Below are 41,321 nucleotides of genomic sequence, written 5' to 3'. Positions count from 1 at the left end.
GGGTTCGGCGTCGGAGTGGCCACGGTCTGGCGGTACGTCACCGAACTCGTCGACCTGCTGGCGGCGCACGCACCCGGCCTGGCCGCCGCGGTGCAGACCGCCCAGGGCAAGGCCTACGTCGTCCTGGACGGCACGCTGATCGCGATCGACCGGGTCGGCATGCGCGCCAAGGCCGACCGGCCGTACTACTCCGGCAAACACCAGCGGCACGGGGTGAACGTGCAGGTCCTCACCGATCCCGCCGGCCGGCTGATCTGGGCCAGCCCAGCACTACCGGGCTCGGTGCACGACCTGAAAGCCGCCCGCCGGCACGGGCTGGTCCACGCCCTGACCGGCTACGACATCCCGGTCCTGGCCGACCGCGGCTACCAGGGCGCCCGCGGCACCATCCGCGTCCCGTTCCGGGGCCGGAACCTCGCCACCGGTCAGGCCGCGGTCAACACCAGCCACGCCCGGCTCCGCGCGCCCGGCGAACGCGGACCAGCCACCCTCAAAGCCTGGCGCCTGCTCCACCGGCTGCGCTGCTGCCCGCAACGCGGCACCAACCTCGTCGCCGCCGTCCTCACCCTCGAGACCGCCACCCGAACCTGAGGTTGGAAAAGGCTCAATGTGCCGTACGGAGATCATCAGTTCGGAGGCGTCCGGCCCATTTCGGACCGTTGCGTCCGGGCACGGTCCCGGCGACGACGGTGAAGCCGACGCGCTTCACCACTGTCAGCGACGCGTGGTTGCCCACGTGAGCCTCCCAGTACACCGCGCTGGCTCCGAGGCCGTCCGGCACCGGGGTTAGGGCCCACCGGCAGGCGGCCCGAAGTGCCTGGGTCATGAGACCCTGCCTCCGGGCGTCGGCCGCCAGCCAGAATCCGCAGGAGATCTCGTCGCCACTCGAGCGGTGGAGGCCGACCCAGCCGAGCCCGATCTCGGTCTTCCGATCCTCGACCGCGAAGTCGGCTCCACGACCGTCACGTGCGGTTGTGAGGGCGATCCGGTCGATGAAGAACCGCGCGTGCGAGCGGGAGTAGGGGTCGGGCAGGGAGAGCCAGCGGCGAAGCTCGGGGTCGAGCGAGACGTAGTACACCCAATCCGCATCGTCACGTCGGAAAGGGCGCAGGCGTACGTCGGCGGCAACTAGGACCGGCACGGCGATGGGCGTGGCCATGCCAGGAGGGTTGCATAGCCCCGCCGGCAAGGCCCGTCCGAGGAGATCAACGGCGAGCGGAGGGCCCGGGATTGAACTCACAAAGGGCAAGCTCCCAGGTGTCGTCAGCAGAAAGTCAGCAACAGGCATGGCACCCGTCCCGACAGGACGACACCAGCCGGCATGGCCACCGCCTGACAACACACATCATCGAACCGAACAACAGCCGACGCCATCGGCCGCGGAGGTTTGCAAGGCGGTGTTCTCGGCTATGCGGCCGGCATCTACTCGGTGATCAGGGATAGACCGTCGTGGTTGGCGAAGTCGGTGTAGTCCTTGATGTTGCGGGTGGCGAGGGGGATGCCTCGTTGGAGGCAGCAGGCGGCGATCCAGGTGTCGTTCGCCGGCCGGGTACGGCCGCGCAGGATGGCGGCGGCTTGGATGTGGCCCCAGGTGGTGGCGACGTCGTCGTCGTAGGGGAGCCGTACGAAGGTGCCGAGCCAGTCGTGCAGGTTGGTGCGGTTGCGGGTGCCCCAGTGGCGGACCTCGGCCCACACGGTCAGCTCGGCGACGGTCACGAAGGACACGCACAGCGTGTGGCCGGCGAGGCGTGCGGCCAGGCCGGCCGGTAGGCGGTCGCGGAACGCAAGAGATGCGACATCCGTGTCGATCGCAACGTACGGGCTGTAGAGGGTCGGCCGGCTCACGCGATGTCGGCGCGGCGCTGGGCGTAGGTGAACGCGATGAACTCGTCCACCTCTTCGTCGGACTCAAAGACGTCGTAGCGGACCAGCTCGGCTACGGACTTGATCGGGTGGACGCCCTGCCGGCGAGCCAGCTCGTCCAGCGAGAGGTGGTCGCCCGTCTGCTCCGGCAAGTGTGCGTTGCTCGCGGCCATCACCGCCTCCATTCTCTCCGCGGTCATCATCCCATCCTTTCGTGCTGTCGTGGTCGATGCCCGGTCCGAACTGGGCGCAACGGCGCGACGGTTGCGCCCAGCCCGGCCGGCTTGCTCATGCCTGCACGTCGACCAGCTCGAGCAGCGACACGTCCAGGACCGCGGCCAGCCGCCACAGGCGGACGACATCGACGCCGTGAGTGCCCTTCTCGATCAGGCTCACGAAGCTGCGCGACATCCCGGCCGCCTGCGCCAGCTCTTCCTGCGACAGCTCCCGCAGCCGGCGGAGCAGCCGCACCCGCTTGCCCAGCGCCCGCAAGAACAGCGCCTCGCCTTGGCCGGCTGGCAGCGCCGCGCTGGCTGCCGGTGCATCCGGGTTGCCGGTCATCGCCGGTTCTCCTCGTCCAGCAGCGTGCCCATAGGCACCCCGAGTGCCCGTGCCACCTTCAGGTAGGTCAGCACGGACGCCCCGTGATCGCCCCGCTCGATCGATCCGAGCGTCACCCGAGACATGCCGGCCCGCTCCGCCAGCTCGTCCTGCGTGATCCCGGCCAGCACCCGCTGCGACCGGACGCGGCGACTCACCAACCGCAGATACGAGCGCTCCCCGCCGGCCTCCTCCCCGCTCACTGGGCATCGCCTGTACCGCGGGCGATGAACCGCTGATCGACCGTCACCGACCCGGCCCGCAGCACCATCGAGACGTGCGAGTCTCGGATGACCGTCAGCGTGTCCACCCTGGACAGGCCCGAAAGCCGATCCACGAGCGCCAGCACCGCCAGAACGTCCACCCGGCGAGCGGACATCTTCACCTCCGCTGGATCCGCCGCCAACGCCGTGACCCGCAGCACCGCCAGGTGCTCCTGCTCCACTGCCGACAAGCCCCGGCCCGTCACGGCGCACCGTCCAGCAGGGCATCGAGCGAGACCCCGAGGGTCCGGTCGTACCCGCGCCCGGCCTCTCCGGTGTGCTCACCGTGCCGACGTCGCGTCCGCCGTCTTCCGGGGTGCCGCGCTGAGTGCGCCCGATTGCCCGGGACACCGACCGGGAGGGCGTTCGTGTGAACGCCCTCCCGGTGGTGTGTTGGTTGGGTCAGGGAGCGAGGGTGATGATCCGGATAGCGTCGGCCGTGTTGTAGCCGTGGAAGCTCATCGACACCGTGCTCTGGGTGCTGAGCGTGGCGGTGTCGTTGTACTCCAGGCCCTGGTCGGCGCTGGTGGAGTAGGTGGTGCCGGGCACCCCGAAGGCTGGCGCAGTGGCCTGCAGGCCGGCGGTGCTGGTGGCGACGCCGAGGACCTTGGTGCCGAAGCTGACCGAGCCGCTGAAGGGGTGATCGGTGTTGGCGTTGCCGACGGCGTCGGCGTGCACGTAGTAGCTGTTGACCTTGGTGCCGGCCGGGATCGTGACCCCGCCGACGGTCAGGTCGGCGGAGAGGACCTGGTTGGTCTTCTCCCCGAACACCCGGATGGTGTCGTCGCTCTCCCAGGCGCCGGGCTGGACGGAGGCGGGCGGGGTGCTCACCTTCGCCTGACCGGCGGTGGCCGGATCGACGGTCACCTGCTGGGTCCTGGAGGCCGTGCCGAACTGGTTGGTCGCCGTGACGGTGTACGTGTAGACGCCGGCCTTGGTCGGCGTGCCGGACACGATCCCGCTCGACACGTCCAGTCCGGCCGGAGGCGTGCCCGTGACCGTGACGCTCGCGTCCGGGGACGCGGTGACCGGATAGGTGAAGGCGTACGCCGCGCCGACGGTGCCGGTCGGGGCGTCGGCGCCGATCACCGGGGCGGTGCCGACGATCATGGTGACCGGCAGGTCGGCGGTGCCGTACTGGTTGGAGGCGGTCAGCGTGAAGGTGTAGGTGCCGTTCTGGGTGGGCTGGCCGGCCAGCGTCGCGCCGGTCAGGGTCAGGCCGGGCGGAAGGGTTCCGCTGGTCCGGGTGACGGTCGGGGTGGGGTTGCCGCCCAGCGTGAAGATGTAGCTGTAGTCGGCGTTGCGGACCGCCGCCGGAGGCGCGCCGGTGATGGTCGCGGCCGGGCTCGGCTCGTTGACCGCGATCGTCGCGTACGTGGAGGAATCCTGGACGGCGCCGTTGCTCGCCTTGACCGTGAAGCCGAACAGGGCCGCCTTGGTCGGGGTGCCGGTGATCTTGCCGGTGGCGTCGATGGACAGGCCGGTCGGCAGCGTGCCGGACGCGATCGTCACGGTCGGGGCCGGGTAGCCGGTGGTGTTGAACTGGAACGCGTACGGCGTGCCGACGGTGCCGCGGGGCAGCTCCCCGGAGAGCGGCAGCGAGATGCCCGGGCCCTGCTTGATGGTGACCGTCCGGGTGAGGGTCGCCGGGGTGCCGTACCCGTTGTCGGCCTGCAGCGTGAAGGTGAACGCGCCCGACCTGGTCGGCACGCCGGTGAGCAGCTGGTTGTTGCTGATCCGCACCCCGTCGGGCAGGGCGCCCGCGGACACCGTCAGCGTGGGCCGGCCGGTCAGGGTCGGAATCCACTGGTACTGGTAGCTGACCTGACCGTCAGGTGCGGTGCCGGCGATGGTCGGCCCCGGCTGCACGGCGATCCGCACGTTGGCCGTCGACGGGCTGCCGTTGGTGGTCACGGCGAACTGCCAGTTCCCGGCCGTGGTCGGGGTGCCGCTCAGCGTGCCGTTCGCGCTCAGGCTCAGGCCCGGCGGCAGGGTTCCGCTGGTCTTCGTCACCGTCGGGTCGAGCACCCCGGTGACCGGGATCGTGAACAGGTACGGCTGGTTGACCGCCGCGTTCGGTGCCTCCACCATCGGCGGCGCCGGCGTCGCGACTTCGAGGAACAGCGTCGCCGGGCTGGAGGTCACCGAGCCGGCCGAGTTGGTGAACACCGCCCGGTAGCGGCTGTAGCCGTCGGCGTTGCTCAGCGCACCGGTGGTGTACGTGCTGGCGGTCGCGCCCGGGATGTCGGTGAACTCGTCGCTGCCGGGGTTCGCCCGCTGCCACTTCACGGTCGGGGCCGGGTCGCCGGCGCCGGCCGCGGTGAACACCGCCGAGTCGCCCGCCACGCGGTACGTGTTGTCCGGCTGCCGCGTCACCGTCGGAGCGGCGGCGTTCACGGTCACGGCCGCGGGGTTGCTGGTCGCGGTGCCGCCGGCGTTGCTGAAGACGGCGCGGTAGCGGGCGCCGCCGTCGGCGGTGGTGAGGGTGCCGGTGGTGTAGGACGAGCCGGTGGCGCCGGGGATGTCGGTGAACGAGTCACTGCCGGATGCGGCCCGCTGCCATTTCACGGTCGGCGTCGGGTCGCCGGTGGCGGCCGCGGTGAGCGAGGCGGTGCTGCCGGACGTGACGGTCGCCGCCGCCGGCTGCGTGGTCACCGTCGGCGCGGCGGCGCTGACGGTCATGGCCGCGGCCTGGCTGGTCGTCGTCCCCAGCGAGTTGGTGAACACGGCCCGGTAGCGGACGCCGCTGTCGGCGGTGGTCAGCGTGCCGGTGGTGTAGCTGGTCGTCGTGGCGCCCGGGATGTCGGTGAACGAGTCGCTGCCGGCGGAAGCGCGCTGCCACTTTGCGGTCGGGGTCGGGAAGCCGTCCGCCGCCGCGCTGAGGGACGCGGTCCGGCCGGACGTGACGGTCGTCGCCGCCGGCTGCGTGGTCACCGTCGGTGCCGCCTCCGGCTGGTGGAGAGTCATCGCAAACGACATACCGGAGGCCAGATCGCTGACCTTGTAGCCGGCCGCGGGCGGGATGGTGCGTACGTCGGTGTAGTAGTAGTAGCCGACCGATGTCCAGGGCACCAGGGTGCCGTCGGACTTCAGCGCGACCACGAGACCGTCGGAGACCGTCAGGTCGACGACACCGGACGTCGCCGCGGCGGGCGTCGGATCGAAGTTCGCGCCCCAGGCCACCACGGAGCCGTCGTCCTTGAGCGCCGCGGCACTGTCGCCTCCGGCGACGACCTTCCGCACGCCGGACTTCGCGGCGTCCGGAACCGTACCCGCAGCGATCGATGGACCAGCGGCGAAGGCCACCACCGATCCGGTGTCGGTCAGCGCGACGACGAAGCTGTTGCCGGCGTCGATGCCCACCGTGTGACCCTGCAGGGCGGCCGGGATGGCCGGGCTGTTGTATCCCCAGGTGCGGATGGTGTGGTCGGGCATCAGGGCCAGACCACCGACACCGAACGCGGCGATCTGCGTGGCACCGGCCACATTGGCCGGCGTGTTGGACGTGTGGCCCCAGCTCACCACCGAGCCGTCGGCCTTCAGCGCGATCGCTTGGATTTGCTCGGCGTCGATGGCGACGACGCCGGAGCCGGCCGCGGCCGGGACGCTCGTGGCTCCTTCGGAGTTGTCACCCCAGGCGACCACCGAGCCGTTGGTCTTGAGGGCCAGCCCGAAGTTGAATCCGGCGGAGATGGCGGTGACGTCGGACTGGGCGGCGGCCGGGAGGCCCGCCTGTCCGAATGTGTTCGCACCCCAGGCGGTGACGACGCCGGAGGTCGGCGTTGCCCCGGCCGGCGCGGCGGTGAGCGCGAGTGCTCCGCCGATCAGCGCCGTGACGACGACGGCCGCGGCGAGGCGGGAGGTGAGGCGGGTCATGGAGGGATTCCTTCCGGACTGGCGCCACGCTGACCGGAATCCCACCGTCTCGGTGCTGAGGTCGTACCGGGTTTCCAGCGCGGCCATCGGACTGGTGACTCCACGGAGGTTGTCAGGTGGAGGCGCCTCCGTCTGTCCGCCATCGAGCAGTTGATCTGTACGGTTGCGAACCTTCGGGCGGACGGCATCGACCGGCGCACCGTGCGACCCGGCTTCGGACGCCGTGTCGTGGCCATCGCGGCCGTGAAGTCAACCAATGTCGTGGTCGAGGTTCCGCAGCGATAGAGCGACCGCTTGACGCTCGCAGCCGTTGCCGCCCTCGCCCTGGCCACGCCAGCGCCGTAGCGGCAGAAGGCATGTCGGCCCGCGGTCCAGGGGGAGCGCTACCGCGGATCGCGTCGAGCAGCTCGCCGAGCGTCGCGGCCTGGACCACCCGCTCTTCGCGACCGGCCGCTGCGCACGCGGCCGCCCAATACCGACCGCCACCACCCCGCGCCATCCTGCCGCGTCTCGGCCCACGACGGAGGGGTGGGCTCGTGTCTCTTCGGTGTCTGGTCGAAGGCTCGGTCCGGCCTGGTGGTCCCGGACTGGAAGGTCCGAGACCACCAGGCGAGGCGTCAGCGGCAGTTCCACACGGTCGGCTCGTACCGGATCCCGTGCAGCTCGTCCTCCTCGCCCACCGAGCTGAAGCCGGCGACCTGGCCGCCGTCGCCGACCGCGGTCGCGCCCCTGAGCGCGTCCGGCACCAATCCGGGCAGGTCGACCCGGACGCTGTGCTGCCAGACGTACGCAGTCTCCGGCGGGCCGTGGTAGCCGGCGGCCAGGCCGTGGCCGTTCACGGCCTGGGGGTTGCCGCCGCCGGGCAGTCGTTCGGGACGGTCGCGGTACCAGCGAACCGGACCGGAGGAGTCGGTGCCGACCACGTAGTTCCCGGCGATCGCCGCCGCGCTGGACTCCGTCGCTCCGGGCGTGGTGGGCAGCGCGCGCAAGCCTGAGCGCAGCGTGCCGATGACGGCGTTGCTCCTCAGACTGGACCCGGCGATCTCGGTGCCGACGATCACGCCGCGTCGGTTCACGTCGGCGAGGAACACCGACCCGCCGCCGGGCCCCGGGAGGACGCGCACCTGGTCAGGTGCGTCCGCGCGCCAGACCAGTCCCTGCGCGCCGCCGGTTTCCGGACCGCTGCCGTACCCCACGATCAGTCCGGCGTCGTTGATCGCCGTCGCCGTCGACGAGGCAAAGCCCTCCGGCTCCGCGAGCGGGATCTGAGTCGCCCCCCGCCAGAGCAGCGCGTGCCCGCTGTCCGCGGTCGCGCCGACGGCCTCGCCTCGCCGGTTGACGTCCTCAGCCGCTCCGGACGGGCCCAGCACGATCAGGTGGCCGTCGCGCCACAGCACCGGCTGGTCCCCCGACTGGCCGGCGAAGGTACGGTGCCCGTCGGTGCCGCGGACGTAGCCGGAGAACGCGTCCGGCACCTGCGGCAACGCCGCCGCAGACCACGTGCACGCCCTGGACCCAGCCGCCGCGACGCCCGGACCGGGATCGGCAGCCGCCGTCCCGACCAGCACCGGAGCGGCCGAGCCGACGGCGACTGCCACCAGCAGGGAACGCCGTACCGAACCAAGACCTCTCATCGGAACCCCCATCGGGTCGGGAGCGCCTGACGCGCTCCGATGCCGACTAGACGCGAGTTCCAGCACCAAAGTTGTCCCCCGCGATTGAGGGTGCCCCATCGGATAATTCCGCCTGCCACACCGTCGCCGTCGATACCCGGTGCGGGCACCGGTCGTGATCGTCCCGAACGCCCCACGGCGACTGCTGCGGTACTCCACCGAGCACGTGCACCCCCCGCTCCGACCTGCGCACCGGGTCGGCCCGCAGGCCACTGACCACGAACGCCGGCGCGGCGCCGTTACCTCGGAAATGCCGTACTACTGGTGGTGGTAATTACGACTCCGAGTGGTTCGGGTCGAGCGCCGATGGCCGCCGCCCGCGACAGGCGGCGACGTTCTCGCGGGGGCCGGGCGCTTCAGCTGGTGCGATCTGATCCTGGAGTCCGGGGACACGCGGATCTGCCCCCGTGAGGCGGTCGACGTGCTGGTCGGCGAGGATCCGCCGACGAGATGGCATCCGCCGAAAGCGGGGAGCCGACGCCGGGCGCGGGCGATCTCGTCGTCGGCGGCATGGCTGAGTTCGCCGGTCGGTTGCGGACGGGGAGTGTCCGGGATGGGATCTAGCCTCTTGCGGCGTGAACGACAACGAGGTGTCGCCGGCGGCCGGGACCGAGGTCGAGCAGATCGTGGGGGCGCTCGACCGGGTGCGGACCACGTTCCGGTGGAAGGCGGACGGGCTCGATGCAGCGGGGCTGGGAACGAGGATCGGTGCTTCGTCGCTGACGTTGGGGAGTCTGCTGAAGCATCTGGCGCGGGCCGAGGACGAGTTGTTCGGACCCAAGCTGAGTGGGGCGCCGCGCAGTGCGCCGTGGGACACCGCGCCGTGGAAGGACGATCCCGACTGGGACTTCACGTCCGCCGCCGATGACGAACCCGCGGAGCTGTACGCACTCTGGGACGGCACGATCGCGCGGTCGCGAGCGCTGCTCGGCGAGGCCCTGGCCGACGGCGGGCTCGATCAGCCCGTCCATCTCGCGCACCGCGAGCAGCACCTCAGCCTCCGGCGGCTGCTGTGCGATCTGATCGAGGAGTACGGCCGGCACGCCGGGCACGCCGACCTGCTCCGGGAGGCCGTCGACGGACTGGTCGGTGCGGACCCGCCGGCGGGATGGCACCCCGATCTCACCGTGAGCGGAGCTGATCAGGGAGAGCCGGTGGCCGCCAGAGATGCAGCCAGGGTGTCGAGGGCGCCGGGGACGAGGCGGTAGTAGGCCCACTTGCCGCGTTGGTCGCGTTCCAGGAGGCCGGCATCGGTGAGGACCTTCATGTGGTGGGAGACCGTGGGCTGGGTGAGGCCGACGGGCGACGTGAGATCGCAGATGCAGGCTTCCTGGCCGAGGTGGGCGGCGACGAGGGAAAGCAGGCGGAGGCGGGTCGGCTCGGCGACGGCCTTCAGCGTCGCGGCCAGGCGTTCGGCCGCGTCCGCAGCGAGCGGGGGTTCCACGTCCGGCGAGCAGCAGCCGTCGAGGACCGGCAGGGCGCGGGTCGGCACCTCCTCAGCATCGCACACATTGACAGCCATCGATACGTACGTCAGGGTCGTACGTATCGATCCGCGTCTATGTGAGGAGCATCGATGGGTGAGCTGCGCGAGCAGGTCCGGGCACGGTACGCGGCGGCCGCGACCGGGGAGCGCTGCTGCGGGCCGTCGCCGGGCCTCTACAGCGAGACCGAGCAGGGCGAGCTCCCGGCGGAGGCGGTGAACGCGAGCCTCGGCTGCGGGAACCCGGTCGCGGTGGCCGACCTGCAACAGGGCGAGCGCGTGCTGGATCTCGGTTCCGGCGGCGGCATCGACGTGCTGCTGTCGGCCCGGCGGGTCGGCCCGGCCGGACGCGCGTACGGGCTCGACATGACCGACGAGATGCTCGCCCTCGCCCGGGCCAACGCGGAGCGGGCGGGCGTCGGCAACGTGGAGTTCCTGCGCGGCCCGATCGAGGCGATCCCGCTGCCGGACGCCGCCGTCGACGTGGTGATCTCCAACTGCGTGGTCAACCTGTCCGAGGACAAGCCGGCCGTGCTGGCCGAGATGTTCCGGGTGCTCGCGCCCGGCGGCCGGATCGGGATCTCGGACGTCGTGGCCGACGACGAGCTGACCTCGGCCGAGCGGGCCGAGCGCGGCAGCTGGGTCGGGTGCATCGCCGGCGCCCTGAGCCGGACCGAGTACGTCGACGGGCTGACCGCGGCCGGCTTCACCGGCGCGTCGGTGACCGGCACCCACGAGGTCACGCCCGGGATGTACGCCGCGGTCGTCCGGGCGGTCAAGCCGTGATGGTGCTGTTCGTCTGCGTCCACAACGCCGGCCGCTCGCAGATGGCCGCCGGCTGGCTCACGCGACTGAGCGCAGGCCGGGTCGAGGTCCGGTCGGCCGGGTCCGTACCGGCCGAGCAGGTCAACCCGGTCGCCGTCGCCGCCATGGCCGAGGTCGGCATCGACATAGCGCACGAGCAGCCGAAGAAGCTCGGCACCGATGCGGTCCGGGCCGCCGACGTCGTGATCACGATGGGCTGCGGCGACACCTGCCCGGTCTTTCCGGGAAAGCGGTACGAGGACTGGGACCTCACCGACCCGGCCGGCCAGTCGATCGAGGTCGTCCGCACCGTCCGGGACGAGATCCGAGATCGGGTCCAGATGCTCCTCGGGACGCTCAGGGTCCAGTAGCATCAGTGGCCCGCCCCGCTGAGACACATGCGGGTATGGCTGGACGCCGAGGGAGGGCGGGTGCGGCGCTTCCGAATCGCGTCCGCGGTCTTCGCCACGGTCGTCGGTGTAGTGGTCCTGCTGGGCGCGTCCGGGATGCTCTCCGCGCGGGCGTCCAGCGCCGTCAACGACCTCGGTCAGCTCGCCGGCGGGCTCGCCGCGGCGATCGCGGCCGGGGTGACCGGGCTCCGGGCGACCGGGGCCGAGCGGCGGTGGCGGCTCCTGCTGGCCGCGGGCTTCGCCGGCTGGAGCGGCGGGCAAGCGTACTGGAGCTGGGGGCAGGTGATCAGCCTCGACCCGATCCCGTCGCCGTCGCCGGCCGACGTCGGCTACCTGATACTGCCGGTGTTCGCGCTGCCCGCTCTGCTGGCGCTGGTCTCCGCCGGCCGGCGGCCGGCGGGTCCGCGGGAGGGCGGCCGGTCCCGGCCGGTGCTGCTGCTGGACGCGCTGGTCATCGTCGGCTCGATGAGCATCCTGGCCTGGGCGACCGCGATCTCGGCCGTGGTCCGGGCCGGGGCGCCGACGCCGCTGGCGTTCGCGGTCGCCATCGCGTACCCGGTCTCGGACCTGGTCCTGGTCGTCATCACGATGCTCGCGCTGACGCTGCGCCGGATCGAGCGGCGACCGCAGCTGACCCTGTTGGTCGTCGGGCTGCTGGCGATCTCGGTGTCGGACAGCGTGTTCGCCTACCTGGTCGCGTCGGGGGCGGAGGACATCCCGCCGGTCGGCGACATCGGCTTCGTGGCCGGGCCGTTCGTCGTCGCGCTGGCCGCGCTCGCGCCGGTCACGATGACCGCGCGGAATCGCGGCCGGGCGGCGCGGCCGGCCGGGATGCGGTGGCACCTGCTCGTGCCGTACCTGCCGTTGGGCGCGGTCGGCGTCCTGCTGCTGGTGCAGACGGCGCGGGACCGGACGTTCGACCGGTTCGAGATCTACCTCGGGCTGCTCGTCGTCGCGCTCGTGGTGACCCGGCAGTTCATCACGCTGCGGGAGAACACCACCCTGCTGCAACGGGTGCAGCGGGGCCAGGAGGAGCTGGCGTACCAGGCCTTCCACGACCCGCTGACCGGGCTGCCGAACCGGGCCCTGTTCGGCGACCGGCTCGCGCACGCGGCCGACGTGCACCGGGACGAGCAGCGGCCGCTGGGCCTGCTCTTCGTCGACCTGGACGACTTCAAGATCGTCAACGACACGCTCGGGCACGCCGCCGGGGACGCGCTGCTGCAGCAGGTCGGGCGGCGGCTGCGGGGGTGCGTACCGGCGGCGGACACGGTCGCGCGGCTGGGCGGGGACGAGTTCGCGGTACTGGTGGAGAGCGATCTCGACCCGGCCGACGTCGCCGCGAAGGTCTGCGAGACGCTGGCGCAGGCGTTCCCGCTGGAGGGCCAGGTCCGGTACGTCCGGGCCAGCGTCGGCCTGGTCGTCCCCGACGGGCACGACGTCACCGTCTCGGCCGAGCTGCTGCTCCGCCGCGCCGACGCGGCCATGTACGCGGCCAAGCGGCGCGGCGGCGGCGCCGTCGTCAGCTACGAACCCGGCCTGATCTCGCTGCTGGACGACCCCGCGCTGCCGACCCGGCTCGGGGACGCGCTGCGCCGGGGCGAGATCGACGTGGTCTACCAGCCGATCGTCCGCCTGTCGGACGGGACCACGGTCGCGGTGGAGGCGCTGGCCCGGTGGAACGATGCCGAGCGCGGGGCGGTGCCGCCGGACGTCTTCGTCGCCGCGGCCGAGCGCACCGGGCTGATCAGCACGCTCGACAACCACGTGCTGGACCGGGCCTGCCGCGACATCGCGGCGCTCCGGGTCCGCAGCCGGATCCCGCTGGCGGTGCACGTGAACGTCTCCGCGACCCGGCTGGCCGACCCCGAGCTGGAGCTCGCCGTGCAGGCCTCGCTGGCCCGGCACGGGCTGCCCGCGGCCGCGCTGGTCCTGGAGATCACCGAGACCAGCATGGTCCCGGACGTCACCGCGGCGCTGCCGATCCTGCAGCGGCTGCGGGACCGCGGCGTCCGGCTGGCGCTGGACGACTTCGGCACCGGCTACGGCACGCTCGCCACCCTGCACGTGCTGCCGATCGACCTGGTCAAGCTGGACCGGACGCTGGCCGTCACCGCCGGCGACCCGGACCGGGGCGGTGCCCTGCGGCGGTCGGTCGTCTCGATCTCCCGGACGCTCGGCATGCTGGTGGTCGGCGAGGGCATCGAGACCCACGAGCAGGCCGTGGACCTGACCCGGCTCGGCTGCGATCTCGGGCAGGGCTACTTCTTCGGCCGGCCGGAGCCGGTGGACCGGCTCCGGCTGACCGCACCGCACGTACCGGCCGAGCCTTCGTTGGCGGCCGTCGCGCCGCGCCGCTCCAGCTGACGCGCCGCCGATCGCGCCGCCGGCCGCGCCACGCACCCGCCGCCGCCGGCCGCGCCGCGCACCCGCCGCCGGCCGCGCCGCTCCGGAAGCAGCGCGGCCGGAGCGGTCAGCTGCGGGGGACGGTGAAGCCGGTGAACCCCATCTGGAAACCGCTGAACGCCGGCCGGTTGCCGTTCACGGCGATCCAGTCGCCGTGCGGCCGCATCCGCGGCAGCTGCGTCCCGACGTTCTCCAGCGTGATGCCGCCGTGGAAGAGCGTGCGGGTGGTCGCCTGCAGCGCGAGGTCCATGGTCGCGTCCGGCCCGAGCGTGTCCGAGCCGGTCGCGATGATCCGGCGGGCGCCGAACAGCCAGTCCACCGCGTCGCCGGCGAACCCGGGCGCGGGCGTGGTGATGTACGGCGAGTCCTCGCCGTTGCCCTGGTTGAACAGCGGCGCGTACCCGGTCAGCAGGAGGACGCAGCCGCCGGCCGGGATGCGGCCGTGCCGCCGCTCGTACGTCAGCAGGTCGGCGCGGCGGACGAGGAAGTCCGGCCCCTCGGCCTTGATCCGGGCCCGGACATCGAGCACGGCCAGCGGCATGAGGGTGAAGTCCTCGTTGAGCTGGTTCAGCCGCTTGCCGCCGATGATGAAGTGCACCGGCGCGGAGATGTGGCTGGCCGTGTGCGTACCGAGGCTGGTGATGTGCTCGAGCAGGAAGCCGCCGTCGTCGTGCGCCGGCGTCCGGGTGTCGGCGAAGATCTCGAACGTGAACGCCGGGTCGCCCGGGAACAGCGGCACCCCGGTGCGCAGCGAGAGCGTCAGCGGCACGCGGTCGGCCGTCCGCGGATCGACCTTCCCGTAACCGTCGGGGATCCGGCGGCCGGACGAGCCCGACGAGCCCGACGGTCCGGGTGCGGCGAACGCGGACGTCGCCGGCAGCACCGCCGCGCCGGCCGCCGCCAGCCCGGCCGCGATCACCGCCCGGCGCCCCGGCAGGTATCCCTGGTGGTCTGCACCCATCGCCTGTGCCTCCAAGACTTGACTGTGACCGCGTGATCATGGCGCACGGACCGCACCGGGGGAGCCGCCTACCGGCCTGCGATATCGGCCAGCCGGGTGGGCCGGCCGTAGTACCAGCCCTGGGCCGTGTCGGCGCCGAGCTCGCGCAGGAAGTTCGCCTGGGCCTCGGTCTCCACCGCCTCCGCCGTCACCGTGAGGTCGAGGCCGTGGGCGAGGTGGATGAGCGTGGTGACCAGGTGCAGGTCGGCCGGGTCGGCGTGCTCGGGATCGCGCAGCCCGTCCAGGAACTCGCCGGCCAGCTTGAGGTCGTGCACCGGCAGCCGCCGAAGGTACGCCAGGTTGGAGTAGCCGGTGCCGAAGTCGTCGATCGCGATCCGTACGCCGAGCTCCGCCAGCTTGCGCAGCGCCGCCGGCGGCCCGTCCGGGTCGGCGGACATGACAGCGTGCTCCGTCACCTCGAGCTGCAGCCGGTGCGCGGGCAGGCCGCTGTCGGCCAGCGCGCGGGTCACGTCGTCGACGAGCCCGGGGTGCTGCAGCTGCCGTACCGCGATGTTGACGCTGAGCAGCAGGTCCGGCAGTGCGTCGGCGTACGCGGCCGCGGTCCGGCAGGCCTCGGCCAGGATCCACCGTCCCAGCGGCAGGATCGCGCCGGTCTGCTCGGCCAGGCCGATGAAGTGGTCCGGGCCGAGCGTGCCGAACCGCGGGTGCTCCCAGCGCAGCAGGGCTTCCACGCCGAGCAGCGAGGCGTCGGCGAGGCGGACCAGCGGCTGGTAGAGCAGCGTGAACTCGCCCCGGTCGAGCGCGCCGGGCAGCGTCGCGGCCAGCGTGTAGAGGGTCAGCTGGGTGGCGTTGCGGTCCGGGTCGTGGAAGACGACCCGGCCGCGACCCTCGGCCTTCGCCTGCTGCAGGGTGATGTCGGCGGCCCGGATCAGGTCCGCCGGCGTGGTGGTGTTCCCGGCCGGCGCCTCGACCGCGCCGATGCTGGCGGTGACGGCCAGCTGGTAGCCCTCGATGTCCAGCGGCGCGGCCACGGCGGCGTGCAGGTTGCGGGCCAGCGTGCCGAGCTGGGCCGGCTCGGCCCGCCGGGTCAGCACCACGAACTCGTCCCCGCCCAGCCGGGCGACCAGCCCCCCGCCGGTGACCGCGTCGGCGAGCCGGTCCGCCACCGCGGTGAGCAGCTTGTCGCCGACGGTGTGCCCGAGCGAGTCGTTGATGACCTTGAAGCTGTCCAGGTCGAGCAGGCAGAGCCCGACCCGCGCGTCCGGCGCCGGGTCGGCCAGCGCCTCGGCCAGCCGGGTGAGGAACAGCGCCCGGTTCGGCAGGTCGGTCAGCGGGTCGTGGCTGGCCTCGTACGCGAGCTGCTCGGTCAGCCGGTGCCGGTCGGTGACGTCCTCGATGATCGCGGCCTGGAACGTGGGGTTGCCGTCGCCGTCGCGGATCAGCGAGACGGTGAGCTGGGTCCAGATCGTGCCGCCGTCGGCCCGGAAGAAGCGCTTCTCCGTACGGAAGGACTCCTTCCGGCCCTCGATCAGCGCGCTGTAGTCCTCCCAGACCGAGGCGGCGTCGTCGGGGTGCAGGAAGTCGGAGACCGTACGGCGGCGGAACTCCTCCGGCGGGTAGCCGAGCATCTCGGCCAGCGCCGGGTTGACGTCCAGGATGTGGCCGGCGACGTCGCCGATGCCGATCCCGACGGCCGCGTCGGCGAACACCGCCCCGAAGCGGGCCTCGCTGGCCTCCAGCGCCGACTCGGCCCGGTCCCGGGCGTGCAGCGCGGCCTGCCGGATCTGCTCCTGCTCGGTCAGGACGACGCTGAGCAGCGCCCGGATGTAGCCGGCTGCGATCGCGCCGGGCAGCGCGGCCGGGACCGTGTCCTCGGCCCGGGTCAGCAGCGTGATCGTCCGCTCCAGCGCGGCGGGACCGGTGAAGTGCGCGTCGACCAGCGCGTACCCGATCCGCTCGCCGGTCCGGCCGGGGTCGGCGGTGGTGTCGAGCAGGTCGGTCAGCCGCAGCGCGAGCTGCTCCAGCTCCTGCCGGTCGAGGGCGACGAAGCTGGTGCCCTCGAGCGCGTCCGCCCAGGCCCCGGCGAAGTCCGCCCGCCCGGTCACCCGCGGCTCACGGCTTGTGCCCCACCCCGGCCAGGCCCGTCATCCGTTCCGGTCGGTCCACCCCGGGCGTGCCGGGCTCGGGCCGCCACTGCGGCAGGTAGACCACGCCCGGCTCGGCCAGCGCGTACCCGTCGAAGAAGTTCATGACCTGCTCCCGCGACCGCATGGTCATCGGGGTGGCGGTGCGCTGGTAGAGGCTGCGGTGCTCGGCCGCGCGGTCGGCCTGCTCGCCGGCGGTCGCGTGCGAGAGCGCGAGGTAGCTGCCCGGCGGGGAGGCGTCCCGGAACCGGGCCACCAGCGCGGCCGGGTCCGCCTCGTCCGGTACGAAGTGCAGCACCGCGACCATCAGCACCGCGACCGGCTCATTGCCGTCGAGCAGTTCTTGCACCGCCGGCCGGGCCAGCACGGAGTCCGGGTCTCGCAGGTCGGCCTGGACGACGGTCGTGCTCGGGTCGCCGGCCAGGATGGCCCGCGAGTGCTCGACCGCGACCGGGTCGTTGTCGACGTAGACGACCTGGCTGCCGGGGGCGACCCGCTGCGCGACCTCGTGCACGTTGCCGACTGTCGGGATGCCCGAACCCAGGTCGAGGAACCGGCGGACGCCCGCGCCGGCCAGGAACTCGACGGCGCGGCGCAGGAAGCCGCGGTTGGCCTGCATGATCTCGGGCAGGTCCGGCCACATCTGTACGGCCTGGCGGCCCATCTCCCGATCTGCGGCGAAGTTGTGGAACCCGCCCAGATAGAAGTCGTATACCCGGGCCGCCGACGGGCGATCCAGGTCAATCCCCACAGGAGCCCACTCCGGCCGTTCCACACCGGGCACCGTACTCAGGTGAGCGGGCACCGTGCCACCGGCCGTGACCAGGTAGAGCATCGCTGCGACAGATCCTGTCCGGCCGGCCCGGGACCGACGGGAGTGAACCGGACTCGGCCGCTTGGCGTACCCGCAGACAGACCTTTGGTCTCCAATGGAGGAGGTACCTGTGGGCCTGAAGCAGCGCGCGGCAGTACTGCTCGTCGCCGCGGCCACCACGACCGCCGGCGCTGTCGCCGGCTGGTCGCAGGGCGGCGGCAGCGACGGCAGCACCCCGGCGGCGTCAGGACAGAGCTCGCCCGCCCCGATCCGGAACGCGACCTGGACCACGATCTTCACGCCGGCCAACGGCATCGAGGGACTCACCAGCGACAACCGCAGCAACGTCTTCGTCGCCGAGCGCGGCGTCGGCACCGGCCCGTGCGCGGTCTGGAAGATCGCGACCGCGACCGCCCGCGCGGCGCAGATCGGGTTCGTCCCCGGCCCGTGCTCGCCCAGCGGCATCGCGCTCGGCCGCGACGGCCGGGTGTACGTCACCGGCGGCAACGCGCCCACCAACGACCAGATCTTCGTGCTGAAGCCCGGCTCCGCGTCGACGGCGGCGACCCTCTTCGCCACCGGGGTCGGCGGCGCCAACGGCATCGCGTTCGACCGCACCGGCGCGCTGTGGGCCAGCGACGGCGGCAACGCGCAGGGCGTCGTCTACCGGGTCGGCCCGCGCGGCGGCACCGCGACCGAGGCGTTCCGGGTGCAGCCGATGGCCAACTCCATCGGCGTCGGCCGGCAGAACGGCGGCCTGCAGGGCGTCGACCCCAACACGCCCGCCGCGCAGAACATCGTCGCCAACGGCATCGTCTTCACCCGCGACGGCGACATGATCGTCGCCGACACCGCCCGCGGCGCGCTCTGGAGGATCCGCGTCGACAGCCGCGGCCGGATCACCAGCCCGGTCGGCTGCGACACCACGTTCACCGCCGACACGCTCTGCCTGAGCAACGTGCTGGTCGAGCACCCGGCGCTGGAGGGCGCGGACGGCATCGCGCTCGACGCCGCCGGCCGGGTCTGGGTCGACGCGAACGAGCGCAACACCGTCGCGGTCGTCGACACCCACAACACGGTCACCGAGTTCTTCCGCAACCCCGTCGACCCGGCCACCAGCCGGCGCAACGACGGCCCGCTGGAGTTCCCCACCAGCCCGGTGTTCCTCGGCAAGCAGTTCTGCACCACCAGCTCCGACGGCGCCCGCCGGGACAACTTCCCCAACACCGGCGGCGAGGTCGCCGGCACCGGCAAGGTCTCCTGCCTCGACCAGCGGGTCGACGCCCCGGGCCTTCCCCTCCCGGTCCGCTGACCCCGCGCGGATGCGCCCCTCCCCGGGGCGCATCCGCCGCTGTCCTCACCCCACACCGGGCGCCGACGAGGTCAAGACCTCGTCAGGCCCGCCAACCAGCCAGTCCACCGTCCCGCCGAGCGCCTCCGCGAGCCGCCAGAGCCGCCAGACGTCCAGGCCCTGCGCGCCGCGCTCGATCGCCGACACGAAGTTGCGCGACACGTGCGCCTTGTCGGCGAGTTCCTGCTGGCTGAGGCCCAGCCAGACCCGCCGCACGTAAGCGCGCCGTCCGACCTCGTTGCGCAACGCCGCCTCGCTCACCGGTCGTACGCTCATCGCCCACTCCTCACGATTCCGGGTCCCGTACTCCGACTACCATCGGTGTTGTCGCATTGACGCGGCAATGGGCGTACTCGCCAGAGTGAGTGGCGTTGCTCGTCAATCGTGGCCTCCCTAGGGTGTCAACGTGGCGACGCTCAGCCGTGCGCGGCGGCAACAACTGGCGCGCCAGGCCCAGGACGTCCGCCTCCGCAGCCTGCGCGACGGGCTCACACCGGCCGCGACGGTCGAGCTGATCCGGACCGAGGTGCCCGGGATGTTCGCGCTCGAGGGCTGGCGGTACGCCCACGGCTGGAGCCGGGCCGAGGTCTGCGCGCGGCTCGACGCCCTGTACGAGTCGGACGGGCTGGCGCCGCCGCGGATCAGCGACGCCGAGCTCTGCCGCTGGGAACACGAACAGCGTCGGCCCAGCGACGAGCGGATCGAGTACCTCTGCCGCCTCTACCGGACCCGGCCCGACCGGCTCGGGTTCGGCACCGACCACAGCTCCGTCGACATCGGACACCTGGCCCGCGCGGGCATCTCGGACCTCTGGCCCCGTACTGGTCCGGAGGTCCTCGACGACCTCGTCAGTCGCGTCCGGAACGCCGAGCGCGAGATCACGGTCTTCGGCCTGACCCGGAACTTCTACGCGCGGGACGAGATCCTGCCGCTGTTCCAGACGAAGGCCGGCGAGCTGCCGGTGACGTTCTACGTCATGGATCCGCGCTGCGCGTCGCGGCGGGATCGGTACCGGCTGGAGCCGATCGAGGCAGCGATGGAGGATCCGGGTCGCTACACCCGCGAGATCCTGCGCCCGCTGTTCGACGCCTCGCGCCGGGTGGAGCCGGTCGTTCCGGGGGCCGGCCTGCGGATCTACACGTACAACTTCCCGTGCTCGTTCGCGATGGAGAAGGTCGACGGGTCCTGCCGCGTCGCGCTGTACGGACATGGAAGGCGTGGCACCGAGGGGCCGACGTTCGTCTTCGACGAGGGCACGCCGTACTGGGACTACTTCGACGGTCAGATCGCCTGGCTGGCCCGGCTGGCGGCGGATCCGCGGGAACCGTGGACCAGCAAGGGACTGGTGGTCAAGCCGCTGACCGAGGACGACCTCGATCTGTCGCGGCTCGCGTCGTGATTTCTGCCGGGGATCGGGCGAGTTTGCTCGGTGTGGCCGAGCGGGCGGTCGGGGATGCGGCCGAACTCCTGCGGACGCGACCGCCGGAACGGCTGCGGTTGAAGGGGGATCGCGATCCGGCGTCCGATGTGGACCTCGCGATCGAACGGTCGGTGCGGGCGTACCTGCGGGAACGGACGCCGGACATCGGCTTCCTCGGCGAGGAGGAGGGTGGCGGCGTCCCGGCGGCCGGACCGTGCTGGGTGCTCGACCCGATCGACGGCACGGTGAACTTCCTGCACAGCTACCCGCTCTGCGCGATTGCGCTCGTGCTGATCGACGGCGGCGCGAGCCAGGCCGCCGTGATCGACCTGCCGCTGCTGGGTCTGCGCTACACCGCGGTCGCCGACGGCGGCGCGTACGCGGGGGCCCGGCGGCTGCGTGGCAGCACGACCGGCTCGCTGCGGGAGGCACTCGTCTCGATCGACCAGTACACGTTCGGGCCGGACGCCGAGCGGGTCAACGGCCGTCGGCACGAGCTGGTCGCGGCGCTAGCGGAGCGCGTCCAGCGGGTCCGGATGATCGGCGCGTCCACGATCGACCTGGCCTGGACGGCCGAGGGTCGCCTCGACGCCTGCGTCATGCTCGGCAACAAGCCCTGGGACACCGCGGCCGGTGTGCTGGTCGCCCGGGAGGCCGGTGTCCGCGTCCTCGACCTGGACGGCGCCGACCACTCGCTCGTATCCAGCGGGGTGGTCGCGGTGACGGCCGGGCTGGAAACTGAGCTGATGGCGGTCGTCAGTGGACGGTGAGCGCATCCGGGCGGCTGTTGGTCGGTTGTGCCGGGACTATGCGTATCGGGCCGCGGGGGAGTTGCTGGTCGAGGGGCGGGAGTGGCAGGGGCGGATCGGGGATCGGCCGGGTCCCGAGCTGGTGGCGACGGCCGGGTGGCTGGCGTTGCTGGTGGGGTGCGTCGAGTACGACCTCGGGCTGGCGGAGGCGGCGGAGGCGAGCCGGCGCAAGGCGCTGGCGTGGGGTACCGAGGCCGGCGCCGGCGAGATCGTCGGCTGGGCGTACGAGATGGCGGCCTGGTTCGCGCTCACCCGGGACGATCCCCGCGCCGCGATCGCGGCCGCCGACGGTGGTCTCGCGGTCGCCGGGAACTACAGCGTGGCGGCGCAGCTGGCCGCGCAGAAGGCCCGGGCCTGGGCGAGGCTGGGTGACCGGCGGCAGGTCGGGCTGGCCCTGGAACAGGCCCGGGCGGTGCCGCTGGATATCACCGATCCGGGTAACCATTTCGTCGTCGACCCGGGCAAGATCGGCTTCTTCGCGATGGACTGCTACCGGATCGTCGGCGCGGACGAGCTCGCGGAAGCGTGCGCGCACGAGGTGCTGCGGGCGGGCACCGAGGCAGACGGCCGGGAGCGTTCCCCGATGCGCAACGCCCAGGCCCGGCTCACGCTCGGCATCCTCGCCGCCCGCCGCGGCGACACCGACACGGCGGCCCGGTACGGGGCGCAGGCGCTGACCGGCCCGCGGCAGTCCCGGCCGGAGGTGCGGGCCGGCGGGCGGGAGCTCGGCGGCCTCCTGCGGGACAGCTCGACCCCGGCCGTCCGGCGTTACCTTGCCCTGCTGGAAGAACTGCAGGAGGTGGTTCCGTGAGCGAACCGTGCTGCGAAGTCGTGATCACGGCCGCGGACGCCGACTGGCTGGCCGGCTTCACCGGGCGGCTCGTCGCCGACCGCCTGGCCGCGTGCGGGCACATCGTCCCGGCGATCCGGTCGATCTACCGCTGGGACGGCGCCGTCCAGGACGACCCGGAGGCGCGGGTCATGCTGCACACCCGGCTCTCGCTGGTGCCGGAGATCGTCGCCCGCGCCGACGCCGACCACCCGTACGACGTGCCCTGCGTGCTCGCCCTGCCCGTCAACGCCGGGAATCCGGCCTACCTGGACTGGGTGGTGGCCGAAACCCGGGAGCCGTCCGCGACCGGCGGCGATACCGTCCGGGCGTGACCGACTGGCGGCTGGACGAGACGGCGCACGCGGGACCCGAGCACCTCGACCCGGACTTCGTCGCCGGGTACGACCGGAAGCAGGGCCACCCGTCCCCGCAACCGGACCTGGACGCGCTGCGCGAGCTCGGCGCGCTCGGCCCGACCGTGGTCGACCTCGCCACCGGCACCGGCCGGTTCGCCACGGCGGCCGCACAGTTCGCGGACCGGGTCGTCGCGGTCGACGTGTCCCCGGCGATGCTGGCCCACCTGCGGCCGATCGCCCCGCCGAACGTCGAGCTCGTGCAGTCCGGCTTCCTCAGCTACGAGCACACCGGCGCGCCCGCGGACGCGGTCCACACCCGCAACGCGCTGCACCAGCTGCCCGACTTCTGGAAGGGCGTCGCGCTGTCGCGAATCGCCGGAACCCTCCGCCCGGGCGGGATCCTGCGGCTGCACGACCTGGTCTACGACATCGACCCGTCCGAGGCGGCCGGCGTCTTCCAGGACTGGTTCGACGGTGCCGCGACCGATCCGGCCGAGGGCTACACCGCCGAGGACTACGCGGTCCACATCCGCACCGAGCACAGCACGTACCGGTGGTTGCTGGAGCCGCTGCTGGACCGGGCCGGCTTCGACATCCTCGACGTGGCCTACGACGGACGGCTGTACGGCGCCTACACCTGCCGCCGCCGTCCTTAGTGGACGGTGATTGGACGTTCCGTGCCCCCGTCAAACCCGCCATGCTGGGGGAGTGGTGGACCTGATCCGCAGTGACGAGCTGGCCGGCACGGTGCCCTACGCGTACGCGGCGATCGCGCGCGGGCTCGTCTTCGCCGCCGGTGCCTGCCCGCTCGACGGGTCCGGACAGGTGGTCGGGCCGGGCGACGTGCCGGCCCAGGCCGAGCAGGTCATGGCCAACCTCGTCGCCGCCCTCCGCGCGGCCGGGGCCGAGCTGACCGACGTCACCAAGACCACCGTGTACGTCGCCAGCACCGAGCGGGCCGACCTCGGCGCGGCCTGGGAGGTCGTCCGGCGCTGGTTCGGCGACCACGACGCACCGTCCACTCTGCTCGGCGTGACCGTGCTCGGCTATCCCGGGCAGCTCGTCGAGGTCGAGGCGATCGCCGCGATCTGACCGCTCAGCCGGCCGGCGCGGGGACGAAGCTCGCCGCCGCGAGCGCGAAGATCCGGCTGCTCTCGGCCGTACCCCACTCGCTCGACGGCGTCGACCAGTAGAGCGCGTGCGCGCGGGCGTCGCTGACCCGGATGTTGCGGTCCAGCACGTGCGTGCCGCCGAGGGTGAACTCCCAGTCGGCCGTGCTCCAGCCCGCGCCCGGCCGGTAGTCCGGCACCCGCCGGATCCCGAGCAGCCGGTAGTCGCCCTTGCCCTGCCGGAACGTCCGCTCGTAGTCGATCCAGTTCTGGTACGGATCCGCCAGCGGCGTGTCCGAGGTGTCGACGCGCAGGAAGCGGCCGGAGGCGGGGTCGTCGAAGTCGACCCGGGTGTCGCGGCGGACCGGGCGCCAGCCGGCGGGGACGACGACGGAGAAGCGGTCGCGCGGGTCCGTGTAGCGGGTGAACCCGGCGGGAGCGGCGACGGCGGCGCCGGTGCTCCCCGGGGCGGTGCTCCCCGGGGCGGTCGTCGCCGGGGCGGTCGACGGCGCCGCGGTCGTGGCGGGAGCGGACGTCGCCGTCGCCGTCGCCGACGCCGACGCCGGCTCCGGGCTCGGTGACGCCGGCCTCGAGCTCGCAGGCGCAGCGACCTGGGCGGACCGCCCGGAGAGAGCCCGCGGCAGCAGCACTCCGGCGGCCACGGCCAGCACGAACACGACCAGCCCGGCGATCAGCACCCGCCGCCGGCCCGGCGAGCGCCGCTCCGGTTGCGGAGGCACCTCCGGAGGCGCGTCCGAACGCGCCTCCGGCCGTACGTCCGGCTCCAGACCGGCATCCCGGGACGCGACCGGCTCGGCCCGCGTCGGCACCGCCTCCCCGACCGACGCCGCCGCCTCCCCGACCGAAGCCGGCGTCGGCACCGCCTCCCCGACCGACGCCCGCGGCGCCGGCAGCCCCCGCACGATCCGCTCCAGCAACGCCCGGGTCCGATCGGCGTCCAGCCGATGCAGCGGGTCCTTCACCAGCAGCCCGTCGATCACCGGCTGCAGCGGCCCCGCGTGCACGGCCGGTTCCGGCTCGTCCATGACGATCGCGGCCAGCGTCGGCAGCGGCCCGTTGCGCGCGAACGGCGGCCGCCCCTCGACCGCGTCGTACATCGTCGCGCCCAGCGACCACAGGTCCGGCTCCAGCCCGGTCGGCGTGCGACCGCGGGCCCGTTCGGGGGCGAGGTAGTTCGGGGAGCCGATGAGCATGCCGGTCTGGGTGAGCGTCGCGTCGTCCACGTGCCGGGCGATGCCGAAGTCGGTGAGCACGACCCGGCCCTCGTCGGTGACGAGGATGTTCGCCGGCTTGATGTCGCGGTGCTGCACGCCCGCCGCCTGCGCGGCGACCATCGCGTCCAGCACCCGCAGCGCGATCGCGGCGACCCGGGCCGGCGGCAGCGGCCCGCGCGTCCGGACGATCTCGTCCAGGTTCGGGGCCGGGACGAGCTCCATCACGATCCAGGGCCGGTCGTCCTGCTCGACCACGTCGTAGATCGTGACGATCGCGGTGTTCCGCAGCCGGGCCGCCGCCTGGGCCTCGCGGACCGTGCGGCGGCGCAGCGTCTCGCGGGCCTCGTCGTCCAGCCCGGCCGGCAGCCGGACCTCCTTGATCGCGACCGGCCGGTCGAGCAGCAGGTCGACGGCCCGCCAGACCGAGCCCATGCCGCCGTGGGCGAGCAGCTCGATCAGGCGATACCGCCCGGACAGCACCGATCCGGCCCCGACAGTCGCTGCGCTCATCGATGTCGCCTTACCCGGCCCGGCCCGGTGTGCAACGGTCGGATCGTGCCGACCGTACGGATAGTGCAGCTGGACGCCGCCGCCCTGCGCGCGCTGGCGACCGGGGAACCGCCGGTGACCAGCCCGGTTCCGCTCACCGAGCACCTGATGGGGCCCGAGCACCGGTCGCTCTGGCAGCGGCGCGACCGGCAGGTGACCGGGAACCCGGGCGATGCCGCCTGGGTGACCGGCGTCGTCTGGGATCCCGAGCGCGAGGTCTCGGTGGGCCGGGCCGGGTTCCACGGCCCGCCGGACGAGCGCGGGATGGTCGAGGTCGGGTACGCGATCGACCCCGCGTACCGGCGCCGCGGCTACGGCCGGGCCGTGCTCGCCGCCCTGCTGGAGCGGGCCGCCCGGGAGCCGGCCGTGACCGTGGTCCGGGCCTCGATCAGTCCGGACAACACCGCGTCCCGGGCGCTCGCGGCCGGATTCGGCTTCGAGCCGGTGGGGGAGCAGTGGGACGACGAGGACGGCCTGGAGACCGTCCACGAACGACCCGCCTGACGCGCATCCGGGGCCGGGATGGGATCATCTCGCCCGTGAGTGCCATCTCGGGACCCGTACCGACCGGGCTGCGGCTCGCGTTCGTCGTGCTGACCGTGGCGGCGATCGCCCTCGCCGTGTTCGCGGCGGTCCGCGGCGTCTGGTTCCTCACCGTGATCTGCGGGCTGTTCGCGGTCCTCAACCTCGGCGTGCTGTGGACGACCCGGTCGCGCCGGGCGCCGGCCGCGAGCGCTGACTGACTCGCCGGCGGCGTCCTGGCCGGGCGTCAGCCGCCGGCTGATCCGCCCGACACCAGCTCCGCGAACCGGTCCGCGCCGACGTTCCCGCCGGACAGCGTGACGCCCACCCGCTTGCCCGCGATATCAGGAATGTGTCCACTGAGGACGGCCGCGAGCGCGGTCGCCCCGCTCGGCTCCAGCACCACCTTCATCCGCTCGAAGACCAGCACCATCGTCGCGACGATCTCCTCGTCGGTGACGGTCACGACGTCCTCGACCAGCCGCTGGATGATCGGGAAGGTCAGCTCGCCGGGGGAGGTCGTCTGCTGCCCGTCGGCGATCGTGCGCGGCACCGGGATCGTGACCCGGTGGCCGGCCCGCAGCGACTGCCGGACGTCGTCGCCGGCCTCGGGCTCGACCCCGATGACGCGGGTGTTCCCCAGCGCTGCGGTTGCGGTGGCGCAGCCGGCGATCAGCCCGCCGCCGCCCACACAGACGACCAGCACATCGAGCGGCCCGTCGTCCTCGATCAGCTCCAGCGCCACCGTGCCCTGGCCCGCGATCACGTCGGCATGGTCGTACGGCGGGATCAGCGTGCGGCCGCGCTCGGCAGCCAGGTCGGAGCCGAGGTCCTCGCGGTGCTGGGTGTAGCGGTCGTACCGGACCAGTTCGGCGCCGTACCCGGCCGTCGCCGCGGCCTTGCTCGTGGGCGCGTCGTGCGGCATCACGATCGTCGCCGGGATCCCGTGCAGCTTCGCCGCCAGCGCGATGGCCTGCGCGTGGTTGCCCGAGGAGTACGTCAGCACGCCGCGGGCCCGGGTCTCCGGATCCAGCGCCGCGATCGCGTTGTACGCGCCGCGGAACTTGAACGTGCCCACCCGCTGGAAGCACTCGGCCTTGGCCAGCACGGTCGCGCCGGTCCGTTCGTCCAGGGTCCGGGAGGTCAGCACCGGCGTGCGGTGCGCGACCCCCGTCAGCCGACCCGCCGCCGTCCGTACGTCCTCGATGCTCACCACGGCAGCAGTCTGCCTCAGCGGTCCAGCAGCGCCGCGACCTCCTCCGGCCGGGACACGTGCGGGCAGTGCCCGCCGGGGACCTCGATCGCGTCCGTGTCGAGCCGTTCCGTGGCCACCCGCCGCATCCACTCCGGCGTCAGCGTCCGGTCCTCGACCGGCAGCACGTACGTGCTCGGCGGCAGACCGGTGGTCGGCGCGGTCGCCGCGAACACCGTCCGCGGATTCCAGAGTCGCGTTGTGGACAGTGCCCAGCGCAGCGTCTCCAGATCGCAGTCATGGAAGAGGAAGTACGCCGTCTCGGCCGGTTCCTCCTCCAGGCCGGCGGTCCAGGTCCGCCACTCGGTGCCGAACATGCCCGGGTCGGCGCCGGCCTCGTCCAGCACGCTGCGTCCCGGATCGGGGACGACCGCGGCCAGCCAGGCGATGTGCCGCGCTCCGGTGGCGGCGGCGATCGCCGGCGCCAGCGCTCCGGCGGCGGAGTGCACGACCAGCACCGGCTCGGTCAGCCCGCTCTGCCGGGCCTCCCCGGCGTACTCCGCGGCCGTCCACTCCGGACGGTCGCCCGCCAGGTCGAGCGCGACCGTACGGTGACCGCGGCCGGCGAGCGCCGCCGCCAGCCGGTCGTACCCGCGCGGGGACTGGGTGCTGCCGTGCACGAGCAGGAAATCCATGCCCGTCAGCCTGCTCGACCGTCCCGGGTGGACACCAGGGTTGTTCGCTCAGCGCAGGATGCAGAACTCATTTCCCTCGGGGTCGGCGAGCACCACGAACGGGTCGTCGTCCCGCTGGCCCACGTCGGCCCGCGTCGCCCCGAGCGCGAGCACCCGCTCGACCTCCGCCGCCACGTCGTCGGTCCGCAGGTCCGGGTGCGCGGGGTTCTTGCCCCGCTTCGGCCCGCCGCTCGGCTGCAACCAGACGGTCGGCTCGCCCCCACCCGGCGGGCGCAGGTGTGTGGTGCCGTCCGGATCGGTGTCGATCTCGTACCCGAGCACCGCCGACCAGAACTCCGCCATCCGCCCGACGTCCCGCACGTCGAGCGTCCACTGTGCGAACCTGCTCGTCACCGCTGACACACCTCCACCCGTCCGACCCCGCCCGATCTACCCACTACGCTGGGATCCAGCACACCCGGGGCGGTAGCTCAGCCGGTCAGAGCAGCGGACTCATAATCCGTCGGTCGTGGGTTCGAGCCCCACCCGCCCCACCCAGGTCACGGCCGCGGGTCACCGTCCAACCACCCGTTCGTGGAATCAATCGTGGTGCCGTCCGCCGTCGTTGGTCCGGTGCCCCTCCGGCTGTGTCGTCGCCTTGTCGCCGGTGCCTTCGCGCAAGGCGGCGGGGGAGTGACCTGCCGTCAGGTGCCAAGCTGCGACGGGCGTCTGCCGCCGCCGACCACCCGCGGAGGGTACGAGCAACGGCCCGCCACTGATTTACTCACATGCCGAGAAGAGTGCATTCGCAAAGGCCACAACGCCGGCCGCCACGGCCGGCAGGAGGCAAGCGATCACTCGATGGCCGTATCGGGGACTGTTGCATTGAGCGATCGTTGGTGATCTTCACCGGAGATCTTCCCGCGGATCGCCTGCAGCGCCATCCGATGCTGGTCTTCGGAGCCTCCAAAGGTCCGACGAACGGCTTCGGACTCCGTCTCGCAGACCGGCTGACCGGCTGACCGGTCAAGATCGCGCGGGATCGCTCAATGCACTTAATGCAACAGTCCCGGTTCAGCCGGGTGTAGCTGGCCGCCAGCGCACGGTCGGCGTACGCCCGGGCCGCCGGGTCCCCGCGCGGTCGGCCGCGTCCGCGGCGGCGTGCCAGGTTGTCAGCGAGTGCTGCCACTCCCCGCGGCGGCGGAGGAACTGGCCGAGATCCCAGGCCAGCAGCCAGGTCTGCGCGTCGGTGGCCGGCTCGAAGCAGGCGAGCAGCACGGCGTGCTCGGCGGTCAGCCAGCCGACCGCGGCCCGCTCGTCGACCAGCTCCACCGGTTCCGCCGGCCCGGGAACCAGGACCGTCGGCGGGACCCGCCCGGGATAGAGCAGCTCGGCGGCGGCGTGCGCGGTCCGTACGTAGTGGTCGAGGACCCGGGCGAGCGCGGCCCGCCGTTCGGGCTCCGGGTCGACGGAGCGGGCGGTGTCGGCCGCGTACGCGCGCAGCACGTCGTGGCAGGAGTACCGGCCGGGGACGTGCTCGGTCAGCAGGTTGCTGCGGCTCAACTCGGCCAGCGCCGACCGGACCGCGGGCAGCGGCAGGCCAGCCGAGCCGCGGCGGCGACCGCGACGTCCGGGCCTGGATGCACGCCGACCAGCCGGAACAGCCGGGGCGCCGGCCTGCTGAGGGCCGCGTACAACCAGGAGAAGACCGCGCGGACCCGGGCGGCGTCCTCACCGGCGTCGAGGGCGTCCAGCCGGTCCTCGGCCAGGGCCAGGTCGGTCGCCACCGCGGCGAGGCTGAAGCCGGGCCTGGTGGCGGTCCGGGCGGCGGCGATCGTCAGCGCGAGCGGCACCCGGGCGCACCGCTCGAGGATGTCGTCGACGGCCGCGGGCTCGGCCGCCACCCGGGCGAGACCGAGCCGGCGGGCGAGCAGGCTCCCGGGCCTCCACAGTGGACAGCAGGTCCAGCGGGACCGGGCGGGCGCCGTCGGTGGCGACCAGAGCGGTGAGCTGGTTGCGGCTGGTCACCACGACGACCGCCGTCGGCGAACCGGGCAGCAGCGGCCGGACCTGCTCGGCGTCGCGGGCGTTGTCGAGCACGATCAGGACGCGGCGGCCGTGCAGGGTGTTGCGGTAGAGCGCGGCCCGGGCGTACGTGCCGGCCGGGACGGTCGCGGTCGGTACACCGAGGCCGTCGAGGAATCCGCGCAGGACGTCGGCCGGCTCGGCGGGCCGGCCCGGGAGCCGCGTGCGAACAGCAGGCGGTCTCCGCCGAGCCGCAGCTCGACCCGGTCGTCCAGGCGGCCGAGTACTCGCCGACGAATCGGGCGAGCGCGGGCCGATCGGCGGCGATCGGCGCGCCGGCGGCCGGCGGTCCGGCCCGGGCCAGTCCGCCCGCGCCCCGCGACGTGGTCGACGAACTGGCGCGTGAGCGCAGTCGGCAGCGAGTGGTCGAAGGAGTTGGTGAGCACCACCACCCCGACGGACAGCTCGGGGATCCAGCACAGCTGGGTCTGGAAGCCGAAGCCGGATCCGCCGTGGTGCAGGACGGGCACTCCGGGCGGCTACGTCGAGGTATACGCCGAGCCCGTAGCCGCGCCGCTGACCCGGCTCGGCGTACGGCAACCGGTACTGCTCGGCGATCAGCTCGGGCGCGAGCAGCGGGGCCCCGGACCGCAGGTGCAGTCCCAGGAAGCGCAGGGCGTCGGCCACGCTGGTGTAGAGGCCGGAGATCCTCGTCGGTCATTTCGCGGCGCTCCCGTCGACTTACGATGACCGGAAGTGCCATTGTCCCGTCCCGTCGGATTCGGCGCCGGCGGGGCGGGGGGTGGTCGGACGCCTCGGTGCGCGCGGAAGCGCGGGGAAGGCGGGACTCCAGCCGTGACAGGCGAGTCAGTGCTCAGGCGCGCTCTGCAGGTGCTCGCCTGCTTCGACGCCGACCACGTCACTTTGAGCCTCGCCGAGCTGACCGAGCGCGCCGGCCTGCCGCAGAGCACCGCGTACCGGCACGTGCTGGACCTGGTCGCGTGGGGGGCGCTGACCCGGGTGCCCGGCGGCTACCAGGTCGGTGACCGGCTGGCCGAGCTCGCCCGCTGCCGGCCGAGCCACCAGAGCCTGCGTGAGCTGGCCCGACCGCACCTGGAGGACCTGTTCGAGGCCGGCCGGCACCACGTCCAGCTCGCGGTGCGGGACGGCGCCGACGCGGTCTACGTCGACTTCCTCCCCGCCCGCAACACCGTCGCCGTACGGACCCGGGTCGGTGGCCGGCTGCCGCTCGCCGCCACCGGGGTAGGCCTCGTGCTGCTCGCCTTCCTGCCCGAGCGCGAGATCGACGAAGTGCTGGCCCGGCCGGTGGCCACGTTCACGCCGAAAACGCTGGTCTCGCCGTACGAGATCCGGCGGCTGCTCGGGGAGGTGCGCCGCTCCGGGGTCGCGATCAGCGACGGCCAGATCACCGCGGACGCCTACTCGGTGGCGGCGCCGGTACGGGACCGGCACGGGGCCGTGGTCGCCGCGGTCTCGGTGGTGGTGCCGGCGAACCTCCCCCACCGGGGCACCTGGATCCCGGCCGTCCGGATGGCCGCCCGGGCGGTGAGCCGGGAGTTGGCCGAGCACTCGACCGATCAGCTGTACTCCCGTTGAGCGGGAGTGGCGGTCACGAAACCGTCACCAGCCGTTGACCGGTTAGCAACGGGCCTCCCATAGTCCGCGCCAGGCGGACTGCGCACGACCGTTCGGATGGTGCACACGGAGGTGGCGATGATCGCGACCACGCCGCTGCTCGCACTGCACGACGTCAGCCTGGTCTTCGGCGGCGTGCACGCCCTGCGCGACGTGTCCTTCGCGGTCGCGGACGGCACGATCTGCGGGCTGGTCGGGCCGAACGGGGCCGGCAAGACGTCGCTGTTCAACTGCATCTGCGGCTTCTACCTGCCGACCGCGGGCCGGATCGAGCTCCGCGGCCGGCCCATCACCCGGCGGGCGCCGCACTCGCTGGCCGCCCTCGGCATCGCCCGTACGTTCCAGCACCCGGTGCTGCAGCGCGACCGTACGGTGCTCGACAACGTCCTCGTCGGCGGGCACAGCACGGTCGCCGCCGGCCCGGTCCGGTACGCGCTGCGCCTCGGCGTCCGCCGGGCCGAACGCGACCTGGCCGACCGGGCCCGCGAACTGCTGGGCTACCTGGGCATCGACGGGCTGGCCGCCCTCCCGGCCGGGCGGCTGTCGTACGGCCAGCAGAAGCGGGTGGAGCTGGCCCGCGCTCTGATGTCCCGGCCGGCGCTGCTGCTGCTGGACGAGCTGGCCTCCGGGCTCACCCACTCCGAGGTGCTGGACCTGGCCGAGCAGATCCGGCGGATCCGCGCTGACCGGGACGTCAGCATCGTGCTGGTGGAGCACCACATGGGCATGGTCGCCGCGGTCACCGACACCGTCGTGGCGCTGGTCCAGGGCGAGAAGGTGGCCGAGGGCAGTGCGGCCGAGGTGCAGCGGCATCCGGTCGTGGTCGAGGCCTACCTCGGCGGGGGAGCGGCCGCGTGACCGCGATCCTGGAGGTCGAGGGGCTGGTCGCCGGGTACGGCGAGGGCGAGGTCCTGCACGGCCTGGACCTGACCGTCGCCGACGGCGGCACCACCGCGCTGCTGGGCGCCAACGGGTCGGGCAAGACGACGACCCTGCGCGCGATCACCGGCATGATCGCCCGCCGCGGCACCGTCCGGTTCGCGGGCCGGGACATCGGCACCCGGTCCGCCGACGCGATCGCCCGGCTCGGCGTCGCCCACGTGCCGCAGGGCCGGGGCACCTTCACCCGCCTGTCCGTACGGGACAACCTGATGGTCGGCGCGCTGCGCCGGCGCGACCGCACGGCCGTCCGGACCGACCTGCGCCGCTGCCTGGACCTGTTCCCGGCGCTGGAGCGCCGCGCCGGAGGCCAGGCCGGTACCCTGTCCGGCGGCGAGCAGCAGATGCTCGCGGTCGCCCGCGCGGTGCTGACCCGGCCCCGGCTGATGCTGCTGGACGAGCCGTCGCTGGGTCTGGCCCCGGCGGTCACCGCCCAGCTGTTCGCGGTGCTCCCGGAGCTGCGCGACAGCTGGGGGATCTCGGTGCTGATCGTCGAACAGAACGCCACCCTCGCGCTGGGCCTGGCCGACCACGCCGTGGTCCTGGAGAACGGCGCCGTGGTGCTGTCCGGACCGGCCGCCGAGATCGCCGGGCACGCCGACGTCCGTCGCGCCTACCTGGGCACCTGACGTGCGGGTCCTCCAGCAGGTCGTCGACGGCATCACGTCCGGCTCGATCTACGGCGCGCTGGCGCTGGCCCTCGTGCTGGCCTACCGCGCCACCGGGCTGGTCAACTTCGCCCAGGGGCAACTGGCGACGCTGTCGGCGTACCTGGCCTTCTCCGCGGCCCGGGCGGGCGTGCCGGTGCTGCTCGCGATCGTGCTCGCCACCGTCGCCTCGGCCCTGCTCGGCGCCGCCCTGGAGCGCGGGCTGATCCGCCGCTTCGAGGGCGGCGACCAGCTGATCACGATCGTGGCCACGGTGGCCGTGCTGACCTGCGTCAACGGCGTCGTCAGCTGGATCTGGGGCGCCGACCTGAAGTCCTCGCCGGCGCTGTTCCCGCGGCGCGACCTGGCCGCGGGCGCGCTGCGGTTCACCGTCGCCGACGTCGGCGCCGTGGCCGTGCTGATCGCGGTGATCGCCGTGCTCACCGTCCTGTTCCGGTTCACCCGGCTCGGCCTGGCCCTGCGCGCGGTGGCGGACAACCCGGAGTCCAGCGCCCAGAGCGGCCTGCCGGTCAGCCGGCTGCTGATGGCGGGCTGGGGGCTGGCCGCGCTGATCGGCTCGATCGCCGGCTGCCTGGTCGCGCCGGCGATCTCGCTGCAGCCGAACATGATGGACGCGGTCCTGGTCTACGCCCTGGCTGCGGCCGTGCTCGGCGGCCTCGACAGCCCGCTGGGGGCGGTGGTCGCGGCCTGGATCATCGGCATCGTCCAGAACCTGGCCGGCACGTACGTCGACGTCATCGGTACGGACCTGCAGATCGTGGTGCCGCTGGCGCTGATGGCGGTGGTACTGCTGCTGCGGCCGCAGGGCCTGTTCGGGCGGCGCGAGGTGAGCCGGGTATGAGGCGCCCGCTGGCCTGGGCCCTGGGCGTCGCCGCGCTGGTCGTGCTGCTGGTCCTGCCGCTGTCGGCCCGGCCGTACGTCAACCTGCAGCTCACCCTCATCGCGACGTACGCCATCGCCATCCGCGGGCTGGACGTGCTGGCCGGGCACGCCGGGCAGGCGTCGCTGGGGCAGAGCGCGTTCTTCGGGCTGGGCGCCTACACCGCGGCCTACGCGTACGGGCACGACTGGCCGATCGTGGCGAGCCTGGCCGTCACGCTCGCGCTGGCCGGCGCGGTCGGGGCGGTGATCGCGGTGCCCGCGGTCCGGGTCCGCGGCTTCGCCTTCGGCATCATCACCCTGACCCTGCCGGTGGTCGCCGTCCCGCTGGCCACCCGGCTCAGCGACCTGACCGGCGGCTCCCAGGGCCAGGTCGTCACGGCCGGGGACGCGCCGGGCTGGACCGGGCTGGCCGACGACCAGTGGCACTACTACGTCGTGCTCGCCGCCGCCGCGACCACCTTCCTGCTGGTGCAGAACCTGCTGCGCGGGCGGGTCGGCCGGGCGCTGGACCTGCTCCGTACGGACGAGACGGTGGCGACCTCGACCGGCATCCCGGTCCGCCGGTACAAGGTGCTGGCGTTCACCGTCGCGGCCCTGTGCGGCGCGCTGGCCGGCTGGCTCTACCTCATCCCGGTCCAGTTCATCTCGCCCGACGCCCTGCGCCTGGACCTGTCGGTGTCGCTGCTGGTCGCGGCCGTCATCGGCGGGCTGCGCAGCCCGGTCGGCGCGGTCATCGGCGCCGCCTTCTACGTCCTGGTCCCCAACCTGACCGACAAGATCAGCCCGGGGCGCTCGTACCTGGTCTCCGGGGTCGTGCTGCTGCTCGTCCTGCTCTTCTTCCGCACCGGCGTCTCCGGCGGCCTGTCCGCGCTGGTACGCCGCGTCGCCGCGCGCTGGCGACCCCCGCCGTCCGACCGGGCGGACCCGACCGCCGCATCGTCTTCGCGCCGCCGCATCGGGCGCCAGACCCCAAGGAGAAGTCATGCGACCACGAGGTAAGGCCGTCCGCGTGCTCGGCGCGACGGCAGCCGTCGCGCTGCTGCTGAGCGCCTGCGGCCGATCCGACTCCGACGGCGGTGGGGGCGACTCGGCCGCGGCGGTGGGCATCACCGACAGCGAGATCGTGATCGGCTCCAGCTATCCGCTGTCCGGGCCGCTGGGCGCGAACGGGATCGCCGCCCAGGGCGCGGCCAGCTCGTACTTCGACTCGGTCAACGCGGCCGGCGGGGTGAAGATGGCCGACGGCAAGACCCGCAAGATCAAGTTCGTCTTCTACGACGACGGCTACAACCCGGCCAAGGCCGTCCAGAACTACTCCAAGCTCGTCGACTCCGACAAGGTCTTCGCCCTCTTCCAGACCTTCGGCACGGCCCCGAACATCGCCATCCAGAAGAAGGCCAACGCCGACGGCGTGCCGCAGGTCTTCGTGCACGCCGGGGACGCGCTGTTCAGCAACGCCCGGGACCAGAGCAAGTGGACGATCGGGTGGCAGCCGACGTACGAGTCGGAAGGGGTCGCGTACGGCAAGTACCTGGCCTCGCAGCAGAAGCCGCTGACCGTGGCCGTGCTGCGCCAGGCCGACACCCTGGGCGAGGTGTTCCTGCAGGGCATGCAGGAGGGAATCAAGGGCTCCCAGGTCACGGTGACGAAGGTGACCACCTACACGCCGACCGACTCCGACGTGAACAGCCAGATCTCCCAGCTGGCGGCGACGAAGGCGGACGCGCTGTTCATGGCCGTCGCGCTGCCGCCGCTGATGATCAGCGGCATCAACCACGCGTTCACGCTGGGCTGGAAGCCGACCATCTTCATGGCCAGCATGAGCTCCTCGATCAGCCAGGTCGTCGCGCCCGGGAAGCTGGCGAGCTACCCGAATCTCTACACCGCCTCCTTCGTCAAGGCCCCCGACGACCCGCAGTGGGCGAGCGACCCGGCCGTGTCGCAGATGAAGACGCAGATGAAGCAGTACGCCCCGGACGCCAACCCGGCGATCACCAACGCCCAGTGGGGCTACAGCGCCGCCACGGGCCTGGTCGAGGCGCTGAAGACGATGAAGGGGACCAGCCGGCAGGGGTTGATGGACGCGATCAACGCGCTGAAGAACACCCAGGTCGGGATCCTGCTGCCCGGGACCACCGTGGACGGGACCGACCAGCAGAACCCGCCGGTGCACGGCATCGAGGTGGAGCACTACACGAACGGGTCCTGGACGGTCCTGAAGTCGTAGCGGCTGCCGGCCGGCGGGGTGCGCCCCCGCCGGCCCTGCTCGAAGGCGAGGGCGGCGACGTGGTGGACCGTGAGGGAGCCAACCCGGACTTCGTCCAGTCGCTGGCGCGCGGGCTGGCGGTGATCCGCGCGTTCGACGACCGGAACCGGGCTCTGACCGTGAGCGACGCGGCCCGGCGGACCGGCCTGACCCGGGCGACCGCCCGGCGGCTGCTGCTCACGCTGGCCGAGCTCGGCTACACCGCCACCGACGGGCGGGTGTTCACCCTGCGCCCGCGGGTGCTGGAGCTCGGCTACGCCTACCTGTCCAGCGCCGGGCTGGCCGAGACCGCCCACCCGCACCTCGAGCGGCTGGTCGCGGCGGTGCACGAGTCGTCCTCGCTCTCGGTGCTGGACGACACCGAGATCACCTACGTCGCCCGGGTGTCGACCCGGCGGATCATGACCGTGGACATCGACGTCGGCGCCCGCTTTCCGGCGTACTGCACGTCGATGGGTCGGGTGTTGCTGGCCGGCCAGCCGGAGCGGTGGCTGGAGGACTACTACGCGCGGGTCACGCTGCGGCCGCTGACGGCCCGGACCGTCACCGACGTCGCCGCGCTGCGGGCCCTGGTCGGGCGCGCGGCGCGGGACGGGTGGGCGATCGTGGACCAGGAGCTCGAGCTCGGGCTGCGCTCGATCGCCGTCCCGATCCGGGACCGGGCCGGGGCGGTCGTGGCCGCGCTCAACGTGTCCGTGCACACCAGCCGCGGCGAGGTGGAGGAGGCGCGGGCGGAGCTGCTCGGACCGCTGCTGGCGACGGCGAGCGCGATCGAGTGCGACCTGACCACGGCCGCGCGCTCCCGGCTGACCTCAGTCCTGCCCTAGCTGGCCGCGCGCGCCCACCTCGTACGCCTCCCGGACCCAGCCGGCGAACCCGGCGTCCAGCGGCACTGTTGAATCGAGCCGTCGCCGGTGATCTTGACAGGAGATCCAACACGCCGGCTGGACCGAAAATCCTACGGTCAAGATCGGATGCGATGGCTCAATGCAACAGTCCCGGCGGACGGAGGCTCGAGAATTCGGCTGGGCCGCAGTTCTGGTCGAGGGCCCTGTGCTTCTCGCGATCTTGCCTCTGGTAGGTGTGGGTGATGGCCGGTGTGGCGGGAACCGCGGGGGGTCTGCGGGGCTGCCCCGGGTTCGGACCCTTCTGGGCTGCGGCCACCGTCTCGTCGTTCGGCACCTACGTCACGACGCTGGCCATCCAGGTGCTCGTCGTGCTCACGTTGGGCGGCGGAGCGGCCGAGGTGGGTCTGGTCAATGCGGCGCGGTGGCTGCCGTACCTGCTCTTCGGCGTGGTCGCAGGGGTGTTCGTCGATCGGGCCCGGCGGCGGCCGATCCTGGTGACCACGGACCTGGTGCGCGGCGTCCTGCTCGTCGCCATTCCGACGCTGGCGGTGACGCAGCACCTGTCGCTCGTCGTCCTGGTGACGTTCATGGCCATCTTCGGGTTGGCGTCGCTGGCCAACGACGCCGCCTCGCAGTCGTTCCTCCCTCGGCTCGTGCCGCCGCCGCTCCTCACCCAGGCCAACGCCAGGCTCGACCAGAGCGACGCCGTCGCGCAGACCTCGGGCCCGGCGCTCGCCGGTGGACTGGTCTCGCTGCTGACCGCGCCGTGGGCGGTCCTGGTCGACGCGGCCAGCTATCTCGCCTCCGGCCTGCTGCTGTTGCGGGTGCCGGTCACCGAGCCGCCGTCGCGGCGATTCTCGCTGCGCGGTGTCCGCGGTGAAGCGGTCGAAGGGCTTCGGTGGCTGTACCGCCACCGGACGCTCGGCCCGTACGCGCTGAGCGCGCACGGCTGGTTCCTGGTCAACGCGGTCGCCGGTGCGACGCTGCCGCTGTTCGCGCTCCGGACGCTCGACCTGAGCCCGTTCGGGTTCGGTCTGGCCCTCGCCGCAGGGGGTGCCGGCGGACTGCTCGGCGCGCTGAGCGCCACGGCTCTGGGCGCGCGGTTCGGTGCCGGGCGCATCGTCATCGCGAGCATCGTCGGCAACGGGATGGCGTGGGCGGTCATCGCCTCGGGCGGGCCCGGCGGGGGCGGTTGGGTCGTCTTCGGCGTCGGAGAGTTCCTGCTCGGGGTGACGATGGGCACGGCCAACGCCAACGAGATGGGCTACGGACAGTCGATCACCCCCGATCACCTGCAGGGGCGGTCAAACGCCACGAGGCGGTCGATCAACCGGGCGATGATCGTCATCGGAGCACCCCTGGGCGGCGTGCTCGCCGACGCGGTGGGTTACCGCCCCGTGCTGTACGCAGCCGCCGTGGGCTTCGGTCTGGTGTCGGCCAGCCTGGCCCTGAGCCCGTACCGGCACGCCCGCCTCGAGGACACAGCACCCGCGACCGGGTAGGCGACGGCCCCACCGGACCTGCCGTGCAGCGGCCCTACCGGATCTGCCGCCCTGCGCGCGGGACACGCGACTCTGCCGCTGGTCGCGTTCGGCGCGACGGTTAACTCGGGCGCGATGAGGTTGCCGAGGCGGTGCGGGTGGCCTCAATGAGGGTGGGGTCGGGGTCCGGGTCGGTGAACCGGGTGGCGGGATCGGGGTGGACGGCGAGGATCAGCGTGCCGTACGCGGTGATGGTCCAGCCGGGCGGTACCCGACCGGCCTCGTCGGTGGGCAGCACGACCGCGCCCAGGGCGGCGGGCAGGCCGTGCTCCTCCCGGTCGCGCTCGGCGAGCCCGGCGAGCCCGCCGAGCTCGGTCAGTGTGGCGTCGCAGGTGTGGGCCGCCGTGTCTCCGCCTCGCTTGACGAACCCGCGTACGGCCCAGGGCGCGCGGGCCAGCGGTTCGGTGACCGCGGCGAGCGACGCCCGCCAGTCGAAGGCGTCTGGGGTCGTCGCGCCGGCGCTGAACGACACGTGCGCCCGGCCCACGGACAGCTCGGCCTGCCGGTACGTCGCCCCCGACTGGGTGTAGAGCGAGCTGGACAGGGCTTTGATGCCGTACGGGGTCCAGCGGCGGGTGGCGAGCTCGAGCATCGGGCCCATCCGGTCTCCGGAGACCCAAGGCCACGAGCGTCCCGACGTCCAAGGCGCGTATCCGGCGTACTTCCTGGACTGCCGGCTCGCGATTCCCGGCACCCGGATCCATGTGCCACTTGTCGGCGAAGAAGGCCGGTCCCTCCTGGGTCGGGGTCACCCCGTAGTGGAAGTGCATGTAGTCGCCGGGTCGTCGTCCAGGTGCGGACCCTTGGCTTCGGCAGCGAGCGCGGCGATGGTGCGCGTCATCGCCTCCTCGATCGGGGCGCCGGTCCGGATGAGGAACGTGGTCTCGGGTGACTCGTCCGCCAGCTCGTCCGACGCCGACTGCCCTATCCGCGCCATGACGTTCCTCTCAGCCCACCGCCGGATCTTGAGCAGCAGACCGTACGCCAGCGTTCGAACTGGCCATATCCGTCCATGCCGCGCTGCGCGCGGGACGCGCGACCGTGCCGCGAGTTGCTCGGGTGGAGTCGGAGGGCTGGAACGATCAGGCTGTTGGTTGTTCCCGAGAGGCGTGGCGGACGGCCTCTTTGAGGTTGTCGTAGGCCGTTTCGACGGGGTCGGCGGACTTGGTCATCTCCGTACGGTTGATCGGTGGTCGCCGGTGGATACGGTGAGCACCGCGGGGTCGCCGAGGACTACGGCCTCGACTTCGGGAATCCTTTCCGCCTGGCGCGGCAGATCATCGAGGGCTGCGAGCTGCCGGTCGGTCCCATGTCGGTCAGCCCACCACCACTCGCTTGCTGCGCTCGGCCTTCCGTGGTCCGGACCCGGCCCCGGCAATCCGGGAGGCGGCTCTGCGCCAGGCCCGGCGATGGTGTCGACCGGCGCGGCCCGTCGGCTCCTCCCCGTGGGGAAGAGCCGGCGGGACGGGGGTCCGTCAGCTTCCGCTCGACACGACATTCACGCTGCCCGAGGCGATGGCCTGGGTGCCGATCCAGTACGCGATGATCGAGTCCGGACCCGGGTCGTTCATCACGATCTTGTTGCCGGTGATCGTGTCGTTCGGGTCGCCGCTGGCCAGCCCGATGTACGCGCTGACGTCGCCGAGCGAGTTGCCGTCGAAGTCCTTGCCGGTCACCGTGACGGTCAGCGGGGTGCCGGCCGTCCACTGGGTGGGCAGTGCGGGGGAGAACTGGATGGTGAAGCCGCTCAGCCACTCGACGACGATCGAGCCGTCGCCGGTGGACGGTGCGGTCTTGATCATCGGGCCGTACACGGCGGACGAGAGCATGGAGCCGCCCGCGCCGCCGCCCCCGCCGCCGCTGCCGGTGCCACCCGACCCGGCGGAGCCGCCGCCGCCGCCGTTCACGCCGCCCCCGCCGCCGCCGCCGGCCCCGTTGGCGCCGCCGGAGTACTTCGACGGGCTGCCGTTGTCGCCGGTCCCGCCGGCGGTGCCGGGCAGCTCGGCTCCGGGGCCGCCGGCCGGGCCGCCCTTGGAGGTGTAGAACTCGCCGTGGCTGCCGGCGCCGGCCGGCTGCCCGCCGTTGCCGCCGCCGCCACCGGCGACGTCGTCGCCGTCGGTTCCGGAGCCGAAGCCCCACGCGCCGGTGCCGCCGCCGCCGCCCGCGACCGCGACCGTGGTCCCGCTCACGGCGACCGTGCTGGCGGCGCCACCCCCGCCGGCGGGGCCGTTCGGACCGGCGGCGGTCCCCGAGCTGCCGCCGCCGTACGAGCCGCCCTGACCGCCCTGGCCGCTGCCCGTGCCGCCGTAGGCGCCCTGCTGGCCGACGGAGATCGTGACGGTCTGGCCCTGGGCGACGAGCGCGTAGCCGGAGACCTGGGCGCCCTTGCCGCCGGGCGCCGACCCGTTCTGGGCCGCCGCAGTGCCGCCGGCGCCGCCGGTCGCGACGAAACTGACCGCCTGCGCGCCGGCCGGGACGCTGAGTTGCACCGGCTGCCCATCGGTGTAGCCGTAGGTCGTCATCGGCGGCAGGTCGCCCACCGGACGGCCCGTGTCCAGCTCGTCGCGCTGGGCGGCGTCGCTGCCGCCCGCGGGCAGTGCCGCCGCCACTGCGGCGACGGCGACGACCGCCGCCGCCGCACCCACTATCCGCGTCCGCCGGGACCGGGTGAGCGCGCTGATCCGTGAGCCGATCGGGGAATTCATCGTGACCTCGCTATCGGGAGAGGAGCGCGACCTCGTCGCCGCGCGTCGCCCCGTGAGCGTCGCGGGGGGCGATGAAAGCGCCGTTCGACGCCGGTTCAACCGCGTTCGACTGCGTTCGACCGGGGCGCACCGCGCGCGACGCGGGCGCGCTACCCCGGGTCTTGTCAGACGGAACTGCTCTTGGCGGCCTGACCGTCGTCACCGACGCCGTTGTCGCAGTGGAGGGCCGTCCGGGAATCGCCGAAACACCATTGCGTCAGTGGTCACCAGTGGCGGCGCACGGTGGCCTTGGCGCCGGTCACCGGGCTCGCCGCCGGCACGTCGTCGGCCACGACCGCGCCGGCGGCGATCACGGCGTCGCGGCCGATGCTGACGCCGGGCAGGATCGTCGCGCCCGCGCCGATCCACACGTTCTCGGCCACGTCGATGGATGCGCCGGTGAGGT

The 41,321-nt window shown here is 73.1% G+C and carries 45 protein-coding genes and 1 tRNA gene; 23 read left to right on the top strand and 23 right to left on the bottom strand.

Annotation, left to right across the window (positions count from 1 at the left end; translation table 11 throughout):
• A partial coding sequence (locus tag VGP36_17920) for a transposase family protein (protein ID HEV7656594.1) occupies positions 1-591 on the top strand: 591 nt, incomplete at its 5' end.
• Between the two features lie 13 nt (positions 592-604).
• Here the strand turns inward: VGP36_17920 and VGP36_17915 are convergent.
• The 8 genes from VGP36_17915 to VGP36_17880 form a co-directional block, all read right to left on the bottom strand.
• The gene (locus VGP36_17915; protein ID HEV7656593.1) at positions 605-1,159 is read right to left on the bottom strand and encodes a GNAT family N-acetyltransferase; all 555 of its coding nucleotides are present in this window, start codon (positions 1,157-1,159) and stop codon (positions 605-607) included.
• Between the two features lie 263 nt (positions 1,160-1,422).
• The gene (locus tag VGP36_17910) at positions 1,423-1,845 is read right to left on the bottom strand and encodes a type II toxin-antitoxin system VapC family toxin (GenBank protein ID HEV7656592.1); all 423 of its coding nucleotides are present in this window, start codon (positions 1,843-1,845) and stop codon (positions 1,423-1,425) included.
• Positions 1,842-2,063 (bottom strand): hypothetical protein, encoded by a 222-nt coding sequence (locus VGP36_17905; protein HEV7656591.1) that lies wholly within the window; start codon positions 2,061-2,063, stop codon positions 1,842-1,844. The genes VGP36_17910 and VGP36_17905 overlap by 4 nt, the downstream gene beginning before the upstream one ends.
• A gap of 88 nt (positions 2,064-2,151) precedes the next feature.
• Positions 2,152-2,424 (bottom strand): helix-turn-helix transcriptional regulator, encoded by a 273-nt coding sequence (locus VGP36_17900; GenBank protein HEV7656590.1) that lies wholly within the window; start codon positions 2,422-2,424, stop codon positions 2,152-2,154.
• Positions 2,421-2,666, bottom strand: a complete 246-nt coding sequence (locus VGP36_17895; GenBank protein ID HEV7656589.1) for a helix-turn-helix transcriptional regulator — start codon at positions 2,664-2,666, stop codon at positions 2,421-2,423. The genes VGP36_17900 and VGP36_17895 overlap by 4 nt, the downstream gene beginning before the upstream one ends.
• Entirely contained in the window at positions 2,663-2,908 is a 246-nt protein-coding gene (locus VGP36_17890) for a hypothetical protein (protein ID HEV7656588.1), read from the bottom strand. The genes VGP36_17895 and VGP36_17890 overlap by 4 nt, the downstream gene beginning before the upstream one ends.
• 220 nt (positions 2,909-3,128) lie before the next feature.
• Positions 3,129-6,602 (bottom strand): putative Ig domain-containing protein, encoded by a 3,474-nt coding sequence (locus VGP36_17885; protein HEV7656587.1) that lies wholly within the window; start codon positions 6,600-6,602, stop codon positions 3,129-3,131.
• Between the two features lie 617 nt (positions 6,603-7,219).
• On the bottom strand, positions 7,220-8,200 hold the full coding sequence (locus VGP36_17880; GenBank protein HEV7656586.1) for a hypothetical protein: 981 nt from the start codon (positions 8,198-8,200) through the stop codon (positions 7,220-7,222).
• Between the two features lie 650 nt (positions 8,201-8,850).
• Here VGP36_17880 and VGP36_17875 point away from each other — a divergent pair.
• Positions 8,851-9,483: a DUF664 domain-containing protein gene (locus VGP36_17875; protein ID HEV7656585.1), complete on the top strand. Its 633-nt coding sequence runs from the start codon at positions 8,851-8,853 to the stop codon at positions 9,481-9,483.
• On the opposite strand, the gene VGP36_17870 is transcribed toward VGP36_17875, so the two are convergent.
• Complete coding sequence (locus VGP36_17870) at positions 9,417-9,797, bottom strand: metalloregulator ArsR/SmtB family transcription factor (protein HEV7656584.1); 381 nt, start codon at positions 9,795-9,797, stop codon at positions 9,417-9,419. The genes VGP36_17875 and VGP36_17870 overlap by 67 nt on opposite strands.
• Before the next feature lie 54 nt (positions 9,798-9,851).
• On the opposite strand from VGP36_17870, the gene arsM reads away from it, so the two are divergent.
• Genes arsM through VGP36_17855 form a run of 3 tightly spaced genes read left to right on the top strand, consistent with a single transcriptional unit; the run spans position 9,852 to position 13,339 of the window.
• On the top strand, positions 9,852-10,544 hold the full coding sequence (gene arsM / locus VGP36_17865) for an arsenite methyltransferase (protein HEV7656583.1): 693 nt from the start codon (positions 9,852-9,854) through the stop codon (positions 10,542-10,544).
• Complete coding sequence (locus VGP36_17860; GenBank protein HEV7656582.1) at positions 10,544-10,933, top strand: arsenate reductase ArsC; 390 nt, start codon at positions 10,544-10,546, stop codon at positions 10,931-10,933. Before arsM ends, VGP36_17860 begins: the two co-directional genes overlap by 1 nt.
• 60 nt (positions 10,934-10,993) lie before the next feature.
• Positions 10,994-13,339 carry a bifunctional diguanylate cyclase/phosphodiesterase gene (locus tag VGP36_17855; protein HEV7656581.1) on the top strand — a complete coding sequence of 782 codons (2,346 nt, stop codon included), beginning with the start codon at positions 10,994-10,996 and terminating at the stop codon, positions 13,337-13,339.
• Positions 13,340-13,445: 106 nt separating this feature from the next.
• On the opposite strand, the gene VGP36_17850 is transcribed toward VGP36_17855, so the two are convergent.
• The 3 genes from VGP36_17850 to VGP36_17840 all read right to left on the bottom strand — a co-directional run bounded on the left by VGP36_17850 (position 13,446) and on the right by VGP36_17840 (position 17,258).
• Positions 13,446-14,339, bottom strand: coding sequence for a cyclase family protein (locus tag VGP36_17850; GenBank protein ID HEV7656580.1), 894 nt, complete (start codon positions 14,337-14,339; stop codon positions 13,446-13,448).
• 68 nt (positions 14,340-14,407) lie between these two features.
• Positions 14,408-16,444: an EAL domain-containing protein gene (locus VGP36_17845; GenBank protein HEV7656579.1), complete on the bottom strand. Its 2,037-nt coding sequence runs from the start codon at positions 16,442-16,444 to the stop codon at positions 14,408-14,410.
• A gap of 7 nt (positions 16,445-16,451) precedes the next feature.
• Positions 16,452-17,258, bottom strand: a complete 807-nt coding sequence (locus tag VGP36_17840) for an SAM-dependent methyltransferase (protein ID HEV7656578.1) — start codon at positions 17,256-17,258, stop codon at positions 16,452-16,454.
• 169 nt (positions 17,259-17,427) lie between these two features.
• On the opposite strand from VGP36_17840, the gene VGP36_17835 reads away from it, so the two are divergent.
• Complete coding sequence (locus VGP36_17835) at positions 17,428-18,609, top strand: SMP-30/gluconolactonase/LRE family protein (GenBank protein ID HEV7656577.1); 1,182 nt, start codon at positions 17,428-17,430, stop codon at positions 18,607-18,609.
• Positions 18,610-18,654: 45 nt separating this feature from the next.
• On the opposite strand, the gene VGP36_17830 is transcribed toward VGP36_17835, so the two are convergent.
• Positions 18,655-18,909 (bottom strand): helix-turn-helix transcriptional regulator, encoded by a 255-nt coding sequence (locus VGP36_17830; protein HEV7656576.1) that lies wholly within the window; start codon positions 18,907-18,909, stop codon positions 18,655-18,657.
• A 145-nt stretch (positions 18,910-19,054) separates the two neighbouring features.
• Here VGP36_17830 and VGP36_17825 point away from each other — a divergent pair, with 145 nt between their 5' ends.
• From VGP36_17825 to VGP36_17800, 6 genes are all read left to right on the top strand, one after another.
• Positions 19,055-20,047: a helix-turn-helix transcriptional regulator gene (locus VGP36_17825; protein HEV7656575.1), complete on the top strand. Its 993-nt coding sequence runs from the start codon at positions 19,055-19,057 to the stop codon at positions 20,045-20,047.
• Between the two features lie 32 nt (positions 20,048-20,079).
• A complete protein-coding gene (locus tag VGP36_17820; GenBank protein HEV7656574.1) occupies positions 20,080-20,838 on the top strand; it encodes an inositol monophosphatase family protein in 759 nt (252 codons plus the stop codon).
• Between the two features lie 61 nt (positions 20,839-20,899).
• Positions 20,900-21,688, top strand: coding sequence for a hypothetical protein (locus tag VGP36_17815; GenBank protein HEV7656573.1), 789 nt, complete (start codon positions 20,900-20,902; stop codon positions 21,686-21,688).
• Positions 21,685-22,041 (top strand): divalent-cation tolerance protein CutA, encoded by a 357-nt coding sequence (gene cutA / locus VGP36_17810; GenBank protein HEV7656572.1) that lies wholly within the window; start codon positions 21,685-21,687, stop codon positions 22,039-22,041. Before VGP36_17815 ends, cutA begins: the two co-directional genes overlap by 4 nt.
• Entirely contained in the window at positions 22,038-22,721 is a 684-nt protein-coding gene (locus VGP36_17805) for a class I SAM-dependent methyltransferase (GenBank protein HEV7656571.1), read from the top strand. The genes cutA and VGP36_17805 overlap by 4 nt, the downstream gene beginning before the upstream one ends.
• Before the next feature lie 55 nt (positions 22,722-22,776).
• On the top strand, positions 22,777-23,157 hold the full coding sequence (locus tag VGP36_17800) for a RidA family protein (GenBank protein HEV7656570.1): 381 nt from the start codon (positions 22,777-22,779) through the stop codon (positions 23,155-23,157).
• Between the two features lie 4 nt (positions 23,158-23,161).
• Here VGP36_17800 and VGP36_17795 read toward each other — a convergent pair whose 3' ends face one another.
• Entirely contained in the window at positions 23,162-24,919 is a 1,758-nt protein-coding gene (locus VGP36_17795; GenBank protein ID HEV7656569.1) for a protein kinase, read from the bottom strand.
• Positions 24,920-24,964: 45 nt separating this feature from the next.
• Here VGP36_17795 and VGP36_17790 point away from each other — a divergent pair, with 45 nt between their 5' ends.
• On the top strand, positions 24,965-25,462 hold the full coding sequence (locus VGP36_17790; protein HEV7656568.1) for a GNAT family N-acetyltransferase: 498 nt from the start codon (positions 24,965-24,967) through the stop codon (positions 25,460-25,462).
• Positions 25,463-25,497: 35 nt separating this feature from the next.
• Positions 25,498-25,701: a hypothetical protein gene (locus tag VGP36_17785; GenBank protein ID HEV7656567.1), complete on the top strand. Its 204-nt coding sequence runs from the start codon at positions 25,498-25,500 to the stop codon at positions 25,699-25,701.
• Between the two features lie 26 nt (positions 25,702-25,727).
• Here the strand turns inward: VGP36_17785 and VGP36_17780 are convergent, their stop codons facing one another.
• The 3 genes from VGP36_17780 to VGP36_17770 are packed head-to-tail and all read right to left on the bottom strand — an operon-like array spanning position 25,728 to position 27,760.
• Positions 25,728-26,696 (bottom strand): threo-3-hydroxy-L-aspartate ammonia-lyase, encoded by a 969-nt coding sequence (locus tag VGP36_17780; GenBank protein ID HEV7656566.1) that lies wholly within the window; start codon positions 26,694-26,696, stop codon positions 25,728-25,730.
• Between the two features lie 14 nt (positions 26,697-26,710).
• A complete protein-coding gene (locus tag VGP36_17775) occupies positions 26,711-27,367 on the bottom strand; it encodes an alpha/beta fold hydrolase (GenBank protein ID HEV7656565.1) in 657 nt (218 codons plus the stop codon).
• Positions 27,368-27,415: 48 nt separating this feature from the next.
• Positions 27,416-27,760 carry a VOC family protein gene (locus VGP36_17770; GenBank protein HEV7656564.1) on the bottom strand — a complete coding sequence of 115 codons (345 nt, stop codon included), beginning with the start codon at positions 27,758-27,760 and terminating at the stop codon, positions 27,416-27,418.
• A gap of 66 nt (positions 27,761-27,826) precedes the next feature.
• Here VGP36_17770 and VGP36_17765 point away from each other — a divergent pair.
• Positions 27,827-27,900 (top strand) — tRNA-Ile (locus VGP36_17765).
• Between the two features lie 520 nt (positions 27,901-28,420).
• Here the strand turns inward: VGP36_17765 and VGP36_17760 are convergent.
• Positions 28,421-28,909, bottom strand: a complete 489-nt coding sequence (locus VGP36_17760) for a hypothetical protein (GenBank protein ID HEV7656563.1) — start codon at positions 28,907-28,909, stop codon at positions 28,421-28,423.
• Complete coding sequence (locus VGP36_17755; protein ID HEV7656562.1) at positions 28,906-29,250, bottom strand: hypothetical protein; 345 nt, start codon at positions 29,248-29,250, stop codon at positions 28,906-28,908. Before VGP36_17755 ends, VGP36_17760 begins: the two co-directional genes overlap by 4 nt.
• A 991-nt stretch (positions 29,251-30,241) precedes the next feature.
• Here VGP36_17755 and VGP36_17750 point away from each other — a divergent pair.
• The 8 genes from VGP36_17750 to VGP36_17715 all read left to right on the top strand — a co-directional run bounded on the left by VGP36_17750 (position 30,242) and on the right by VGP36_17715 (position 38,132).
• Positions 30,242-30,988 (top strand): IclR family transcriptional regulator, encoded by a 747-nt coding sequence (locus VGP36_17750; GenBank protein HEV7656561.1) that lies wholly within the window; start codon positions 30,242-30,244, stop codon positions 30,986-30,988.
• A 96-nt stretch (positions 30,989-31,084) separates the two neighbouring features.
• Entirely contained in the window at positions 31,085-31,885 is an 801-nt protein-coding gene (locus VGP36_17745; protein ID HEV7656560.1) for an ABC transporter ATP-binding protein, read from the top strand.
• Complete coding sequence (locus tag VGP36_17740; protein ID HEV7656559.1) at positions 31,882-32,595, top strand: ABC transporter ATP-binding protein; 714 nt, start codon at positions 31,882-31,884, stop codon at positions 32,593-32,595. The genes VGP36_17745 and VGP36_17740 overlap by 4 nt, the downstream gene beginning before the upstream one ends.
• 1 nt (position 32,596) lies before the next feature.
• Positions 32,597-33,475, top strand: a complete 879-nt coding sequence (locus VGP36_17735) for a branched-chain amino acid ABC transporter permease (GenBank protein ID HEV7656558.1) — start codon at positions 32,597-32,599, stop codon at positions 33,473-33,475.
• Positions 33,472-34,515 carry a branched-chain amino acid ABC transporter permease gene (locus tag VGP36_17730; protein ID HEV7656557.1) on the top strand — a complete coding sequence of 348 codons (1,044 nt, stop codon included), beginning with the start codon at positions 33,472-33,474 and terminating at the stop codon, positions 34,513-34,515. Before VGP36_17735 ends, VGP36_17730 begins: the two co-directional genes overlap by 4 nt.
• Positions 34,499-35,743: an ABC transporter substrate-binding protein gene (locus tag VGP36_17725; GenBank protein ID HEV7656556.1), complete on the top strand. Its 1,245-nt coding sequence runs from the start codon at positions 34,499-34,501 to the stop codon at positions 35,741-35,743. Before VGP36_17730 ends, VGP36_17725 begins: the two co-directional genes overlap by 17 nt.
• Positions 35,744-35,805: 62 nt before the next feature.
• The gene (locus VGP36_17720; GenBank protein ID HEV7656555.1) at positions 35,806-36,609 is read left to right on the top strand and encodes an IclR family transcriptional regulator C-terminal domain-containing protein; all 804 of its coding nucleotides are present in this window, start codon (positions 35,806-35,808) and stop codon (positions 36,607-36,609) included.
• A 263-nt stretch (positions 36,610-36,872) separates the two neighbouring features.
• Complete coding sequence (locus VGP36_17715) at positions 36,873-38,132, top strand: MFS transporter (protein ID HEV7656554.1); 1,260 nt, start codon at positions 36,873-36,875, stop codon at positions 38,130-38,132.
• A gap of 100 nt (positions 38,133-38,232) precedes the next feature.
• Here the strand turns inward: VGP36_17715 and VGP36_17710 are convergent, their stop codons facing one another.
• The 4 genes from VGP36_17710 to VGP36_17695 all read right to left on the bottom strand — a co-directional run.
• A complete protein-coding gene (locus VGP36_17710; GenBank protein ID HEV7656553.1) occupies positions 38,233-38,772 on the bottom strand; it encodes a hypothetical protein in 540 nt (179 codons plus the stop codon).
• A 147-nt stretch (positions 38,773-38,919) separates the two neighbouring features.
• Positions 38,920-39,108, bottom strand: a complete 189-nt coding sequence (locus VGP36_17705; protein ID HEV7656552.1) for a hypothetical protein — start codon at positions 39,106-39,108, stop codon at positions 38,920-38,922.
• A gap of 538 nt (positions 39,109-39,646) precedes the next feature.
• Positions 39,647-40,876 carry a hypothetical protein gene (locus VGP36_17700; protein HEV7656551.1) on the bottom strand — a complete coding sequence of 410 codons (1,230 nt, stop codon included), beginning with the start codon at positions 40,874-40,876 and terminating at the stop codon, positions 39,647-39,649.
• Positions 40,877-41,139: 263 nt separating this feature from the next.
• Positions 41,140-41,321 (bottom strand): DapH/DapD/GlmU-related protein (locus tag VGP36_17695; protein ID HEV7656550.1); only part of this gene is annotated, 182 nt, incomplete at its 5' end.

Source organism: Mycobacteriales bacterium (assembly GCA_035995165.1).
Lineage (GTDB): Bacteria > Actinomycetota > Actinomycetes > Mycobacteriales > CADCTP01 > CADCTP01.
The sequence above is the reverse complement of the archived record's forward strand: the minus strand, read 5'-3'. Positions and strand labels throughout refer to the sequence as shown.

What these genes read in the sequence shown, in the direction of transcription:
- VGP36_17915 (HEV7656593.1), bottom strand. Translation starts at nt 1,159, where the DNA reads ATGGCCACGCCCATCGCCGTGCCGGTCCTAGTTGCCGCCGACGTACGC.
- VGP36_17905 (HEV7656591.1), bottom strand. Translation starts at nt 2,063, where the DNA reads ATGACCGCGGAGAGAATGGAGGCGGTGATGGCCGCGAGCAACGCACAC.
- VGP36_17900 (HEV7656590.1), bottom strand. Translation starts at nt 2,424, where the DNA reads ATGACCGGCAACCCGGATGCACCGGCAGCCAGCGCGGCGCTGCCAGCC.
- VGP36_17885 (HEV7656587.1), bottom strand. Translation starts at nt 6,602, where the DNA reads ATGACCCGCCTCACCTCCCGCCTCGCCGCGGCCGTCGTCGTCACGGCG.
- VGP36_17870 (HEV7656584.1), bottom strand. Translation starts at nt 9,797, where the DNA reads ATGGCTGTCAATGTGTGCGATGCTGAGGAGGTGCCGACCCGCGCCCTG.
- arsM (HEV7656583.1), top strand. Translation starts at nt 9,852, where the DNA reads ATGGGTGAGCTGCGCGAGCAGGTCCGGGCACGGTACGCGGCGGCCGCG.
- VGP36_17860 (HEV7656582.1), top strand. Translation starts at nt 10,544, where the DNA reads ATGGTGCTGTTCGTCTGCGTCCACAACGCCGGCCGCTCGCAGATGGCC.
- VGP36_17850 (HEV7656580.1), bottom strand. Translation starts at nt 14,339, where the DNA reads ATGGGTGCAGACCACCAGGGATACCTGCCGGGGCGCCGGGCGGTGATC.
- VGP36_17795 (HEV7656569.1), bottom strand. Translation starts at nt 24,919, where the DNA reads ATGAGCGCAGCGACTGTCGGGGCCGGATCGGTGCTGTCCGGGCGGTAT.
- VGP36_17775 (HEV7656565.1), bottom strand. Translation starts at nt 27,367, where the DNA reads ATGGATTTCCTGCTCGTGCACGGCAGCACCCAGTCCCCGCGCGGGTAC.
- VGP36_17745 (HEV7656560.1), top strand. Translation starts at nt 31,085, where the DNA reads ATGGTGCACACGGAGGTGGCGATGATCGCGACCACGCCGCTGCTCGCA.
- VGP36_17730 (HEV7656557.1), top strand. Translation starts at nt 33,472, where the DNA reads ATGAGGCGCCCGCTGGCCTGGGCCCTGGGCGTCGCCGCGCTGGTCGTG.
- VGP36_17725 (HEV7656556.1), top strand. Translation starts at nt 34,499, where the DNA reads ATGCGACCACGAGGTAAGGCCGTCCGCGTGCTCGGCGCGACGGCAGCC.
- VGP36_17715 (HEV7656554.1), top strand. Translation starts at nt 36,873, where the DNA reads ATGGCCGGTGTGGCGGGAACCGCGGGGGGTCTGCGGGGCTGCCCCGGG.
- VGP36_17710 (HEV7656553.1), bottom strand. Translation starts at nt 38,772, where the DNA reads ATGGGCCCGATGCTCGAGCTCGCCACCCGCCGCTGGACCCCGTACGGC.
- VGP36_17705 (HEV7656552.1), bottom strand. Translation starts at nt 39,108, where the DNA reads ATGGCGCGGATAGGGCAGTCGGCGTCGGACGAGCTGGCGGACGAGTCA.
- VGP36_17700 (HEV7656551.1), bottom strand. Translation starts at nt 40,876, where the DNA reads ATGAATTCCCCGATCGGCTCACGGATCAGCGCGCTCACCCGGTCCCGG.